56 protein-coding genes (1 of these 56 running past the window's edge) are annotated in these 57671 nt (G+C 32.1%); 18 read left to right on the plus strand and 38 right to left on the minus strand.

Annotated features, from left to right (window positions below; all coding sequences use genetic code 11):
- Positions 1-65: 65 nt before the first annotated feature.
- The 4 genes from R6X41_RS16245 to R6X41_RS16260 all read right to left on the minus strand — a co-directional run bounded on the left by R6X41_RS16245 (position 66) and on the right by R6X41_RS16260 (position 3000).
- The gene (locus R6X41_RS16245) at positions 66-416 is read right to left on the minus strand and encodes a DUF308 domain-containing protein (RefSeq protein ID WP_318501408.1); all 351 of its coding nucleotides are present in this window, start codon (positions 414-416) and stop codon (positions 66-68) included.
- A 77-nt stretch (positions 417-493) separates the two neighbouring features.
- Positions 494-1039, minus strand: coding sequence for a Crp/Fnr family transcriptional regulator (locus R6X41_RS16250; RefSeq protein ID WP_318501409.1), 546 nt, complete (start codon positions 1037-1039; stop codon positions 494-496).
- 96 nt (positions 1040-1135) lie between these two features.
- Entirely contained in the window at positions 1136-2041 is a 906-nt protein-coding gene (locus R6X41_RS16255) for a diacylglycerol/lipid kinase family protein (RefSeq protein WP_318501410.1), read from the minus strand.
- Positions 2038-3000 carry an App1 family protein gene (locus tag R6X41_RS16260; protein WP_318501411.1) on the minus strand — a complete coding sequence of 321 codons (963 nt, stop codon included), beginning with the start codon at positions 2998-3000 and terminating at the stop codon, positions 2038-2040. Before R6X41_RS16260 ends, R6X41_RS16255 begins: the two co-directional genes overlap by 4 nt.
- A gap of 300 nt (positions 3001-3300) precedes the next feature.
- On the opposite strand from R6X41_RS16260, the gene R6X41_RS16265 reads away from it, so the two are divergent.
- From R6X41_RS16265 to R6X41_RS16275, 3 genes are read left to right on the plus strand one after another with little or no spacing between them, the layout of a single operon-like run.
- Positions 3301-3735: a DUF3302 domain-containing protein gene (locus R6X41_RS16265; RefSeq protein WP_318501412.1), complete on the plus strand. Its 435-nt coding sequence runs from the start codon at positions 3301-3303 to the stop codon at positions 3733-3735.
- Positions 3736-3773: 38 nt separating this feature from the next.
- Positions 3774-4955: an HlyD family secretion protein gene (locus R6X41_RS16270; RefSeq protein ID WP_318501413.1), complete on the plus strand. Its 1182-nt coding sequence runs from the start codon at positions 3774-3776 to the stop codon at positions 4953-4955.
- Positions 4956-4957: 2 nt separating this feature from the next.
- On the plus strand, positions 4958-6349 hold the full coding sequence (locus R6X41_RS16275; RefSeq protein ID WP_318501414.1) for a TolC family protein: 1392 nt from the start codon (positions 4958-4960) through the stop codon (positions 6347-6349).
- Between the two features lie 119 nt (positions 6350-6468).
- Here R6X41_RS16275 and R6X41_RS16280 read toward each other — a convergent pair whose 3' ends face one another.
- Positions 6469-7467, minus strand: a complete 999-nt coding sequence (locus R6X41_RS16280) for a YhdH/YhfP family quinone oxidoreductase (RefSeq protein WP_318501415.1) — start codon at positions 7465-7467, stop codon at positions 6469-6471.
- A gap of 137 nt (positions 7468-7604) precedes the next feature.
- Between R6X41_RS16280 and R6X41_RS16285 the strand changes: the two genes are divergently transcribed.
- The gene (locus R6X41_RS16285) at positions 7605-7931 is read left to right on the plus strand and encodes a winged helix-turn-helix transcriptional regulator (protein WP_318501416.1); all 327 of its coding nucleotides are present in this window, start codon (positions 7605-7607) and stop codon (positions 7929-7931) included.
- 307 nt (positions 7932-8238) lie between these two features.
- On the opposite strand, the gene R6X41_RS16290 is transcribed toward R6X41_RS16285, so the two are convergent.
- Positions 8239-8766: a dihydrofolate reductase family protein gene (locus R6X41_RS16290; protein WP_318501417.1), complete on the minus strand. Its 528-nt coding sequence runs from the start codon at positions 8764-8766 to the stop codon at positions 8239-8241.
- A 145-nt stretch (positions 8767-8911) separates the two neighbouring features.
- Positions 8912-9601: a peptidoglycan DD-metalloendopeptidase family protein gene (locus tag R6X41_RS16295; RefSeq protein WP_318501418.1), complete on the minus strand. Its 690-nt coding sequence runs from the start codon at positions 9599-9601 to the stop codon at positions 8912-8914.
- A 240-nt stretch (positions 9602-9841) separates the two neighbouring features.
- Here R6X41_RS16295 and R6X41_RS16300 point away from each other — a divergent pair, with 240 nt between their 5' ends.
- Positions 9842-10714 carry an outer membrane beta-barrel protein gene (locus tag R6X41_RS16300; protein WP_318501419.1) on the plus strand — a complete coding sequence of 291 codons (873 nt, stop codon included), beginning with the start codon at positions 9842-9844 and terminating at the stop codon, positions 10712-10714.
- 95 nt (positions 10715-10809) lie between these two features.
- Here R6X41_RS16300 and R6X41_RS16305 read toward each other — a convergent pair whose 3' ends face one another.
- The 13 genes from R6X41_RS16305 to R6X41_RS16365 form a co-directional block, all read right to left on the minus strand.
- The gene (locus R6X41_RS16305; protein WP_318501420.1) at positions 10810-11172 is read right to left on the minus strand and encodes a DUF1304 domain-containing protein; all 363 of its coding nucleotides are present in this window, start codon (positions 11170-11172) and stop codon (positions 10810-10812) included.
- Between the two features lie 5 nt (positions 11173-11177).
- The gene (locus tag R6X41_RS16310; RefSeq protein WP_318501421.1) at positions 11178-12455 is read right to left on the minus strand and encodes an alkaline phosphatase family protein; all 1278 of its coding nucleotides are present in this window, start codon (positions 12453-12455) and stop codon (positions 11178-11180) included.
- 615 nt (positions 12456-13070) lie between these two features.
- A complete protein-coding gene (locus R6X41_RS16315) occupies positions 13071-13832 on the minus strand; it encodes an SDR family NAD(P)-dependent oxidoreductase (protein ID WP_318501422.1) in 762 nt (253 codons plus the stop codon).
- Between the two features lie 40 nt (positions 13833-13872).
- Positions 13873-15159 carry an MFS transporter gene (locus R6X41_RS16320; RefSeq protein ID WP_318501423.1) on the minus strand — a complete coding sequence of 429 codons (1287 nt, stop codon included), beginning with the start codon at positions 15157-15159 and terminating at the stop codon, positions 13873-13875.
- Between the two features lie 186 nt (positions 15160-15345).
- Positions 15346-16050 (minus strand): FadR/GntR family transcriptional regulator, encoded by a 705-nt coding sequence (locus R6X41_RS16325; protein ID WP_318501424.1) that lies wholly within the window; start codon positions 16048-16050, stop codon positions 15346-15348.
- Between the two features lie 125 nt (positions 16051-16175).
- Positions 16176-17090 carry a polysaccharide lyase family 7 protein gene (locus tag R6X41_RS16330; RefSeq protein WP_318501425.1) on the minus strand — a complete coding sequence of 305 codons (915 nt, stop codon included), beginning with the start codon at positions 17088-17090 and terminating at the stop codon, positions 16176-16178.
- A 13-nt stretch (positions 17091-17103) separates the two neighbouring features.
- Positions 17104-18084: a hypothetical protein gene (locus R6X41_RS16335; RefSeq protein ID WP_318501426.1), complete on the minus strand. Its 981-nt coding sequence runs from the start codon at positions 18082-18084 to the stop codon at positions 17104-17106.
- A gap of 32 nt (positions 18085-18116) precedes the next feature.
- Positions 18117-19595, minus strand: coding sequence for a RagB/SusD family nutrient uptake outer membrane protein (locus tag R6X41_RS16340; protein ID WP_318501427.1), 1479 nt, complete (start codon positions 19593-19595; stop codon positions 18117-18119).
- A 31-nt stretch (positions 19596-19626) separates the two neighbouring features.
- Positions 19627-22746 (minus strand): SusC/RagA family TonB-linked outer membrane protein, encoded by a 3120-nt coding sequence (locus R6X41_RS16345; protein ID WP_318501428.1) that lies wholly within the window; start codon positions 22744-22746, stop codon positions 19627-19629.
- 441 nt (positions 22747-23187) lie between these two features.
- Positions 23188-23319: a cupin domain-containing protein gene (locus R6X41_RS16350; protein ID WP_318501429.1), complete on the minus strand. Its 132-nt coding sequence runs from the start codon at positions 23317-23319 to the stop codon at positions 23188-23190.
- A gap of 230 nt (positions 23320-23549) precedes the next feature.
- Positions 23550-25784, minus strand: coding sequence for an alginate lyase family protein (locus R6X41_RS16355; RefSeq protein WP_318501430.1), 2235 nt, complete (start codon positions 25782-25784; stop codon positions 23550-23552).
- 26 nt (positions 25785-25810) lie between these two features.
- Positions 25811-28168, minus strand: coding sequence for a polysaccharide lyase 6 family protein (locus R6X41_RS16360; protein WP_318501431.1), 2358 nt, complete (start codon positions 28166-28168; stop codon positions 25811-25813).
- Positions 28169-28887: 719 nt separating this feature from the next.
- The gene (locus R6X41_RS16365; protein WP_318501433.1) at positions 28888-30225 is read right to left on the minus strand and encodes a Kelch repeat-containing protein; all 1338 of its coding nucleotides are present in this window, start codon (positions 30223-30225) and stop codon (positions 28888-28890) included.
- A gap of 245 nt (positions 30226-30470) precedes the next feature.
- On the opposite strand from R6X41_RS16365, the gene R6X41_RS16370 reads away from it, so the two are divergent.
- Positions 30471-30971: a c-type cytochrome gene (locus tag R6X41_RS16370; protein WP_318501434.1), complete on the plus strand. Its 501-nt coding sequence runs from the start codon at positions 30471-30473 to the stop codon at positions 30969-30971.
- A 78-nt stretch (positions 30972-31049) separates the two neighbouring features.
- Here R6X41_RS16370 and R6X41_RS16375 read toward each other — a convergent pair whose 3' ends face one another.
- From R6X41_RS16375 to R6X41_RS16395, 5 genes are all read right to left on the minus strand, one after another.
- The gene (locus R6X41_RS16375) at positions 31050-31409 is read right to left on the minus strand and encodes a hypothetical protein (RefSeq protein WP_318501473.1); all 360 of its coding nucleotides are present in this window, start codon (positions 31407-31409) and stop codon (positions 31050-31052) included.
- A 177-nt stretch (positions 31410-31586) separates the two neighbouring features.
- Complete coding sequence (locus R6X41_RS16380; protein ID WP_318501435.1) at positions 31587-32021, minus strand: universal stress protein; 435 nt, start codon at positions 32019-32021, stop codon at positions 31587-31589.
- A 116-nt stretch (positions 32022-32137) separates the two neighbouring features.
- Positions 32138-32953 carry a phosphotransferase gene (locus R6X41_RS16385; RefSeq protein ID WP_318501436.1) on the minus strand — a complete coding sequence of 272 codons (816 nt, stop codon included), beginning with the start codon at positions 32951-32953 and terminating at the stop codon, positions 32138-32140.
- Positions 32954-33154: 201 nt separating this feature from the next.
- The gene (locus tag R6X41_RS16390; protein WP_318501438.1) at positions 33155-35515 is read right to left on the minus strand and encodes a TonB-dependent receptor; all 2361 of its coding nucleotides are present in this window, start codon (positions 35513-35515) and stop codon (positions 33155-33157) included.
- A 137-nt stretch (positions 35516-35652) separates the two neighbouring features.
- The gene (locus tag R6X41_RS16395) at positions 35653-36246 is read right to left on the minus strand and encodes a DUF502 domain-containing protein (RefSeq protein ID WP_318501439.1); all 594 of its coding nucleotides are present in this window, start codon (positions 36244-36246) and stop codon (positions 35653-35655) included.
- Positions 36247-37235: 989 nt separating this feature from the next.
- Here R6X41_RS16395 and R6X41_RS16400 point away from each other — a divergent pair.
- A complete protein-coding gene (locus R6X41_RS16400; protein WP_318501440.1) occupies positions 37236-37772 on the plus strand; it encodes a lipid-binding SYLF domain-containing protein in 537 nt (178 codons plus the stop codon).
- 82 nt (positions 37773-37854) lie between these two features.
- On the opposite strand, the gene R6X41_RS16405 is transcribed toward R6X41_RS16400, so the two are convergent.
- From R6X41_RS16405 to R6X41_RS16435, 7 genes are all read right to left on the minus strand, one after another.
- Positions 37855-38409, minus strand: a complete 555-nt coding sequence (locus R6X41_RS16405) for a helix-turn-helix domain-containing protein (protein ID WP_318501441.1) — start codon at positions 38407-38409, stop codon at positions 37855-37857.
- 136 nt (positions 38410-38545) lie between these two features.
- Positions 38546-38890, minus strand: a complete 345-nt coding sequence (locus tag R6X41_RS16410; RefSeq protein ID WP_318501442.1) for a hypothetical protein — start codon at positions 38888-38890, stop codon at positions 38546-38548.
- A gap of 103 nt (positions 38891-38993) precedes the next feature.
- Positions 38994-39167, minus strand: a complete 174-nt coding sequence (locus tag R6X41_RS16415; RefSeq protein ID WP_318501444.1) for a hypothetical protein — start codon at positions 39165-39167, stop codon at positions 38994-38996.
- 26 nt (positions 39168-39193) lie between these two features.
- On the minus strand, positions 39194-39358 hold the full coding sequence (locus R6X41_RS16420; protein WP_318501446.1) for a DUF1328 family protein: 165 nt from the start codon (positions 39356-39358) through the stop codon (positions 39194-39196).
- Between the two features lie 136 nt (positions 39359-39494).
- Positions 39495-40181, minus strand: coding sequence for an SOS response-associated peptidase family protein (locus R6X41_RS16425; RefSeq protein ID WP_318501447.1), 687 nt, complete (start codon positions 40179-40181; stop codon positions 39495-39497).
- A gap of 108 nt (positions 40182-40289) precedes the next feature.
- Complete coding sequence (locus tag R6X41_RS16430; RefSeq protein ID WP_318501448.1) at positions 40290-41327, minus strand: AI-2E family transporter; 1038 nt, start codon at positions 41325-41327, stop codon at positions 40290-40292.
- A gap of 39 nt (positions 41328-41366) precedes the next feature.
- Positions 41367-41609 (minus strand): DUF7218 family protein, encoded by a 243-nt coding sequence (locus tag R6X41_RS16435; protein WP_318501450.1) that lies wholly within the window; start codon positions 41607-41609, stop codon positions 41367-41369.
- A gap of 426 nt (positions 41610-42035) precedes the next feature.
- Here R6X41_RS16435 and R6X41_RS16440 point away from each other — a divergent pair, with 426 nt between their 5' ends.
- Positions 42036-42221, plus strand: a complete 186-nt coding sequence (locus R6X41_RS16440) for a CsbD family protein (protein WP_318501451.1) — start codon at positions 42036-42038, stop codon at positions 42219-42221.
- A 77-nt stretch (positions 42222-42298) separates the two neighbouring features.
- On the opposite strand, the gene R6X41_RS16445 is transcribed toward R6X41_RS16440, so the two are convergent.
- Positions 42299-43219, minus strand: coding sequence for a YihY/virulence factor BrkB family protein (locus tag R6X41_RS16445; protein ID WP_318501452.1), 921 nt, complete (start codon positions 43217-43219; stop codon positions 42299-42301).
- Positions 43220-43415: 196 nt separating this feature from the next.
- Here R6X41_RS16445 and R6X41_RS16450 point away from each other — a divergent pair, with 196 nt between their 5' ends.
- From R6X41_RS16450 to R6X41_RS16470, 5 genes are all read left to right on the plus strand, one after another.
- Positions 43416-43706, plus strand: coding sequence for an HPF/RaiA family ribosome-associated protein (locus tag R6X41_RS16450; RefSeq protein WP_318501453.1), 291 nt, complete (start codon positions 43416-43418; stop codon positions 43704-43706).
- A 124-nt stretch (positions 43707-43830) separates the two neighbouring features.
- Complete coding sequence (locus tag R6X41_RS16455) at positions 43831-46668, plus strand: PAS domain-containing sensor histidine kinase (protein WP_318501454.1); 2838 nt, start codon at positions 43831-43833, stop codon at positions 46666-46668.
- Between the two features lie 143 nt (positions 46669-46811).
- On the plus strand, positions 46812-47258 hold the full coding sequence (locus R6X41_RS16460; RefSeq protein ID WP_318501455.1) for a response regulator: 447 nt from the start codon (positions 46812-46814) through the stop codon (positions 47256-47258).
- 226 nt (positions 47259-47484) lie between these two features.
- On the plus strand, positions 47485-47622 hold the full coding sequence (locus R6X41_RS16465; protein ID WP_318501456.1) for a hypothetical protein: 138 nt from the start codon (positions 47485-47487) through the stop codon (positions 47620-47622).
- A 65-nt stretch (positions 47623-47687) separates the two neighbouring features.
- Positions 47688-48710 carry a helix-turn-helix domain-containing protein gene (locus tag R6X41_RS16470; RefSeq protein ID WP_318501457.1) on the plus strand — a complete coding sequence of 341 codons (1023 nt, stop codon included), beginning with the start codon at positions 47688-47690 and terminating at the stop codon, positions 48708-48710.
- Positions 48711-48858: 148 nt separating this feature from the next.
- Here the strand turns inward: R6X41_RS16470 and rho are convergent, their stop codons facing one another.
- Complete coding sequence (gene rho / locus R6X41_RS16475) at positions 48859-50610, minus strand: transcription termination factor Rho (protein ID WP_318501458.1); 1752 nt, start codon at positions 50608-50610, stop codon at positions 48859-48861.
- A 199-nt stretch (positions 50611-50809) separates the two neighbouring features.
- Between rho and R6X41_RS16480 the strand changes: the two genes are divergently transcribed.
- On the plus strand, positions 50810-51220 hold the full coding sequence (locus tag R6X41_RS16480) for a DUF4293 domain-containing protein (RefSeq protein ID WP_318501459.1): 411 nt from the start codon (positions 50810-50812) through the stop codon (positions 51218-51220).
- Positions 51221-51277: 57 nt separating this feature from the next.
- On the opposite strand, the gene R6X41_RS16485 is transcribed toward R6X41_RS16480, so the two are convergent.
- On the minus strand, positions 51278-51769 hold the full coding sequence (locus R6X41_RS16485) for a metallophosphoesterase family protein (protein ID WP_318501460.1): 492 nt from the start codon (positions 51767-51769) through the stop codon (positions 51278-51280).
- 73 nt (positions 51770-51842) lie between these two features.
- On the opposite strand from R6X41_RS16485, the gene truA reads away from it, so the two are divergent.
- Positions 51843-52586, plus strand: coding sequence for a tRNA pseudouridine(38-40) synthase TruA (truA, locus tag R6X41_RS16490; RefSeq protein ID WP_318501461.1), 744 nt, complete (start codon positions 51843-51845; stop codon positions 52584-52586).
- The gene (locus tag R6X41_RS16495) at positions 52587-54353 is read left to right on the plus strand and encodes an ABC transporter ATP-binding protein (RefSeq protein ID WP_318501462.1); all 1767 of its coding nucleotides are present in this window, start codon (positions 52587-52589) and stop codon (positions 54351-54353) included.
- On the opposite strand, the gene R6X41_RS16500 is transcribed toward R6X41_RS16495, so the two are convergent.
- Genes R6X41_RS16500 through folP form a run of 3 tightly spaced genes read right to left on the minus strand, consistent with a single transcriptional unit; the run spans position 54350 to position 56590 of the window.
- The gene (locus R6X41_RS16500) at positions 54350-55135 is read right to left on the minus strand and encodes a diadenylate cyclase (protein WP_318501463.1); all 786 of its coding nucleotides are present in this window, start codon (positions 55133-55135) and stop codon (positions 54350-54352) included. The genes R6X41_RS16495 and R6X41_RS16500 overlap by 4 nt on opposite strands.
- A gap of 35 nt (positions 55136-55170) precedes the next feature.
- Positions 55171-55815: a hypothetical protein gene (locus R6X41_RS16505; protein ID WP_318501464.1), complete on the minus strand. Its 645-nt coding sequence runs from the start codon at positions 55813-55815 to the stop codon at positions 55171-55173.
- A gap of 1 nt (position 55816) precedes the next feature.
- A complete protein-coding gene (gene folP, locus R6X41_RS16510; protein ID WP_318501474.1) occupies positions 55817-56590 on the minus strand; it encodes a dihydropteroate synthase in 774 nt (257 codons plus the stop codon).
- 131 nt (positions 56591-56721) lie between these two features.
- Between folP and R6X41_RS16515 the strand changes: the two genes are divergently transcribed.
- Together R6X41_RS16515 and R6X41_RS16520 are read left to right on the plus strand one after the other, a co-directional pair.
- On the plus strand, positions 56722-57261 hold the full coding sequence (locus R6X41_RS16515) for a DUF1599 domain-containing protein (RefSeq protein ID WP_318501465.1): 540 nt from the start codon (positions 56722-56724) through the stop codon (positions 57259-57261).
- A gap of 34 nt (positions 57262-57295) precedes the next feature.
- Positions 57296-57671, plus strand: partial view of a BT_3928 family protein gene (locus R6X41_RS16520; protein ID WP_318501466.1) — the 5' end (the start) only. 731 nt of this gene lie beyond the right edge of the window; 376 of the gene's 1107 nt are visible here — the first part of the coding sequence; it begins with the start codon at positions 57296-57298; the stop codon falls past the right edge of the window.

Raw genomic sequence — 57671 nt, forward strand, 5'->3', positions numbered from 1 at the left:
CTAATAGAAAGACCTATAAAATCAAGAAATAGTACAAAAATCTTTTTTTTAAGATAAAAAGTAAGTCAAATCCATTTAAAAAACATGGAACTTAGAAAATTATTAAATATTGCAACGGTCTTAGGTAGTATAAAGACACTTAAATCAGTATTAAATCCCAAAGACACAGCTAAAAAGACATCTAAAACTCCTAATAATAAACTCCATCTCCAATTAGGTATTGAATTTTTATTTGAAAGCACAAAAACAATTTGGATCGATCCAGAAACTAAAAATCCAACTTGAAATAAAAAGACTAATGCGGCATAGGATCCTATTGATGTTTTTAAAACCAAAACAGCTAAAATGATCATAAAAATACCAGATATTAGTTGCAACCACCAATACTTTAAACGTTTAGTAACTATATTTCTCATGACCCTCTTATTTAGATATAGTACAAAACTATGGCTATAGTAAAGTCTGAGAATTAATCTAGATTAAGAAATGCCAATTATTTTTCTCTAGCAATTTCGCCTCTAATCTTACTCAAAACTTCTGGAGTTATTCCTAAATAAGATGCAATCATTTTAATAGGGATTCTATCTATAGCCTTTGGGAACCTTTCAAGAACATAGATGTAACGATTTTTCGCCGGTTCGCTAATAAGCATAATTAACCGCTTTTGCAAAACTCCAATACGCTTCGACAACTCGTTGTATTCATTAAAAATAAGTTCTGGGGTTAAACCATTCGGATTTATTTTTTCCTGAGGAACGACTATAACTTCACTATCTTCTATAGCATCGATAAAAAGGCTAGTAGGCATTTTGTTATGAAGAGATTCAAAATCTGAAATATAATAACCTTCTGGTGAAAAATCGAAAATATGCTCCTTCCCTTTCTCATCAATAATATAACTTCTTAAAAGACCGATTTTCACATAAAATAGTTTGGTGTGTTCATCGCCAGCAAATTGAAGTATTTGACCTTTTTTATAGCATACAGTCTTAGCTTCTGGATTATTTAATAGTATATCCGAAAAATATTCTAATCCCATTTTTAGTCTAAAAATTAATTAATGAATTTAAAAAAATATAATTTATGGTCTTGTTTAACACCGTTTACAAACGAGTGTTAACATGACAGCTAGATTTTACTTTACTGCTTTTAAATAGGAATTGTTTTGTGTTGTAATAAACTTTACAGACCCCTTTAAAACACTTATATCTAATGTTTTAAATTCTCCTATTATTTCGCCATCTAACTGCAGCAACCTTGGTGTTTCGAAAGAAATTTTTGCTTTAGTTGTACTTATAGTCGTTTTATACTCACTATCTGAAAACTTCTCATTAAAACTAGATAAGCCTGCACTTATTAACGAATTTACATTAAAATCTTCGATTATAACAATTTCAAATAAGCCGTCCATAGGGTTGCCATTTAAATTTATTGGCACTCCAGTTCCATATTTTCTTGAATTACAAATCCCAACCATAATACCTTCGGTATGTAGTATTTCATTATTGCATTCAATTGTCATTTTAAAATGCTCTACAGTACTTAATGCTTCAATAAAATATTTAACATAGGTGGCCATACCTCTCTTTTCATCCTTATCATAAGCATTCACGATCGCAGCATTAATTCCAACATCTCCAATATGTATCGAGTAATATAAATCGTTTACAACCACCATGTCCAATTCACCTATAACATCAGACATAATAATATCTTTTAAAGCCTCTATAGGTTTTTGTTGAACTTCTAACTCTATAGCCATTCCATTTGCAGATCCCAATGGAATGATTCCCATAGGCAGGTTTGTATGCTGTAAAACAATCGCTGTAAAAAGCGTGGTACCATCTCCCCCAACAGAAACGACTTTATCTGGTTTAAAAGTTTTTAGAACGGCTTCTAGTTTTTTATCATCATCTGTGCCTGTTGTTTTAAAAACAAAGAATTCAATGCCATAATTATTGCAAAGACCCTGAGCTTCTTCTAAAAAAGGTTCCTTATTAACACCTCCAGATATTGGATTTACTACAAATAATAATTTCATTTTAGTTGTTGCTTTAAAACTTCGATTTCGTTCAAAATAGATTCTGCATGCTCAGGAAGAAAATACGAGGCAGAAACCCCAGTTGCATTTAGATTTTCCCACATAACTTGCTGTTTATTATTTATGCTTTCACCTGTCTGACGTATATATATTTTTAAAATAAGATCTGGATATTCTTTAGCTAAAGTAGCATAAATAGACATATCTTTTTGACTATCATCACCAAACAAAACATAATTACTGCTTCTTGAATTTACAATTAAAAACCGGATGGTATTTAACTTAAAATCTGTTGGTTTTAGGCCTTTTATAAGTTGAAAAAAACTCAGGTAAGGTGTTAAAAACAACATCCCGCAAGGTAAATTATTGTGTTTTATAAATGTGGTTAAAAGTATGGTTAAATTACTTTCACTTTTAGAAACATAAAACAGCCGTGGATTAACATCTTGCCAGGCCTGATATATGTTTTTTGTAAATGTAATCACTGTTCGTTTTTCTGGCACAAGAAACAAAAGTGTTTTAATACGTTTATAAATATTTGCAGTATTAGATTCTAAAATCGTATCGTCTATATCCGAAATAATATCTAATGTGCGCTGCTCCTCTTGGAAGTGAATAGGATAATCTTGAACAATTTTTAATGGCAAATCTCCGCCCGACAAGGTAATCGTAACAACAGTATCTGTATCAGGTCCAATTTCTGAAATAACCTGAAATCGACCAAACGCATCTGTTTTGGTTGTAATTGTTTTTAAACCTACTTTAATACTTATATTTTGATGCGCATACACATTAAAAAAATAAGACTTCAATACCGATATCGCGTTTCTTAAAGCATTACTCTTTTTTAGACGAGAGTCGTGCTTCCCTTTTAATAAAACACCTTTATACCAAAAGGAGTTTTTAGAAAGGTCTAAAATAGAGAACTCCCAAACGGATGCTTTTTCACTATAAATCATAAGCCGTAATTAATACGTTTAAAAGGTATAAAACTAGTAACAACTTTTAAAAAAAAGTAATAAATGAAAGGTTTTAAATTTAATTAGACATTATAATTTATAGTTCCTCATTTTATTATTCTTGTTATGCCTTTTAAAAATTTCTCAAATTTATAGCGATTAATCTACTTTTTTAAAATGCAATGTCTTCAGAATTTATAAATTCTGTATTTCCACACATTTAAGACTGAATTTAAATTATTTCCAACAATCGATTTACATTAACAATTTTTTAACTATTTTTGTTAAAAACTACAAAGAATGCGCTCTCAACCAACCAAAAAAGCTCGTATTATATTACTTTTTTTTTTATTTCCTCTATTAACTTTTGCCAACGGACACGAAAGTGGTTTTGAAGATTCTATGGCTGATGTTGTAAGTTGGATAGCTATTATTGTAGCTCCAATTGCAGGTATTGGTGTATTTCTTTTTGTGCATGTACTTCCAGAAAAAATTGCCGAAAAAAGAAACCATCCACAGGCCGAAGCTATTAAAATTCTATGTATTCTCTCATTATTTTTTGGCGGATTGCTATGGCCATTAGCTTGGTTATGGGCATACAGCAAACCTGTTTTTTACAAAATGGCTTACGGAACAGATCAAGGCGATTACCATGAACCTACTTTAAAAGAACTTAAGGACGAAAAGAAAGCAGAAGAAGCACATAAAGAAAATACAGATTTAGATACCAACTAATTCTTAATCTAAACACCTTTTTTTAAAATTATTATCTCATGGAAATAATATTACTCCTAATATATAGCGGAATTGTTTGGCTTATATTTTTCAAATTCAAACTATTACCTTGGAATACACTTTCTCAAGTAATTGTATACATTATACCAGTAGCGGCGATTTCTATTTTAATCCTTTTTCTTAACATTGTCGCACCTTCATCTCACGATGTTAGGGTTTTAAACTACAATGTAGAAATTGTACCCACTGTAACCGGAATGGTTACCGAAGTCCCTGTACAGCCAAATCAACATGTAAAAAAAGGAGATGTTTTATTTAAAATAGACCCAACACCTTTTCAATTACAAGTAAACAATTTAAAATCTCGTATTCCTTTATTAGAAGCCAAAATTGTGAGTGCAAAAGCTTACGATCGTGAATTAGAAGACCAAATTACAACTGCTGCGAACAAAGTTAATGTTATAGATTCACAACTTAATTTAGCTATAAAACGACAACAACAAACAAAGCAATTGGCCGATTTAGGAGCCGGATCAAAATTTGATTACGAACAAGCTCAAGCGAATTTAGCTGATTTACAAGCTCAAAAATCTGTTGCGATTTCAGAAAAATCTCAATATTTACAACGTATTTCTGCAGTTTCATCCGATGGTGAATTATCTGAAATCACTCAAGCTAGAGCAGATTTAGAACAAGCTAAAGTACAATTGCAAGAAGCCCAATGGAAGTTAGACCAAACCGTATATTATGCCCCGGCAGATGGTCGTGTTGTTAATTTACAGTTACGTCCTGGAGCTATAGCTGTACAACTCCCATTAAAACCTGTAATGACATTTATTGAAGACCAGCAATGGTTAGTCGCTCTTTTTAAACAAAATGAATTGAGATATGTTAAGGATGGAGATCCTGCCGAAGTCGCGCTTAAAACTTATGCGAATAAAATCATTAAATGTGAAGTACAGCATATTATTTGGGCTAATGCTCAAGGACAAATAACGGCGAGCGGAAAATTACCTGACACTCAAGAATCGCATTTTACTGAAGGCCAATTTGCCGTACGACTAAACGTATCTGATGAAGACAAAGATTTATTTCTAGCTCCAGGAGCCGTAGGTATTGGGGCCATTTATACCGAACATGGTGCCTTAATACATTTGGTTAGAAAAGTAATGATTCGTGTAAGCACAAAAATGGATTGGATGGTACTTAAACTACATTAAGCATGCAAGACCACAATAAATACATATCTAAATTTACAATACTGCTTTTAAGTTTATACTTTTTTCAAAGTTGCGCTGTAAAACCACCAACATCTAGCGAAGATTTACAAACTGAAGCATTTGCTAACTTTATTTTACCTTCTACTTGGCAACAAAGCGCAGACACTTTAGCGGTAAATAATAACTGGCTCAGTACTTTTAACGACCCTATTTTAGACACTTTAGTAAAAGAAGCTTTAGTCTATAATTCAGATTTACGTATAAGTAGTACTCGAATAGAAGAAGCTACAGGCTATGTAAAAGCTGCTCAAGCGGCATTACGCCCTGCATTTTCAATATTAGGAAGAGAAAGTTCTAAACTAGGAGGCGATTTGGGAGGTGGATTAAACGGTGCTATTTTTGCAGCGTCCTGGGAAATAGATATTTGGGGAAAACTACGTAATGCTAGAAGTGCTGAAGAATCGAATCTTGCTGCTATGGAGAGCGAGTACTCTTTTGCAAAATTATCTATTGCAGCCCTTGTTACTAGAACATACTATTCGGCTTCTCAAACGTTTCTGCAAATTGGATTAGCAGAGGAAATGATTTCGCTAACTGAAACCATGAAAACGATATCTCAAAACCGTTACGACATTGGTATTGGATCTAAAATAGATGTTGCAATGTCTGATGCGAATTTAAACAGTCTAAAAGATGCACACCGTCAGTTAAAATTAGGATATACTAACCAATTACGTGCATTAGAATTACTTTTAGGACGTTATCCGAGTGGAGATATTGAAGTTAAAAATGAATTAATAGATATTAACACTAATATACCTACAGGTATACCTTTGCAAATTTTAGAACGCAGACCCGATGTCCTTGCTTCTCAACAGCGCTTTAATGCTGCTTTTTATCGCGTAGGCGAAGCCAATGCAGCACGTTTACCACAGTTAAGTTTAGCGGCTAGTTTTGGTGTTTTAGACAGTCAAATATTCCAATTGGCAGATAATCTTTCAAATCCAATTACAAGTATAGGTGGTGAATTAGTAGCTCCAATTTATCAAGGAGGCGCACTAAAAGCAAATGTTTTTATAAGAACAGCTCAGCAAAAACAAGCTGTAGAAGATTATAGTCGAACAGTTTTAAATGCTATGTCTGATGTTGAAAATACTTTAGATGCTGTGCAAACTTTAGACGATCGTGAGGTCTTTGTTAAACAAGCCGTAAGTAGTAATCAGCTTGCTTTCGATCTGGAAGAAATAAGATATAAAATTGGCCAAGTAGATATGCGAAATTTAATAGATCAACAAATGGATTTATATAGAGCACAAACAGATTTACTAAATATTAAAGGTGAAAAAATTATACAACGTATTAACCTCTATATTGCTTTAGGTGGAAATATGTAGTGTAGAGAAACAGGATATATTATATAAAAACGGGTTGAATTTTAATTACTAAAATTCAACCCGTTTTTATTTATGGTTAATTTGTTTTCAATAATTTAGACTAAAAAGGAACTTTTAAATTAAATCATTTTAATTACTGTTCTTCCTTTTAATTGGCCTTTAAGCATTAACCCTATTTTTTCTGGAAGTGCTGTTAAACTAATTTCAGTACAGGTTTCTGATAAATTTTCAGGTTTCCAATCTTTGGCTAATTTATTCCAAACCTTAGTTCTATACGACATTGGATAATTCTGAGAATCAATTCCTATTAAGGTTACGCCTCTTAGAATAAAAGGAAACACGGTCAAATCTAATTTTGGAGAAGCCACATTCCCGCAACATGTTATCGCTCCAATTGGTTGCGTTGCTTTAATTATGTTTTCTAGAATAACGCCTCCAACGGTATCTATACCTCCAGCGAACATGGGTTTTAATAAGGGTTTCTTATCGAAATTTTCAATTTCACTTCGCAATAATATGTCTTTGGCTCCTAGACTAAACAAGAACTCACCTTCCGATTCTTTTCCTGTTATGGCAACTACGTTATATCCTAATCTGCTTAAAATAGAGACGCTTAAAGCACCTACTCCACCTGTTGCTCCCGAAACGACAACTTTCCCGTCTTCTGGTTTAACTAACTCTGTAAGCCTAAGCACAGACATCCCTGCTGTAAGTCCCGCTGTACCGTAAATCATAGCCTCTTGCATTGGCATATTCTCAGGTAATTTTACAGCCCACTTAGAAGGCACTTTTATATACTCGGCAAAACCGCCATTGGTATTCATACCTAAATCGTAACTGGTTACAATAACATGTTCTCCAACCGACCATGCATCACTTGTAGTTTCTTCTATTACGCCAACGGCATCTATTCCTGGAGTGTGCGGGAAAGATCTGGTAACGCCTTTATTTCCTGATGCAGATAATGCATCTTTATAATTTAATGAACTGTAATGTACTTTAACACGAATTTCATCTTCATTTAAAGGACTATATGCCATCTCTTGAATTGAATTTGTATAACTACCATCGTTTTCTTCTACACGAAAAGCTTTAAATGTTGAATTGAATTGTTTCATCTTAATTCTATTTAATTTTACTTACTTTTATGCAAATTTCAATATAATATCACTAATTACCAAGCGCTTACATATTGTTCGGGTACGAACATTTTATTCCGTATTACACAGTTTCAACACTTTAGGAAAGAAAAAAAATGAAAAAAAGTTATTGTCCGATAGACACCTTTATAAATGTTGTAAAAGGCAAACGAAAAGGAACGATTATACTCCATCTATTTCAAGGCAGAAAAAGATATAATGAATTAGCAAAACTATTGACAGATATTAGCGAACGCATGTTAACCAAGCAACTAAAGGAATTGGAAGCCGATGGTTTAATTAATAGAGAGGTCTTTCCTGAAGTTCCGCCAAGAGTTGAATATAGTTTAACGGATTTAGGTAGAGAAATTCAACCGTTTCTTAAAGGCATGTATAGAGGTGGTATTTTGTTTGAAAAAACACTGGACACTTCTGAAAGCTGATTTCGCTAAAGTACTTATTAACAACCAAATACTTATATAAACAATTCACTGTTAAAAACGTAAAGCAATTCATTTAATATAAATTAAAAAAACAGAACATCATTTTAAGAATGATAAAATTTTCAGGCCTTGATTTTATTAATCCTTCAAAAAAGTTGTTATAAAATAATAAACCCAGAACGTTATTAACATTCTGGATTCATTAAAGCGATCGTTGTCAACATTTTACACACCAACAACTATGAAATAATATTTATCAACTACTTTTTAATTCCTGCTAAAATTCTAAACAGTAAATATAGGTAACCTATAAGGTGTAAATTAATTCGACTGCGCCACTTTCGTAGGTTTTAGACGATTTTAACTTTAAACTCGTTTCTTGAGGTAATGCTTCAAAAAGATTAATTCCTTCTGTAAGAATAATTGGCATGATATACACTTGTATTTCGTCTATTAATCCGGCATTGAGGAGTAACGTATTTATTTGTCCTCCACCTATTAACCAAATATCTTTTCCATCTTTCAATTTTAAATCTCTCATAAAATCAATTGGATGTTCTTGGATATACATTACGTTTCTGTCATCGCGTTTGGTCGTATCTCTTGTAAAGACATAATTTCTTTTGCTTAAATAAGGAAATTCAATATCCCAACTTAAAATCTGCTTATACGTTGCATTTCCCTGAACCGTAGTGTCAATAGAATCGAAAAAATCTAAATATCCGTAATCAGATTCATCTGGGTTAGGAATAGATTCAAGCCAATCTACCCCTCCATCTGCAGTAGCAATTTTTCCATTTAAACTCATTGCTATGTACAATTTTACTTTTTTCATATAAAGAATTTAGAACTGGTTAATGTTCATATCATTTAAAATAACAGTAGATTTTTCAATACCACTGCATTCAAATTTATATCATTTTATTTAAATATAAAGGTCTTAAAATTTTGATTAAAATCTACTATGAAACATTCAAAAATCAAATTTTTAACAACACATTCGGATCTGGGCAATTTACCCTATAGAATTCCAAATCTAATGGACTACATACACCTGGGTAATCTCCAGAATAGGTTTGAATATCTTTTATAATCTGAAAATGCAAATGTGGGGGATAATCTCCATTAATTTTAGACGTTCCTAAATCCCCGATCTTTTGTCCTTGAGCGACCATTTGCCCAACTTTTAACTTAGATATAGACTCTAAACTTAAATGCCCATATAAGGTATAAAATTCAACATTAGAAACGGCATGTTTTAATATAATAGTTGGTCCATAGTCGCCATAATTTGTATTATTTCTAAAACTATGTACCGTCCCTTTTAAAACTGCCAAAACAGAAGTTCCTGCATCGCACCACAAATCGATTCCCAAATGAATATTACGCTCGGTAACCTTATCTTCAGAATTAAAATAAGTGCTGCGTTTATATAAATCACGAACTTCTAAATAACCTCCATACCCGACTTTCCCATGGTATTGTTTTAAATAAGTATTGATATACAGGCCTAAGCTATCGGAAGCCGACACATTTACTGCTGTCAATTTTAAATTCGTTTCAGACAAATCTAAATGCACATATTCCCCATGTTCAAATTCCAGATCCAACACCTGAAGTGGATTTACATTTATACTATTAAGGATCTTATAAAATGAAGAATCAGACATATACACACATTTATATAAAAGTAAAAAATATTATTATTTATTAATTAAATCATTTACAAGCATTTGGTGATATTATATAATATAACGGTGAAATATTATCATAAATATCCGATGAAAATTCAAAAAAAATGTGTTAATTACACCAAAATTAACCCTTAAAATTGAATATATCATAAATAAACAGGTTTAAAAACTGTTTAAAATTCTATTTTTACAAAAAAAACAATTAAAACTAAAACTATGAAAAAAATAATACTATCGATGGCAGTTGTATTACTAAGTACGATGTCTTATGCTCAATTTCAAGTCTCTGTAAGTGGAGGTTATGCTATGTCTAGTGCAGGAATGGTCTTAGGGACAGAAGTAAATTCTTCTGGAGTAGAAAACAGTTACGGAAGTTATGGACAAGGAGGTAATGTGCAAATAAGAGGAACATATTTCTTTAATGATACTTTTGGAGCAGATTTAAGTCTTGGATATTTAAACGGTGCTGACCAAACTATATCTAAAATAGATTTACCAAGTCAAGGTATTGACGTAGAAGCTATTGCTAGAGCACGTGCTTTTGGTGCCTCTCTATCTTTAGTTTATAAATTTACAAATAACGTTTATGGGCGTTTTGGAGCTTTACTAAAAGTAGGTGGTAAAACTGAAGCGATTGTTAATAGCACAACTCCGTTATCTGAAGATCAATTAGCAGGTAGTGGACTTCCTGTTGGATCTTACACAACCACTAATTATACTGAGGATTTTCATGGTGTATTCCCTTTAGGTTTTGTAGCTGCTTTGGGATATAAATACGATTTAAACTCTAATTTTAGTTTATTTGCGGAGCTGGAATATTACGGTATTAGCTTAAAACGTAAAGATTCAGAACTTCAGAGTTTCAACACAGACCTATATTTGCCAGATGGAACACTAGCTATTGCAGGCTATAAATCAATGGATAATTTACCTGACGGTCGTCCTATAAAAATAACTTACTATGATGAACTTACTTACGAAGAAGCAGCAGACCCTTCTAAAGAATTAACTCAAAAAGTACCTTATTCTTCTTTCGGATTAAATGTTGGTGTAACATATAAATTTAAAAGTGCTACTAAAACACAATAACACCTGTTTAAGAACTTATTAAATGTTTATAAAAAAAGCGAGGACAATGGTCCTCGCTTTTTCTGTTTTATAACATTCAATTTAGCTTTTGTTTATTAAGAAATCAGAACAAAAATTAAAGCTAAAATTGCTGGTACAGCCTGAACTACAAGTATTTTTTTTGCAATGGTTTGTGAACCGTATAATCCTGCAAGAATTACACAAACCAGAAAAAATACTCTAATATTTTTCATCCAAATAGGATCGGCTATAAAGAAAGACCAAATTAATCCTGCTGCCAAGAATCCATTATATAAGCCTTGATTAGCGGCTAATCCTTTGGTAGGTTTAAATAATGCTTCAGGAATGGTATTGAATGTTTTCTTACCAACGGTATCCCAAGCAAACATTTCGAACCATAATATATAGAGATGCTCTATTGCAACTACTGCGACTAAAATCTGTGCTATAATTTCCATAATTTTTAATTTTTCAATACGCATTTAATGTCTTCTAAATTACCATCAATATTCTCTGGGATATCTAAATCCAATAGTTCTAATATTAACGGATAAATGTGAATATTTCTAAGAGATGAAATGGAAGCTCCTGTCTTAATAGCTGGTCCGTTGGCATAAAATACACCATGCATCTCTTTATATATCGGATCGTAACCATGTACACCAGAACGAAGGTTTCCGCTTGCCTTTTTACTCTCAATACGCCTTTCGGATGCAAAGTAATAATTATAATCTGGAAGAACCTGAATTGGCCCCCAATTCTTACTTGTTGGTGTGTATTCAAAACCTGGCGTGTCTTCCGTTTTATACACTTTAAAATGATTTTCTTTAGACTTTAATAGCTCGAAAACAGTCTCTACGTCAGTCTTGTTTTTTGGATGAATGTTTAATATAGACCCACTGTCTATGGTTAAAAACAAATCATCGTTGGTAACATCTTCAAGAGGAATCAAATTAGAAACAGAAAGGTCTGCCATCCCGTGATCTGAAACCACTATAATATTTACCGGCAATCCGGTCTCCTTTATGCCTTTAAATAAATCTCCTAAATGTGTATCTAAATTAAACAAGGCTTTTTTTATTTCTGCTTCATTATTGGGACCAAATTTATGTCCAGCATCATCCATATCAGAAAAATACATGGTTATTAAATGGGGTCTTTTAGACGCTGGTAACTCTAACCATTTTAGAGCTTGATTTACACGAGTGCTATTATTAACTCCACCATCATAGTCATAATAATAGGTGGGTCTAACACCTTTTATTTCAGCTTCAGAACCTACAAAAAAGAAACTTGCGGAAATCATACCTGCTTGTTCTGCTTCAACCCATAATGGTGAACCTTCGTAAAAACTCCCATCTGTAACTTGTTCTCTATTCCCTATACTATAAATTTCATTTTTATCATAATTAAAAAATGAATTACCAATAATTGCATGTTTATCCGGATACATTCCTGTTGCAATACTGTAATGATTAGGAAATGTTTTTGAAGGAAATACCGGTATTAAAGATTCTGCTTTTGCTCCATTTTTTATAAAAGAACTTAATGCAGGTGGATTGTATTGCTCTACATAATCCCATCGAAAACCATCAAGAGAAATAAGAATTACATAAGGTTTGTCTTGAGACTCTTTAGAGTTAGTATTTATTTCTATAGGTTTTGCAGCCGAATTACAAGAGCTTATAACTAGCGTAATGGCTAATAATAAAAGAAAAGAGGTCAGGTTTTGTTTAATCATTTAAATTTTAATACGTAGTTAAATATTTAAAAATCAATACGAACTGTATTATTTACAGCTGTTATTATTGAAATTAAATTAAAGCACAAATATCACTATCACCGAGCTATTCGGGCTAATTAAATTATTACTAAACTATTAATTTATTTAGTTTTCGTTGATACAGATAGGTGTTTTAAGGAAAATCCAAGTCAAATGATTTTCAATTCCCGCCTGCGTTTTAACATTCTTAACAAGAGGAGCCAAGATTGCTATCTAAGCCCCAGTAATCATGGCAATATCGATATCTTTTAAATCCGTGAAAAAATAATAAAGTCCATTATAAATTAAAAAAATATGAAAAAAAACACAAAAAGGCATGATTCTATATTTCAATAAGGCATTCATATAATGTACTTATATGGATAATTAAAAAGGTAAAAATACTCCATTTATTATAAGACAAGTGATGCGTCATAAATTAATGTTTCCAAAACCATCCAAAAGCTAGGATTTTAAATAGATAAGCGAGATAAAACTTATTGAGGTATAAACCTTCAGAGAGCCATTTCATTTTAGTGTACAAAAAAAGGGCTTACAACAATTGTAAGCCCTTTTATATAATAGAAATTTGTATTAGATACCTAAAGCTTGTCCACCACCAATTTGGATAGTTTCAGCTGTAATGAAAGACGCATCTTTACTAGCTAAGAAAGAAATAACACCAGCAACTTCTTCTGGCTCACCTAATCTACCTAATAAAACACTGTTTGCCCAAGAAGCAAAAACTTCTGGTTTAGTCGCTTTAATTTGTGCATGGAAAGGCGTATCAATAGTACCAGGAGATACTGCGTTTACTCTAATTCCGTATTCAGCTAAATCTTTAGCTAAAGCTCTAGTGATAGATTGTACTCCACCTTTAGATACTGCATAAATACCAGCTCCAGGTCCTGCACCATTCCAAGCTGCATTTGAAGTATAGTTAATGATTGAAGCATTTTCTCCTTTTTTAAGGAAAGGAATCGCTGCTCTTGAAGCAAAAAACACTGAATCAAGGTTTAAAGCCATAACAAATCTGTATTGTTCAGTTGTCATTTCTTCAAATCTAGCTCTAACACCAATACCACCTGTATTGTTTACAAGAACATCAATTTTACCGTATTTCTCACCAATTTTAGTAATATTTTCAGTAACAGCTTCGTCTTTTGTCATGTCAAATCCGAAATATTCAGCAGTGATTCCAGCAGCAGTAAGTTCAGCTACTTTTTCAGCACCAATTTTATCTTCAATACCATTTAAAACAACAGTATACCCGTCTTTACCTAATCTTTTAGCTACTTCGAAACCAATTCCACCTGTAGCTCCAGTAATAACTGCAACTTTTTTTGAATTACTCATTTTATTTTATTTAAAATTTAACTTTAATTATATTTTTACTCTATTCTTCTACGTTCTTAATTTCTTTCGCGAAATAATAGATAGCACCAATTCCTAGTGGAACAAATATTGCAATTGCGATAAATATTGGTGTATAAGATACTTCGGCAACAATAGGTACTAAAAAGTTCATGATGATTACAGAGAACACACCAACCATTCCACCTAATCCAGCTAACGAACCAACGTTTTTACCGTTAAATAAATCACTAGGTAAAGTTTGTACGTTACCAATAGCAAATTGGAAACCAAATAATACAATGAATACAATACCTACGAAACGTTCTGGAGTATTACCCCATAATACAGTAGCAACTAAACCTAGGAACATGATAACACCACCAATTAAGATTGTAGTTTTTCTACCTTTATCTATCGAGTTTGTTTTAGAAATAATTTGTCCAGAAACATAACCACCGGCAATACTACCAATTGCAGCACCAACATAAGGTACCCAAGCAAACATACCTACTTCTTTTACATCGAAACCATAAATATCGAATAAGTAAATCGGCATCCAACCTACGAATAACCACCAGATTGGCTCTAAGAAAAAACGACCAACAACGATAGACCAAGCTTCTCTATGTGATAAAATTTCTTTTAAACTTAATCCTTTATCAGTATCCTTAGCGTCACGATCTGATTGACTTTGACCTGCTAAAATATATTCTTGTTCTTCTGCAGTAATCCAAGGGTGTTTCTTTGGGCCTGCTTTATTAATAAGTAACCAAGGTAAAATCCATAAGATACCAAAAGACCCTACAACCATAAACGTCGTTCTCCAACCGTAAGCCACAAAAATTAACGCGATAAAAGGCGGTGCAATTACAGAACCTATAGAGGCTCCTGCATTAAATAATCCTTGCGCAATAGCACGCTCTTTAATCGGGAACCATTCAGCATTACTTTTAACTCCACCTGGCCAGTTACCTGCTTCAGACAAACCTAATGTACTTCTAAAAAATGCAAGGCCTAAAAAGCCTCTAACTGTAGAGTGTAAGAAAGATGATAATCCCCAAACTCCGATACTAATAACATAACCTAAACGTGTTCCAACTTTATCGAACAACTTTCCTGAAAACAATTGCCCTAAAGCATATGCTACCATAAAAATGTTAAGGATATAACCGTAATCTGTTTTGGTTAACCCTAAATCGTAAGAAATAGAACCTGGGAGATTTTCATTTCCCCACATTACTGCTAATGCGCTTCTGTCGATGTAATTAATTACCGAGGCCAAAAATATAAGCCCGATAATAAACCACCTTAATCCTTTTACTTTCATAATAAATTTGTAGTTTTTTTTTAGAAGAAAATCATGAAAAACTCATGTGGTTAAACTGTATACTATGGTATTGAAATCATGATAATCTTCTCATGACACAAAATAAATATTACAATCCTTCCCTTCTTTTTAATTAATTTTAATGTAATAAAGATAAAACGGTACGCGCTTTAACCCTATTAATACCTACTCCACATTATAACAGAATTGATATAATGTTCTGAAATGAATTTTCATCATTTCACGTGCTTTAGTTGTGTCTCTTGATTCTATAGCTTCTAAGACAGATTTATGTTCTTTTATTGCCATAGCAGCTAAATCATCTCCACAAACGTGATATTTTTTGAAATTTGTAATGATTTCTGGTGTAATTTTTAACATAAATGCGTTAAGCGTACTGTTACCACATGCATTAGCGATTGCTAAATGAAATAATAAATCTTCTTGAACAGCGTTTTCATTATTTAAGACTTTTTCTTCAAAAGCCTCTGAAGCCTTCTTTATGTTTAATAAATCTTCATCTGTACGTCTTAAGGCAGCTAGCTTAACAATTTTTAATTCTAAAAAAATTCGAGTCTCTACTAATTGTTTAAAATCTGGATCTTCAAGTCGTAAAATATCGTTAACGATACCATTCATTGCAGTCACTCCTATGTTTGCAACAAAAGTTCCACTTTGTGGTATAGATTTTAATAAACCATAAAATTCTAACTTATTTATAGCATCTCTTACAGCGCTTCTAGTAACCTCTAACTTTTCGGATAACATACGTTCTGACGGTAATTTATCTCCTGGCTCTAGATTCTTCAAATTAATAAGCTCTGCTATTTGAGTTATTATTTTATTCTGAACTTCTTTATTATCGCTTTTATCTAAAATTTCAAATTTCATTTAAATACTAATTACTAATTGGTTAACCAGTTTGGCCGGCGTAAACTTACAAAAAATGTAAAAGAAACGCAGTTCTCTAATCACTTATTTATGTTAATAAAACGCATAAATATCACAAATTTATGTTAATGCTTAACTTCTAAGTCGTAATATTTAACTTTTGCAAAAGACCCTTCGTCTCTAGATTGAAAATAGTTACCAGCCTTAAAATAATTTTCGAAAACTCCCCATCTTTTCATAGAGACATTTTCGTAAACAGCATATTCATTTTGATTTAAAATAACGACCATTTTACCGTCCGTTACTTTTACTTCTAAAATAAATTTTCCAAAACCTACGTGTTGTTCAAAAGTAAAACCATCATCATCATCCCAAGCATCTTCATGTAATATTTCTTCTGGAGATGCACTTAGATTTTTTAGCACTTTAGTTTTAACACGCACTTTACCATCTTGCCAATAAATTTTTAAAATAGGAGGTGCATTATTATCTTTCTGACCGATTAAATCACGTTGTTCGTTGGTTAACCTACCGTGAATCTGCATAATAATAACCTTATGGTATTTGCCATCTGAAGCTTTAGAAACTTCTCCCATTGCCAATTTACCTTTCATATAACCACCTTCTGCAAATGTCCAGTTTGTATTGTTATCGCCTGGAACCATTTGTTCTCTTAATTCCGTTCTGGTATACTTTGTATTTGCTGTAGTCGCATTACTTGGAAATGCATAAAACACCAATGAACCATTAGTAGAATCATTGTACATGTAAGGAATTAACCTTTCGTCTGTACCATAATTCAAAATTTCTGGTGGTTCAATGTTCATTGCACTACCTTTTTTATTAAGCTCTGGAGTGGTAACACTCCAATGACTTAAATCGATATCGGATAATTTGTATTTCTTCTTCTTTTTCTTATCCTTTTTCTCAACCTTAGCACCCGAATCTGTATCGCTACTTGCCTTTTCTTGACAAGTAGCGTTAACAGATAGAAAAACTATTATAAATAATGCTAATATTTCTTTTCGGAAGTTTTTCATTTTCTAAATTTTATTAATTAGCTGCAGGATAAACTTTTACGTTATCGACATATAATTCGTCGTTAGTAATAGCATACATTAATATTGAAACCTCCCCTGAAGCAGGTGCTGTAAAGACAGCTCTTGCAATATTAAAATTACCTTTACCATCAGCTTCTTTTCCTTCAGCTACACCTAGAGGCGTAGAAGCAGCAGCAACAGCAGCATCATCATACCAGCCATTTAATGCTGATATATACACACGATCTCCACCTTCTACATCGACATTATCTGTTTTAATAGCATACTGATATTCCACAATATAAACTGCATTTGGAGTTACAGTAAATGCTTGGTAACCGTATCTTGTACCACCACCTGCTGCTGGTTGTCCATTACCATCTGCAGTAGTAGAACTTGTGTACTTAGCTCCAGCAGTTTTACTTGCACCTGAAGGTTCTCCGTCGTAATTATCTGGAGATCCGTCTGAACTCGCATTAAATGCATTCTTATTACAGTCTGTACATTCTGATGGTTTCCAACCTGCTGTACCTTCATCAAAATTACCATTTAAAACATCTGGATTGATTGTTGGTGGAATTATTGGTTCAACAACTTCGATATAAATAGAATCCATATCTGAAACTAAATGTTTATCTAATGCTGTTAAGGTTACTAAGTAAGTCCCTTCTGCAGGAAATTCTACTAGTCCTTCGTAAGTGTTCGTTGTTGTAAGCGAATCTCCTGGTTTACCTTCACCATAATCCCAAACGTAATCTGTTGCATTAGAAGATGTATTTCCTAGAGCATACACTAAATAATTCTCTGGATCTGGAGTGACAATAAAGCTCGCTGTTGGAGGCGTCATATCTGGTTGAGAATTTGTATCTGGCAAAGGATATTCGAAAACATCCAAACTTGGATCGCAAGATGTAATTGAAATACCCACTACAAGTAAAAGTGCAGTTGCAGATAATCCGAAGACATATTTTTTTAAATTAATCATTGTTTTCATATGTTTTTATTTAATTAATTAAATATACTTAATTAGTATCCTGGGTTTTGTTGCATATTAGTCCCAGCTGCTTTACTTAAATTTATTTCATTTTGTGGAATTGGTAACAATAAATCGTTAGCAGTAAACGTAAAATTATTTGCTGATGCAAAAGAAGCAAGTACTGTATTTGCCACTTTGAAACGAACTAAGTCAAAAAATCTTTGATTTTCTGAAGAGAACTCAACACGTCTTTCTACTAACAACTCACTTTTAGTGATTTCTGATGGGGTAGCCAATTCTGCGTCTGGGAATGCTCTATTTCTAACTTCCATAAAAGAATTAATAGCAGAAGCATTACCTGTTTCTGTACCACCAGCCATAATAGCTTCTGTATGCATTAATAATACATCTGCATAACGTATAACAATCCAGTCGTTTCCTGCCAAAGTAGGTACAACATTACCGAAATCTTGTCCGTTAGATCCCCCTGTTAAACCATCAGGAAAATATTTTGCAGTTTGATATCTAATAGTACCTCCATAAAGGGTAAGAGGATCTTCTCTATAAGCAACTGGCGTTCTAGCACCTCCTGATTCATCTAATGCAGCTTTTAAATTTGTAGTTACATAATTCACACCACTTGAATTCCCAACAGCATTCATCCATTCTGAAGAAAACAATTGACTGTTATCTTGTAATTGGGTATTGTAACCTATTGCAAAAATAACCTCATCGTTTAATTCTTGATAGAATACGTCACTAAAATCTTGAAGTAATGAATATGCTCCACTGTTTATAATATCCTCACACAAAATCTGCGCTTGCGTATAATTTGGTGTTTCTAAAGATAAATACACTTTTGCTAATAGTGCTTTTGCAGCATTACTTGAAGCTCTTGTTGTGTAATTAGTAGTTATCCCTGCAGCAGCAGCTTGTAAATCTGGAATGATTAAGTCTTCATATATAATACTTGTATCAACTCTTGTAAATTGTATTTCAGTTTCTGACGGATCAATAACTCTATCAATATATGGTAAGTCTCCAAATAAACGTATTAGATTAAAATAAGCATAAGCTCTAATAAATTTAGCTTCACCTTCAAGTTGTGCTTTTGTAGCTTCATCGGTAACAACATCTAAATTATCTATGATGATGTTAGCTCTAAAAATAATCTGGAAGTAACTTGTATAATAATTTAAAACAAAGTTATTTGTTGGTAACACTGCAAAGCTTTCTAACTGACCTGCATCTGAAGCATCTTCAGAATCTGGACTTTTAGTTTCAGTATTATCAGAACGCATTTCAGTTACGTAAAACTCCCATTGCACACCATGATTATCTTCTTTACTGGTACTATTAATTCCTTTTATACCTGCATAAACACCGATTAAACCAACTTCTAATTCGTCAGCATTATTATAATAGCTATCGGTTGTTATACCCGATGTTGGAGCTGGCTCCAAAAAGTCGCTACATGATGTGAAAATACTTCCCACCAAAATAAAAGCGATATATTTAAAATATTTCATATTATTATTTTTTTAAATTGTTGAAAAATTATTAAAAATCTAAATTTAAACCAAGAGATATAGTGCTATAAGTTGGCGACCCACCTCTTTGGTATCCATATTGTGTTGGACTTGTTTTCATGATTGCTTCTGGATTCCATCCTGTATAATTATCGGCAGTCCAGTAAATTAAGTTTTGACCTGTAGCATACACTTTTAATCCCGCGATCTTAAGTTTATCTAAAGTTTCTTGTGGGAAACTATATCCAAGATTCACATTTCTTAGAGAAATATAAGAGGCATCTTGCACAATACTATTTGTAAAAAACTTATCTACCAAGAACTCTTGATTAGGAGCTTCTACACCTTCTGAATTAGCAATTATCGATCTGTTGTTATTGTTACTAAATAAATAGTGATCTGCAATGTTTCTTACCTCTGCACCGTGAGAACCTTGGAACATAAATGAAAAATTAAAATCTCCATAAGTAAACTCATTTGTAAAACTCCAAATCATTTCTGGATAAGGGTTACCTAATTCTGTTTTATCTTCATCATCTAAAACACCATCACCATTTAAATCTTTTACATATACTAAGCCTGATTGTCCACCTACGTTTCTGTATGGTCTGTCTAAGTATTCTAATGGAATTTCAGACTCTACAACATAGCCATAAAACTGAGAGATAGGTTGTCCTTCTAAGTTTATCCATTCTGCAGGTCTTGAAGGATCTAAACTTGTAATTTGTCCATCAGAATCTGCGAAATCTACTAATGTATTTTTGTTAGTAGATACGATAACTGTTGTTCCCCATCTAAATTTTTCTGAATTGATGTTCTTTGTTCTTAATTCAAATTCCCAACCTTCGTTTTTAACTTTACCTAAGTTTACTAAAGCGCCATCAAAACCTGTAGTTACGGAAATTGGATTGTTAAGTAATAATTGATCACTTGATCTTTGGTACCAATCTACAGAACCAGATATTTTATTATTTAAGAAACCAAAGTCAAGACCTGGGTTAATTTCTTCTAAACGCTCCCATTGTAATTCTGGGTTAGCAATATTCACAGGAGAAAAACCAGCAGTAATTTGGCCATCTACAGGATAACTGTTACCAGATGCACCTAATAAAGCTAAGTGAGGGTAATAATCTACAAGTACATTACCAGTACTTAAAGTTTCTCCACCACCATTCGCATCTAAATCTACAGATCCGGTATTTAAACGGTCGTTACCAGTAACACCATAACTCACTCTAAGTTTAAGATTTGTTACAACATTACTTTCTATTAAGAAATCTTCTTTAGCAATATTCCAACCTACAGATCCTGCAGGGAAGTTACCGTATTTATAATCTGTACCAAATATTGAACTACCATCACGTCTAATACTAACAGATGCTAAGTATTTGTTATCGTATGCATATGTTCCTCTAAATACATATGAGATACCTCTTTTTTGCCATGTAAACCCATCAAATTCAGAAATAGCAGTTGCATTTGTAATTTCCTGTACCTCGTCATTAGTATATCCTGTTCCTGTAAAACCAGAGAAGAAATAATCTCTACTTTCTACTGAAACCCCTGCAGTAGCACCGATATCAGATTTCCCAATAGATTTATTATAGTTAAGGAAGTTGTCAAAAATCAAGTACGTATTACTTTGAGAAATTTCTTCCATATAAGCATCTGTAGGCACCTCTCTAGCTAGAGTCCCCATATAATCTGTTCTTCTAGTTTGAGTATAAGAACCTGATAATGACGACTTAAAGGTAAACCCTTCAAGAATTTTATATTCTCCATAGAAACCTCCATATAAGTTAAACGTTTTGTCTGTTCTATTACGCTCTACAATTCTAGCATATGGGTTAGAGTTATTACTGTTACCAATGTTAAGTAATTGATTATCGTTCAATCCATTACCATCTAAGTCGAATAATGTAAAGTGATCTTGTCTAGCATAATCCCCTACTTGCATATCGCCATAAGGTCCATTAGGATCTACGTGTGAAAGTGATTGCTCTGTATGATAAATAGGTAACCATGGTTGGTGTCTTGCTACGTTATGAATGTTTTCAGAAAAACGTCTTCTATCTGTAAAACCAGGACTTAAACTAGCTCCTACTTTAAATTTATCGTTTAATTTACTATCAATTTTTATTCTTGCACCATATTTTTGGTAATCATCAACCAACATAACTCCTTCGTCTCCAGAGTAATTTAAACTGATCACAAATTTTGTATTTTCGTTACCTCCTCTTAAAGATAAAGAGTGGTTGTTAATAACACCATCTTCAAAAAACACATCTTGCCAAGAACGGTCTGTTCCAATTTGCAACTGAGCCTTAGTATATTCTGATATAGAACCTACTTCTTCCATTTGCTTATCTGCCCAACCTTGAGTGGTAAACCCATAAGCATCACTTTTTCTAGCTGTTTTCATACCAGTATAAGTGCTATAATTAATTCTTGTTTTCCCTTCAACTCCTGGTTTCATACTAATCATGATAATACCATTCGCTCCTTTAGAACCATAAATAGAAGAAGACGCTGCATCTTTTAAAATTTCAAAAGACTCAACATCGTTCATATTTAAAGATCCTAAAAAACTTGAATCTACTATAATACCATCTACTACAATTAATGGAGTAGAATCTCCTGCCATAGAACCAACACCTCTAATAGTAATAGTCGGAGCTGCACCAGCTTCACCATCTGTATTTTGTATATTCACACCTGACACTTGACCAATTAAGGCATCGTCGACCCTTGCTACTGCTATTTCGCCAAGATCATCGTTTGTTACTTTTGAAATCGCTCCAGTTACGTGAGATTTTTTCTGAGAACCATATCCAATTACAACTACTTCATCTAATTCACTTAAATCTTCGGCTAATATTACATCAAGTATTTGTCTTCCTGAATGTGTTAATACCTTAGTAACATAACCTAAATAAGAGAACTGTAAAATTTCACCTTTCTCAACGTTAAGCTCATACTTACCATCAAAATCGGTAGATGCTCCTCTCGTAGTACCCACTACCAAGACGTTAACGCCAGGTATTGGTTGTGCATTCTCGTCGGTAACCATACCTGAAACGACATCCTGTGCAAACAAAGCTGTGTTTAGCAACAGAACTACATACAATACTAATTGTTTTTTCAAATTCATTTGTTGTTGTTTTAATAATAAATAATTAGAATTTTTTTTAGACTAGCCTTTTTTACTTTCATTTTCGAAACCTACTATCAACTAACTTATAACACACGCTGCAATACAGTGTTTAGTGATGCATTGTTTTGCAACAGTCTGTGCATGTTAAGTAATAGCATACTTACCTCCATTTTATTAAGAAGGATTTTAAAAAAGGAAGGAAACCTAACTTTTTTTTTTGTTTTTAGAATCAATAAAAAAAGAACTAATCGGATTTCTATTTGTTTGATAAAACCAGTTTGGTCAACCAAATTGGTTACCCAGATTGGTAGACCAAATATATATTAATTAAATGTTAAAAAAAAATAATATCGCAAAAAAAAGTGCCTTTTGATGTTAAATATCAAAAGGCACTGATTTAAAAAGTATAATTCTAAGAACTAGATATTTACCATATTCTTAACATATTTGTTGTTTTTCCATAAAATCTTCACGAATCGGGCTAAATACGTCGATAAGTTTTCCAGCTTTTTTACATATTGCACCATGCATAACGTGAGGTGGAATGTAAAAACCATCGCCAGATTTCATAATTTTAGTTTTATCTCCAATAGTTCATTCAAATTCATCACTTACAACATAAGTTACTTGAGAATGGTAATGTTCATGCCTTTGACCAACAGCACCTGCTTCGAAAAGCATGATTTTATCATCAAAGCGCATTATTTTTATTTGTAAACCTTCACCAACTGTTTCCCATTAAATTTCTACTCCTATTAAAAACTCTTTACTTGCTCCGAACGTTTTTATAACCTAATTAATTATTGTTTTTCGAAATAATTTACGCCTGTCCATGTATACGTGTTAGACTCAATTGTTAAGCTGTGTTTTTCTGTTTTAGAGTCGTTAGAATTTGACATAATGAATACAAAAGAATCTCCATTTGTCATTATAATATTTACTGCTGAATATGCTTCAGAACTTTGTAATACACTTAAATGTTTTACACTTGAAAATGCATTTAACGACAATTCGCTTACTGCACTATATGTTCCGTGAGTTTCGATAACCGAAGCAAATAAAGCCGAATCGGTGTTTTTTCTAACTATTAATACCGGATCTGGTCTTAAATTATATTCAGGATCGTTTGCTCCTATACGTCCGAAAATTAAACTATCATTTTCTGTTGTGGTAGTTGTAATGGTATACAATGTATCGTCTTCCATCCAAGTTAAAGCAGCATCACCAGTCGTAGAAGCACCTACTGCTTCTTTCCATAAATGCTGGTAACCATGTTCTTTTCCTAAAGGATATAAAGCTTCTTCTTGCTTATAACTAAAGCTCGTAGAAATAACTTGTCCCAAGAAATAGAAAGGCAAATCGAATTGATGTTTTTTATCTGAATTCACTTGCATTAAATCTAACACTACAGGTTGTATAAAATCTTCGTGATTTAACATAACCATAGTACGTTGTAATACGGTCCCTGGATATGCGTTTTTTTCTTTTGCACTTACAATTTGCACATCAGGATTTTCTATATCAAAAACAAACATGTCTGAATGATGTAGACTTCCGATAGCATAATCTCCATTAAAATGAGATGTTTCGTCTTGTATAATTGTATTATGAGCGATTGTTTGTTTTGCCCACGTTTTATTTTCTTTTAAATAACCACCACCATTTTTTTGTTCGATGTTTACAAAACGTGCTAATCCGTAATCTTGCACGACTTCGTTTCCTTCATGAAATAAAGAGAATGATAATTTATCGTAATGACCATGACTTAAACCCTGAGCAGCATTTTTCATTACTAAAGTTAAGTCATCGTTTTTAGTAGAACGTAATATTCCAATAGCGCCTTCATCTCCTTTAGCTCCATCTGTTAACAATATTGATTTCTTTTCAAATGGTTTTGCTTTACCATCGCGAATATCCATAGCCACAGCTAAACCTGTTTGATCTAATTGTACACGACCTTGTTCTTTAGCAATAGATAATAAAGTAACATCTTTTTTGCCGTAATAGTAAGCAATATCTACTGCAGACACTAGAGACGCCGTATAGTATGACATTCCTTTTTGCGAATCGTTTAATGCGAAAAACTCACCATCTTTATCTGTTAAATTTAATAACGCATCTACACCTTTTAACAATACTCCATTTTTATATTCGAATGGCTTCGTTTCTGGTTCTACATTCTGTAATCCTTCTGCAAAAATCATGAAAGGATACATGGCGTAACGTTGGTAATAAGCACCTTCTGTATAATATCCATCAGGAGAAAACGGCTCTTCTAAATTTGCTAAGAAACCTGCTTTCTGACCTTTAACACTAATAAAAGCTCCATCGTTATCCTTAACACCTTCTTCCATTTTAAGACCTTTAATTCCGTAAAGAGCTCTGTCTAATAAAACATCGTCATCCATTACTAAAGCAATCATCCCAACAGCCACATTTCCCCATGTACTATGGTTATGTATTCTATTAAAAAACTGAGGTGTTTCTATAGATAAGAAATCTGCCATAGGCTTAAACAAATCTTTTTCTAGGTGTTTAACTTCCTTTTTACTTAAGAAATCGTAAATACAATCGTAAGCCTGAGCAGTATATACTAACCAAACGGAATCGTTTAAACATTGCCAGAATAATTTTCCTCTCGCATACGAACGTTCTTGTGGATGTCTAGGCAAACCTTTATACATTTTGGCATACTCCATCAACATGTCTTTTACATAAATCGCATATTTTTCGTCACCATAAATCTGATATAAAACACCAGCTTCCTGCATGGTTAAATAATTTAATTTATGTTGATCGTGAGTATAACCTCCAGCCATATCTTTAGGCACTGGAACATCTATACCTTTTTCAATCTGAGCATCAACATTTGCCTTAACCTGTGCTAAAGTCGCATCAAATAAAGGGACATTTCCTAATTGCGCTTTAATATCTTTAACCCCTTGTTTGGTTAAAATTAAATTGGGATGTTCTTGAGAAAATCCATTCTGTACTATGAGCACACAACAAATAAAAACGATTCTTTTTAATAACATGTTTATTTAGTTTGTTTGTTTGTAATTTACTTTATAATTCCTAAATCTTTGCCTTCTACTCCTTTTCCTTTTAATGGTGAATCGCTAGCTAATTCAAAAGTGTCGGTATTCGCGAATTTTGGATCTAAATCCATACTGTATTCTACTGTATATTTTTGATTTCCCGATACGCGCATATCATCAACATTATAAAAATTATTATTTAAAATATTAACGATTGGTTCTCCAACAACCAAATGCATATCGATAGGTTTAGTATTATTAAAAATATTATTTTCAATACGATTTGCTTGTACACCATACAGTGACACGGCAGCTTCATATTTATTCTTACTTCCAAAACCTACATTATTAAACACATTATGATCCATTTCTAAAAACGGTCCTAATGTACTCTCATCCTTCCCTCCTCGGTACAATCTTAATGCCGCACCTTGCACATCTGTAAGAATATTATTTTTCATTATTAAATATTCTACATTATAGGCTCCAATATCATCTGTTTCGGTATCTAATGCTGCAATATGACCTGTGATATTTTTAAATTTTGAATTTTGAATGCTAATAGTATCGGCAAATGTACCTTTACCTACACGCAACACATCAAATGAATGATTCACAATTAGATCTTCGAAATCACAATTATCTATAAACAATTTATAGTTTTCTGTCATTGATTTTTTGCTCGTGCTTATTACTGAATTCCCAGCATAATCTGGAGCACTAGCGCCATCAAATTTTAAATTCTCTAAAAACAAGCTTCCTCCGTTTTCTATTTCGAAAGCCATCATGCGCTCGAATAAAATAACTGCTTTTTCTTTGCCTGAAGATTTAAATGTAAGTGGATGTTTAACTTTTGCTGCCTTGGTTAACACATAAGTCTCTCCCGAAGTCAGTTCTATAATATCTCCTGGACTAGACTCACTAGTTGCTGCAGATAATGTATTAATACCTGGCGCTACAGTAATTATTTTACCAGAATTAAGTCGTACTGTTTTGTCTGCTTTAGAGTACCATGTTGTACCCGTATTGTCTTTAGTCGCTATATTTTTACTTATGGTAATTGGCGTTTTTATTTTTTCTGAAGTCGGAATTAAAAACCCTTGGTCGTTTTTAACTAATTTAAGATCGGCGTGAATAAATCCGCTAGCAATATCTGTTACAAGATTTTCGCCTATAATATTATTATTAAATGTGATACCGCTAATATCATCAAAAACCGTAAAAATATTTTCCTTGTGATCGTTATAAAAAACATTTCCTGTTATTTCTGTATCAGTAGGTGGTGCACTACGTTCCTCGTCACTTCCTGCGCAAAATAAAATATTATCGCAGTTCACATACGTATTATTTAACAGCTTACTATTTATAACAGGCATATACCGATTTGGAGTAGAATTTGGCACACCGTTCATAACAACAAAGGCGCCTCTAAAACGATATCCTGTTATACCAACAAGATAATTATTCTGTACGATTTGATTTTCGTTAATAATTCTAATACCACCAGTATTTGGTTTGTTGTTTCCAATAAACACATTCCCGTCTACCATGGTTTCATTCCCATGACGTAAGGTTAATGTTCCTGTACATTCAAAAAAAGTATTGTATTTATAAATATTATTGGCAGATTTACTAGATACAGTTTCTATTTCTCCATCGCATCTATCGAAATAATTAGACTCGACAACTGTACCTGAATTTTCTAAGGCATGATGACTTGTACCGATTCTTAAAGTTTCTCCTCCGTTATTTCCAAACGTTGGACGTGGTCCAAAATAATTATGATCTATATGATGGTTATTCTCGACACTGCCTTTAGTATCTAGACCAACAATCATAGTTACACCTAAATTCTTTTTACCAACAATGTGGTTATGATCTATCCTATTGTTTTTTCCGTAAATGGTCACCCAGTAATCTTGTACATGACGCTCTGGATTATTAAAATTATCGATAACACATTCGGTTAACCGACAATTATTAGCAAGTTCATCTCTATTTTTTCTAAAGGAAATCACAGCATTTGTTGGTGTGTATCCGTTTTTAAAAACAAGACCTTCAACAATTAAATGTTCTCCAGCAATTTGAAGGTTAGAAGCGCCTTCTAAAGTGACCTTTCCTTTTTCTTCTACGGTAAGTTTTATAGGGTATTCTGCTGTTCCCTTGCCTTCAAAAACAAGTTCTGCATTATTCCAAACACCATTTGCTAAAACAATTTCGTCTCCTGGCTTTGCATTAGAAACGGCAGTATTAAACATCTCTACGGTACTTACTATATTTTGCGATTGTGTATTGTCTTTACATGATGTCAACACAAAAATTCCACTTAAAAACAGCACTAAAAAGAAGTCCATTACCGACTTGGGATATTGTAATCGCATAGTTGTTTGTTGTTGTTTTTAATTGGTTCACCAATTTGGTTTACCAAAAATATAGTTTTTTTTACGATTACAAAAGTTAAAGTATAAATAATACGTGAATTTGATAAAAAGGAGAAATAAAACACCTATATCATTGAACAAACAACAAATAGACTTCTTATTCAGGAATTTTATTTAATAATCAAATCATATAACACACAGAAATTAATGATGTATTGTCTCGGTTTTCGAAATTGAGGCTCCTATTCTGCAAAAGACAACTGTAATGTAATTTATATTCAACTGACTGCAAGCACACTTACAAGAATTCATACAAATTACTTTAGTTCGAATAACAAAAACTCAACCTCCGAGAACTGTTTTAATCTAAGCTCAGACTTATTGAAACATTAATTAGTATTTCTATACGCAAATACACATTAACCTAATATATGCTTAAATTATGTATATAAAGACAAAAACAGAAACAACTTTCTGACCTTTCTATAATTAGACCTAAATTTAAGATTCAATACATTACAACACTCAGGAAACATCTCTGCATTGTAACTCTGTAAATGATGAATTTTTGATATAATATGTCTTGACAACGAAAATAACCAACTCACTTTTTGAAATTTACAATTTAGAAATAATAGATTTTATTTCTCAACACTTAACAGTTCTTAATGAAATATGCCTTTAAAAAAGAATGTGTTTTTCATGTCACAATACACTACCTACTTTAATGTTTTAGTCTGAAGAATTCGGGTTCTATTAAATTCCTTTAAATCTATTGAATATATCCCTGATGAAAGAGAAATTCCATAATATAATTCGGTACTGCCTCCAACTATATACAGTGTATTATTCGCATAAAAAAGCGCAGCATCAGATAAATTCAACCCTATTTTATATTCATTTAAAACTTTCGTATCTACATTAAACGTTAACAATTTTCCATTATGATAAACATAAATAACATCATCATGCTGCGTTAATGCCGGATTATCTATTCCGTAAAACAAATTACCTTCTGTATGCCAAGTTCCTGTTTTAAGATTATAATATTCAATATCTTTTAGTGCCTTATTATTGTAACCTCCAATAAGATAAATTTTATTTTCAACTATTACCGCATTCACTTCTTTTGGCATAGTCATATTCGCTAATTCATACCAATAACCAGAAGTGATATTATAAATGTATGATTTGTCGCTATACACTTTATCTCTATTCACTTTCAACTTTGTAGATCCTCCCATAACAATAAGGTTATCTTGATAGGCGACCGATGCAAAATTAAGTGCCTGATGGGGATAAGTTTCATCAAATTCTAATGTGTTTGTTGCCAGATCTAGTACTTCAATTTTATGTTCTAAATACTCAATTTTCTGATTTACTGACAACGATTTCCCACCTAACACATACAATTTATCATCTACAGAAACTATATTATGATATGCTCTTTCTCCGAATGCTAAATCTGAAATTTCTACAGTATCTTTATCAATATCGTACACTTGTAGTTTATCGCTATAATGCTCCCAAGTCAATTTTGCATTGAAAAGCTTTAACATTTCATCAAAAGATTGAGACTCATTAAAAGCCTTCTTTTCTGTTTCTTCTATAACCGTTTTATCTCCTCCAATAATGTAAATCTTATGACCTACTAATGCAGATCCAAAATGATGTATACTTTCTTCTAAATTTGCTAATTTTTTATAATTCAATTTCGGATTAAATTCTTGCTCTGAAAGTAAAGTAATTTCGTCTAGCTGCTCACTTTTCTTCATTAGGAAAATAATAAAGTTCAAAGATTTAATTTGCTCGAATGAGTAATTTGCAGTAGCATATCCCACACTAGAGAACGTTATAATATCTGTTAAATTAAGTTGTTTTTGAAGCTGTAAAACAAACGCTCCTTTCCCATTCGAAACAGTCCCTTTTTCAGCAGATTTAATATAAACATTCACATCCTCTAACGGTGTATTTGTTTCCCGATCTAAAATGGTTCCTGTAATGTTTTGCGCCGTTAAAGAAAACACAAAAAGAAATAACAAAAAAGCAAGTCTCATTTAAAAATATATTAAAGTTATAGCAAATGTAAACCTCAAAATCGTCTACATAGAATTCTGAATTTTAAAATTACAAATTAACAATTATAAGAAGGACTATAGTCTTCAAAGAAATTAAGATTAAATGAAGTAGATTGATTTCTATTCAATACATGAGTTAAAAAACATGATTATCATCATATTTAAAACAAGTGTTTTTACATATTTTGCAAATTAATTTTTGAGGCTTAAAAATTTAAAATGACATGAAAAACCTACTATGTATTGCAATTGCATTGCTTATTCTTAGCTGTGGTGATAAACCAGAAAAAAAGAAATTCGAATACTCGCCAAACACAACTAAAACCGTTGAAAAAACGACAGAAGTAAAAACCAAAGAAAACACGTCTTTTGAATCTATTGTTGACCTTGACAACAAAGGTATCGGACCTATTAAAAATATAGAATTAGATAATACTATAGATATCCCATTAGCTAAAAAAGGAGAAAACCTATTTAAAATTAATTGCATGGCTTGCCATAAAATCGACAGAAAATTCATTGGTCCTGCCTTAGGTGATATTACAGCAAAAAGAAGTCCGGAATGGATTATGAATATGACAATGAATACGTCTCAAATGATTAAAGAAGACCCTTTAGCAAAAGGCATTTTTGAAGAATACGATAAAATACCAATGGTAACAGCTCCAATTAATGAAGCCAATGCGAGAGCTGTTTTAGAGTATTTAAGAACTTTAGACAAATAATACTATTTAGGAAAAGTTTAGTTATTTATTTGAAAACCAGACAAAACAGGTTCAGTTTTATTATAAATTGAATCTGTTTTAATCTAATAAATGTTCTCCACTTTTCTCTCTAAAACAACGTTCTTCTCCCAAATATAATGGGTCTCCATGTTTTTCTGACCAAAAACCATCTAGAATGTCTGCAGACAAAAACCGATATACCACAACACCTTTATATTTTTTACCATCTGCGTCTAAATAGTAAAAATTGACAACCAAAATATTGTCTTTAAAAAAGCCTGTTCCAAATTGTTCTTGCTCGTTATTTATTAACCATTTTGCACGAATTCGATTAGTCTCATCCAACCACAATTGAAGCGTCCCCTTATAACTGTGTTCACTATCATTTTGATTTCGACCTATTATAGTAAACGTACCTACCGCATCTTCAATAGTCATATTTTTTGTCAAATATTGATTTTTTAAAAGTTCAAATTAAAATGTTAATATATATTATTTAATGGTCTAAATGTGAATACATAAAATTTGATATTCTTAGTTCCAGAACGACATATTCTTCAATCATCAACAAGAAGGCTAGTTATCAAACACTGATTTGTTGTAAATTCTAGAGCGTTATTTTAAAGGCACTATTAATACAGGTATTTTAGACTTTTCTATAAGTTGTTCTGCAGTACTTCCTATAACTGCTCTATAAAAAAACCCATGATTTTCATGTCCAGAAATTATAATATCAGCGTGTAGTTTATCTGCTTCATTCAAAATGGTTTCAATAGTTGCACCCTCTACCAATAAACCTTCAGCATCTAGGCCACGTTCAATCATCTCATCAGAATATTGCTGAAGCAAACGATGTTCTGTCCGTAAATCTTCTGCGCGATCATCTCTAACTTCCTGAGGACCGACACTGTACCCTACAAAATCTGGGTCTGGAGCTGCTATGTGCATAATCCATAATTTAGAATTAAAAGCAACTGCTAGGTCGTGCGCTTTTTCTAATAATAATTTTTCTTTGCCATTAAAATCGATGGTGACTAAAATATTTTTCATGATTCTGATTTTAAATTTTCACTGCTAATTTACCTGACTCTAAGTTACTAAATATTCATTTAAAAACACATGCAGATCACATAAGCTATTGTTAATTATACTTCTAAATCTTAAAATTATACGGTATTATAATAGTCGTTCCAAGACTGAATTCTACCTATATACATTTTTAAATAGTTTTCGGTTAAGAATATGTTAGACCAATCGAAACGCAGGGATTGTACACCAAGATAGAAAACCCAAACTGCAATTCCGGCTGAAGGAATTAACTCCAATTCTTCTTCAGATAATTTTAAAACACTATTATATCCTTCCAAAAATCGGGCTTTTTTCGATTCGTAAACCGCTTTATCTGTTTCTATATGAAATAATTGTTTACAGAAATACCCGACATCGTAAACAAACCAACCATTTCCACAAAAATCAAAATCGAAAATAGTGATCTCATTACTGTTTTTTACACTCATATTATCATACCAAATATCCAAGTGTACAATTCCATATCTCACTTTTTTCTTATTAACAGCTTGAAAAGTCTTGCTAATTTCTTCAGATTTCTGTTTAATAAATTGCATTTCAGTAAGCGTATCCTTAAAATATTTATTGGCATAAGTATAAGGCAAATCCAATAATGTTTCAGTGCTATACTGAATCCTATTAATGAACTTGTTTTCTGTTATTTTATGAATTTTAGCCATTAGTTTTCCAATCGAAAAACAAGTATTCTCATCCATAAAACGAATTTTATCACCTTCCGCAAACGAAAAAAGTGATGCATAACGTAAACCTTCAGGTGCTTTTATGTCTTGTAAAAATTCTCCTTTTATATCTGATATCGGGTACGAAATACCAACTCCATGTTGCTTTAATTCATTTAGCAAACTGAACTCCTCTAAAATTTCAGTTTTTGATCTCCAATCATGACAATACACTCTAAATACATATTTAATATTTCTATCGTTTACAAAAAGGTATGGTTCATTCCTGTTCTAAACAATGAGCATAAACAGGAATCACTTAAGCCGTATCTTTCAATTAAAAATTGGCGTAAATCTGAAGCTGAAAGCGTAGAGGTTGTAACAGGAAATGTAGTCATTATTATTCTGAAATTGTGATGAATATAAAGTACGTTTCTAGCGTCTGCTACCAGAATACGTCATGGCTTCTCCTTTACCAAAACCATAGCTAAAACCAAGTGTATAAAATCGACCTCGTGTGCTACTATTGTAATTATAATTATTAGCGTTTAAAATGGTGCTTTCGTAAATCCGAGATTCGAATACATCTTTTATAGCAAAATTCACAACCACTTTACCTTTCAATATTTTTTTACGCAACCCTAAATCTGCAAAAGCAAAACCATAATCTTCACCTTGCACCGTTTGGTAATCGGATTGAAACTGACCTGTAATTTCAAAATCAAAATCGGCTGGCAATCGTATTTTCGAAGTTAACCTACCGTTCCAACGGTCTCCATTAAAATCAAATGACTGCGCTTCGAAAGCTCCTTTACGTTTAAAGTAATTAAAATTAAAATCCCCGTTAAAAGATAACCAATCTAGAGGGGAATACTTTCCGTTTAATTCGAAACCCAAAGCCCCATTTGTCCCTACATTTATAGGTGCTGTTAACGTAACGTTATCTTGAAATACCGAAACATGCTCTACAACATCTGTAGTATACAGATAAAACAAACTTGAATTTAAAGTCACTTTCCCTAGCTTAAAAATCCCCGTAATTTCGTAAGAATTAGAATATTCCGGTTGTAAATTTGGATTTCCAACACGAATATTATAATTGTTCTTTATATTAAAAAACGGATTTAAATCCCATAAACGCGGTCTAAAAATACGTTTTGAATATCCTACTTGAATAGAAAAATCGTCGTTAAATTTATACGAACTGTGAACGGTTGGAAACAAATCTGTATAGTTCTGATTATTCTCTTCATCTGTATTGGTTAGCAACGTATAAAGCTTAGTCGTTTCTACACGAAGCCCTAATTTAACACCCCATTGATCAGCTTCGTAAGCACCTGTTCCATAAAAACCAAGCACTTTCTGATTGTACTCAAAATTATTAGTTAAAAGTGGATCTACCACCCAATTTCCCGATTCGAAATCGCGTACTTCATAATCGTTCCCGACATCGTTAATAAGATACTGCACCCCTGTTTCTATGGTGACTTTTTCTGAAATCGGATTGGTATAGTCGAGTTTAAACGTATAATCAGCTTGTTGAAATTTAGTTTCAGTCTGCTGATTTACATTTACGATATCACCATAAGTTGTTGTATTTGTAAACTCCGATTCTTGATCTTTTCCAAAGAAATTCCCTAGTACACTAAAAAGCAATGTATGCTCTTCATTGTTTTCAAATTCCTTATTATAATTTAATTCGTATTGCCATTTTGGGTTTGTACCTTCGGTAGATTCATCACGAAACCATTTTGAATTTAATACCGAATCATCATACGAACTAAAATCTATTTGCGAAGGCTGATCTTCAATTTCATATGCATAATTCCCCGAAAGAGTTAAAACGTTTAAATCGTTTATATGATAATCTGTCCCCAACGTTATATTAAAAAATGTCTCGTTTCTATACTCGGTGCCTTCACTAATAACACTCGATTTATTTTCAAAATTGGTGTTTTCCGATTTATTATCCCGTGGTAAAGAACGGTAACCACCGCCAACTTGTGTAAACAAATTAAACTTTTCGGTTCTTCTATTTAAGCTCATCCCAATGCTATAATTATCAGGAATTCCTGTGTTTAAAGACACGGAACCATTCAACCCTTTTTTATCTTCCTTTTTAAGTATAATATTTAGAATTCCTGCAGTTCCTTCGGCTTCATATTTTGCCGACGGATTTGTAATAACTTCTATACGATCAATCATATCGGCAGTAATCGTTCCTAATGCATTACTACTTTCGTCTGCCAACACAGATGGCTTACCATCTATTAAAATCTGAACACCGCTATTTCCTCTTAAACTTACCTGTCCTTCAATATTCACATTCACCGAAGGCACATTATTTAAAACTTCTAACGCACTTACTCCAGTACTCGCAATATCTTGCCCAACATTAAATATTTTTCTATCCAATTTAAATTGTGTTGAAGAGACTTCTGCTCTCACTAAAACCTCATCTAAAGATTGTGAATCTTGTTCCATTTTAAGGGTCCCTAAATCGTATTCAGCATTACTGAAATCTAAGTTTTTAAAAGTCAAAGTTTTAAACCCTATAAAACTAATTTGAAGATAAACTTCGGAAGAAGTCGTTTTTATATTAAACTCACCCGCTTCATTTGTTGTCGTTCCTGTAATGGGTTTATTTGAAATAGAATCTACAATAACTACTGTAGCATAAGGCACTGAAAGATTAGACCCTTGCTCTAAAACAACACCTTTTAACATTACATTTGGTGCTTGTGCAAACACTATAATACTAGAAAAAAGACTAATAAATATTAAAAATGGCCTCATATAAATTCGAATTTTGTTGTGTTTATTCTTCTTTAGACTTTGTAAAAATAAGAACTTAATTCATATTATAAAATGAGTTCTTTTAGTGTCTCTTTCGTATTCTAAAAAATCCTACTAATAAAAAAAATTTATAAATTCTATTTGATATTTGAAAACACTTCGGGATTGATACCTATTCCGAAATTACGAATCCCATTCATAGCTTGTTTCATGGTTATTGGGATGTATTCACAATCTGAAGTCAGCATATAACGTACTTCGCCAGCATCCATTTTAGGAGCATCTGGAACGTAAATAGATAAGAAATTGGGATGGCTTTTATCGGTAATAAAAGCGATGAGATATACAGTATCGTCCTTTAATAAAATAGGTTCCCAGAAATTTTGTTTTTTATAATCATCTTCATCAATAAACTTATATTTCAGCATTTGAAAAGAGGGAAAATGATAAAACAAAGTTGCTTCAAACTTATTACTCCATTGCTTTAAAAAACCATTCACTATAAAATAACCACAGACTAAACTTAGTAGCAAAATAATAAAACAACTCACTAATACAACGGCAGCCGGACCGAAAATAGAGGCCAACTGAAACCGCTCTGTTATTGTATGACCTAAAGGCCTTAGAATGCTTAACGCTTTACCTAATAAAAGCATTACAATGATTATAGGAACTACAACAAATAGAATTCCTGTAATTACATACCGTATAATTAATTTATAATTATTCATGAAAATTCAGCTTTTTTAAACCTTGTTAATGATTGTAATTGCTGAAGATAGTAAATTAAACAACTGTATGTTTGGGTGATTAGACAACCAACCCTAAATTAAATTTTATTCATACTATTTAAGTAAAATAGCTATGTATTATCCTTGTTAACTAAAATAAATTTTCAAGAAGTTAAACATCTAATTATTAATTAAACACTTTTTATTTCTCCAAGTATAATTCTCTAAAAAAACGCATATAATTACTAGGAAATACCATCTTCCAAATATCTTTTTTATCAATTAGATGTTTATCGGCAAGGCGTTTACCATCAATATATGTTCGGTATACCAAAGCATAAAAAAGTAAAAAAGCAAGAAACAAAGTGCTAGAAATCAAATCCATTGCATTTAACAATAAAAGCACGGTTATAGGCACTAAAATAAAAACATAATGGAGATAAATATTTTTCATTTCAAGTTGATATTAAGATAGTTGTCTATTAAAACTGAAGTAATTTACTAAATTGGATTAGATATTCCTAGAAAATTAAAATTAAGGTCGTTTTTCAGATTGATCACAAGCTGTATGGTTTCCTCTTAGAATAATCTCAAATTGTATTTCAGTTTTAAGATCCTGATTAAAACCATTCTCTTGATATTAGAACGTATTATAATATCGACAAATTTTTACTCAGAAATATATTACAGAAGATATTGGTTTTAAATTGGATTCTCGTGTTTAACTTAGCGATTTCATAAATCAAAATGTCAATCCTATTCGGAGGTGTTAAAAAAAAATCTTACATCAAATCCAAATCTCTTTAGATTAAACTGGACGAAAAAACCTGTTTAACTTGTTACATGAACCTTACCAAAACATTACTTTTTTTAAACTTTTAAAAGTTAGAAAACCATTAAAAATCTCATTCCAATTATAGATTTATTTATACTTTGTGTTATAAAATATCGTAATTTTAATAATTAAACATTTTAAACCAGAAAACATTATGAAACTATTAAAGAACGTATTTATCTTATTAGTAGTGTGTAGCATGTCTTTTGCTGTAAATGCACAAAGTAAAAAAGATAAAAAAATAATTAAAGAATCGGATGAAGCGGTATCAACACTTCTAAAAGTTAACCCAGGATTAAGAGAATTATTCAACACCTCTGCAGGTTGTGTCATATTTCCAAATGTTGGTAAAGGTGGATTTATTGTTGGTGGTGCTTCTGGAAACGGGGTATTATATCAATACGGAGAGAAAAAAGGAATGGCTGCATTAAAAGAACTTAGCGTAGGACTTCAAGCTGGAGGACAATCTTTAATCGAAGTTATCTTTTTTGAACAATTAACTGATGTAGAAAAATTTAAAGAAGGCAATTTTGCATTTGATGCTGGTGTTTCTGCAGTAGCTTTAAAATCTGGAGAAAGTTTAGACGCTAAATATAAAGATGGTGTTATGGTATTTACACATTCTAAAGCTGGATTAATGGCTGAAGCCTCTGTTGGAGGTCAAAAATTTAGTTATAAGGCATTCGAATAAATTACATTGTATTCCTAAAAAAGGGTTCTAAATATTAATTTAGAACCCTTTTTTTATATCACCTAATTTCAAAAGTCAGTCTTTAAACACGTGCTCTACGCTTTGCCATAATTTTCTGAAAACTAGAAGGTGTTAATCCTGTTATTTTTTTAAACTGACTCGACAAATGTGCCACACTACTGTATTGTAATCGATGTGCAATTTCGGTAAGTGTTAAACTATCGTTACTGGCCATCAATTCTTTTGCATAATCTATCTTTTTTAAAATGACAAAATTCTCGATTGATGAATATGTAATTTCAGAAAAAATAGCCGACAAATAACTATAAGAATAGTTTAATTTATTAGCGAGTACTGTTGATGTTTTATCAGTTTTATTTTCTTCATTAGAAAATATCATTTCATAAATAATATCTTTTATACGCTGTACTAAAACATCTTTTTCATCTTGAATAATTTGTATGCCGTAAAATGCCAAGCCTTTAATTAAGGCTTCTTTTTTTTCTTGTTTTAAATCTGAAGATAATTCAATTTCTCCTATCCCGTTTAATTTATACGGAATTTGTAATGATTCAAGTTGAGCCTCTAAAACACGTTTACAAACCACATGGTAATCGAATTTAACGAATAATTTCATAAGAACATATTTAACTATACCTTTAGCAAAATACAAATATCTAAGCATTTCCAACACTAAAGATGTTATTTAAACTTTGCATATGGGCATGAAAAAGCCTGTAAAAACAGGCTTAATTAATTCATTTATATTATAATTAATCTTTTAAAATATTCGAATCCTCCGAAAAATTTGTACTTGGTATAGATTTAAAAAATTCTGCATTATCTAAATCTGCCGTAGGTCCGAAACCAGTTAAAAACGTTCCTTTAGAGCCCGAAGGTGTTTCGATCACATATAAAATTGACATATCCGAGGGGTTACTCATTCCCTCGTAACGGTGTTCTGCAACGACCTTAACGTCTTCTGGTTTAAATTTAGTCTTTGTTTCTAAATCTACAAGCATTTCATCTACAACTCGGTAGTTTGCTGTATATCCTTTATTTTGATATTTTTTTATAAAATCGTTTTCATGTTTTGCAAATTCATCTGTAATTTTCATAATCGTTCTTTTTTGTGGTTCATGTTTCAATTAAAAAAGGGTATATTCCAATAGAACACACCCTTTAAATATATATAGAAAATAATTATTTTTCTCGTTCGTACTAATCTACAGCGTCTTCAATATCGTCTGCAGCATCTTCAATTCCATCTCCAACATCATCTGCGACGTCTTCAATTTTATCTCCTGCTGATTTTTGATCTCTACAACTTGTAAAAGTTGATAATGAGGCTGTCATCGCAATAGCGACTAAAAATAAATAAGCTGATTTTTTCATTTTAAAAGTTTTTGGTGGTTAATAAATTATTTAATTGGGTTCCTACCTGTAAATAGAGATATTACAAATAAAATTAAAAATATAAAAAATAATACTTTTGCAATTCCTGCAGCTCCTGCAGCTATTCCACCGAATCCAAAAATGGCGGCGATGATTGCTAAAATTACGAATGTTACTGTCCAACGTAGCATAATATATGGTTTTAAATGGTTAATGTAAATTAAGAAATAACTGTTGTATCATTTCCTTACTGTAAAGATCTAGGTTTTTTAAAAGACCATTTAACTGTATCCGTTTTAAACTTAACCCAAATCGAAAGACCCCCAATTAAACAGCATCTTCAAGACCTAAATCCTCGTTATGGTTTTCAGAATAACTATTTAATAATAAATGTGTAGATGTTGGGAAACGGCTTACAGTATAATCGTGAGGCTGCTGTAAGTAATCTAAAGCTCGCAAAGTATCTATTTCTGGATTCAGCCAGTCTTGATGATAGTTACAATGTAAAATAGCAGGCTGGTTTGATGAAACAGAAGTTGAAGTTGTATCTAAATCTTCATTTACAATTATTGAAAAAGTTAAAAATCCATCTTCTAACTGATTGTATATCCCAGCAACACAAAATGGTGTCGCTTTAGTATGACTAATAAGGTATGGTGTGATTTCTCCTTTAATATTGTCGAAATCTATATATCCGGTTATTGGAATTAAACAGCGTTTAACTTGACTGTTTCTATAAAACTCTAAATGCTTTTTTAAGGTTCCTGTTTTTATATTTAGGGTATTTTGAACATTCTGGTAGGGTTTCCAATCGCCTTTAAAATATTCTGGTAGCATCCCCCAAATAGCAAACTGTATCTGATTTTTATTTTCGGAAGTTAGTATAGGTAACACACTTTCTGTGGTACCATCTATAATTTTCTTTGGTTTATATATATGTGGGAATTTGAATTTTGCACAAAGTGAATTTTCAACTGAAGCACGATTTGCAATATTCGATAATTTGTAAAACATGATTGCTCTATTTTGAAATTATAAACGAACTTAAGCGGAATGACTTTCATTCATATAAATTCATTTACTAGAATCTGCTGTAGACTTTTACGCCTTAATTAAAAACGGTTATAAACGCGTCTCTTCGGTAATCTCATCTTCTTTACCATATTTCTCTTTATAAATTCGGAGAACGAGTAAAAACAAACTGATAAGTAAGGGTCCAAAAACTAGTCCTATAAATCCAAAAAGCGGAACTCCTACAAGTACTCCAAATAATGTAATTAAAGGGTGAACATCGTCTAATCTTTTCAGAATAAACAAACGAAGTAAATTATCTGTAGAACCAATTACAACTATTCCATATATTAAAATTCCCCAAGCCTGAGTATCGTGTCCGCTTATAAGTGTAAGTACAAATACAGGTAAAGTCCCTATAAAAGTTCCAACAAATGGAATCATTGAACCTACAAAAACAATTACAGACCAAAAAAATGGATCTTCAATATTAAAAATCAGGAATCCAATTAATGCGACTATTCCTTGAGCAAAAGCGACTAATGGAATACCTATAGCGTTAGATTTTACCATAGACAAACTATCGCGACCAATGACTCTTAAATTATCGTTACTAATAGGAATATAGTCTAACAATGCTTTTTGAAGTGCCTTCCTATTACTTAGCATAAAATACAACAAAACATACATAATGGCTATCGCAATAAGCATATTAAACGTACTACCAAGAAAGTCTGGAACATTTTCTGAAAGCCACGTTGATATTGAAGTAGCATCTATTTTTGATGTGAATTGATATCCCAATTCATGCTCCCAAGTAGAGACTTGATCTTTTATGGTTTTTATAAACACTTCCGATTTGGAAATTGCTTTTTCTACCCGGCTTCCCAATAAAAGCACTGTTGCCGAAATTGGAATTAAGATCCCTATAAACGACAAAAACAATAATACCGATGCTGCAAGCGCAGGTTTCCAACCTTTTTTTAAAAGATATTCCATTGGTTTTTGTAACAATACAAAAAAAGTAATAGCACCTAAAATCCCCGATAAATATGGAATTAATTCTATAATGATAATGATTCCAAAAAAGCAGATAAGTAACAAAACAAACGCTTGTCTAATTATACTAGATGATATTCTTTTTCGCATGTGTAAATAATATGGATGTTAGTTAAAGTTATGTATTTATTAATGATTGCGCAGTGCCAAAATCAGTTCGCTTTTATTCATTTTAGAGCGGCCTTTAATCTCTAATTGTTTGGCCTGGTCGTACAATTCGTTTTTGGTTCTGTCTTCGTAATTGCTTGCCTCGCCGCCATGTTTTTCTGCATTTGGAGAATTTGCGATTCGGGCAGATTTTTCTTTGCTGTATCCTTTATCCCGCAAAGCATCATATTGAGCTTCATTTTTAATTCTAGGCCTATCTTCCATGACATTGGTATTTAATTAAGATACATCAAATATCGCTAGAAACTTCAGAATTAATTAATTCAAAACCATCAATTGTTAGCTGTAACACCTTGTAAACACATAACACCTCGCGACCCCAATTAAGTCACCTTTATATAGAACACTTTTATTCTCCTGTTATAATTTTAGAAATGCTTTAATATAATACAAACACTAATCTTTTACTAGGTAATAAATAGTTTAAACTTGAATGAACACTATCAAACAAACAAATGCCGTAAAGTTGTCTATTAAAAGTAAAGGTCCGTTTTAAAAATAACAGACCGTCATATAATTACACACAACTTAGACGATTAGCGATTGCGTTAAAAATTAAAGTAAAACAGATAACCCTTCATCCAGATTAAGAATAATTTTACATCAGTAATAACCATAAAACATAAAGTCATGAACAAGGATCAAATAGAAGGAAAATGGAAACAAATTAAAGGTCAGTTTAAACAAAAATATGGTGACCTTACCGACGACGATTTAACTTATTCTGAAGGAAAATTCGACGAAATGGTTGGTAAACTTCAAGAGAAAACAGGTAAAACCAAGGAAGAACTTCAAGATGAGATTAATAATTGGTAAAATAATGTTAGTTAATTTTTTTTAAAGGGAAGCCCCGCTGAAATGAAAATTTTTGGTGGGGCTTTTTACATGTAGAATTATGTTTGAGTTTGTTTATTCAACTTTATTCTGGCGTGATCTGTAGGTGTAATATCTATGGTATAATGTTTTGCATACACCCAAGTAAATTGAGCGCCAAAGAACAAAATAAGACAAGAGTAAGATACCCAAAGTAATATTAAAACAACCGTTCCTGCAGCACCATATGTAGAGCCTGGATCTGCTTTTGTAAAATAAAGCCCTAATAACGATTGGCCGATAACAAAAAATACAGCTGTTAAAAATCCGCCAGACCAAACACTTTTCCATGGTATTTTAGCATTTGGCAAGTACTTAAACATAAGTGAAAACAATGCAGATATTATTGCTAACGACAAGCATAAATCTATTATATAAGCAGCATATAAGACAATATCAGGAAATATTTTTTGGATGTAATTATTTAAGATTGAAATACTGGCAGACACCATAAGACTTACTAATAGTAAAAAACCTACCACAAGTATAAAAGCAAAACCACGTGCACGACTTATTAAAATATTTTTAAAATCAGACCCCGGAATCATTTCAATATCCCAAACATCATTTAAAGATATTTGCAATTGATAAAACACACCCGTTGCACCAAAAAGTAAAGTTGCAATCCCCACAATTGTAGACCACAAATTCCGGTCAGAATTTTGGGTTTCGGTAATCATTGTTTGTATAGATGTCGCGGCATCGCTACCTAAAGCTTCAGAAATTTGCTTGGTTAATTCACCTTCAACAATTTCTGTTCCCCAAATAGCACCAATCACATTTATAATAATAACTAAAAGTCCTGGTAGCGATAAAATGGAATAATACGCAATAATTGCGCTTAAACGCCAAGGATCACTTGCCATCCATCTATTAAAAGTATCCTTTAATAAATATGGTAAATCTTTAAGTTTAAATGTTTTTTGAAATGTATGCGCCATATAAGAAATTAGTCTATTTTTCTTTTATAAAAGTATAAATTTTAATGCAATTTCCGCGATTTCATAACTCAATTTTAAAAATTAATTTTAACAAAAAATTATCATTTGAGCACATCTAAAATGCATTGGAGTCAAAGCAAACCATATTAAAGACATAAGTTTGGAGATAGAAATAAACAGTTAAAACTTATAGGTCATGGAACTACTATTTGAATACGTGAACATACCTAAAAATAATTATTTTGAATATTTAGTTGAAGAAAAATTAAATCCTTTAGCTAAAAAATTCCCTTTTGTGCTTGTCGCAAATGTGTTTTTTAAAGTAGAAAACTCAAGAAATGATCTAGATAATATTTGTAAAATAAAACTTGAAACATCAAAATCTAGCTTATTTGCCTTTGCTAATGAAGAGTCTATAGAAGAAGCGATTCAGAAAACATCGAAAGCCTTAGAGCTTCAGTTAAAGGACAGAAATGAAAATAATTAATCGTATAATTAAAAAACAAGAAAATTTATTACCTTGAACATTATATTAACCTACAACTTTAAACCTTCAAATATAATTTTGGAGGTTTTTAAATTCAACAGCTTTTAGGCAGTATTTTTTTAGCATGGGCACACAACAAAACATATTACTTACAACTTCCGAAATAGGAACACTCGTAAATTCTAAAGATTGGACATCATCATCTTTAGGACGTATTGAAGATTGGTCGCAAAATCTAATCTTCACGCTAAACATGATATTTCAAAATGAACAACCTCAATTTTTATATTGGGGAACAGATGGTTTATTTTTTTATAATCAAGCCTTTTATGATGCCTGTTTTTTTGAAAACAATAATCACATCTATCTTGGTAAATCATTTAAAAACATAAGTCCTGAAGTGTTTTCAGAATTAATCCAACCCTTAGAAAATATCTTAAAATCAGGAAAACCACTAGTTATTGATGCTGTGGAATTTAAGTACGAAGGTCAGAATAAAAAATATTGGTCTTTCAATTTCATCCCTTTACAAGTACAAGAAGGTTTAGCCGAAGGTGTTTTGGTGACTTGCCAAAACGACACTCTAAATGTAAAAGCCAATAAAAAACTAACCAAATTAACATCGCGATTTACCAATATTGTAAAACAAGCTCCAATAGGTGTTTTAATTGTGTCTTCGAAAACAAAATTAATAGACACTATTAATTGGAAGCATAGACAATTATTCAATAAAAATTTCAAAATTGCCGTTGGAGACCCTTTTGTAGATGCTTTACCAAGTACTCCAATCGATTTAAAAACTGAGATATTAAAAACTCTCGATTCTGGTAAGAGTTTTCAGATTGCTGAAATACCAATAACTCTACCTCAAAAAGATACTTCGCAAACACGTTATTATAATTTTTTAGGAGAAGCAATTCGGGATGAAAATGAAATTATTACGGGAATAATTTTAGCTACTACAGAAGTTACAGACTCAGTTACCGCCAAACAAACCGTTTTTGAAAGTGAGAATAGATTTAAAAATCTTGTATTACAAAGCCCTATTCCCATTTGTGTTTTTCATGGGCCAAAGCATATTATTAAAATCGCTAACGAAACGATGTTAAACGACATCTGGAGAAAGGATTACGAGTCTTGTATAGATATCGAATTATTGGATGTTTTTCCAGAACTAAAACAACAAAAATTTCCGCAACTTTTAGATACTGTTTATAAAACAGGTAAACCGTATAGCGAAAAAGAAGCCTTTGCAATAATTGATGGTAAAGACGGTACACGAGAATTTTATTTCGATTTAGATTACTCACCTGTATACGAAGCAGACCATATTGTTACTGGTCTAATTATTACTGCTGTAGATGTTACAGAAAAAGTAAACTCCAGAAAACAAATTGAAAAAACAGAAACCCGTTTACGAATTGCCACTGAAGCGGCAGAACTAGCGACCTGGGAATTGGATTTAAAGAGTAAATTTCTATCGCATAGCATACGATTGTGTCACATATTAGGGTACCCAGAAAGCGATATTTTAACTAAAGAATTTATTAGAAGCCGTACTGTTAAGGAAGATCTAAACACTATTTTACTTCCTGCTTTTAAAAATGCCTTAAAAACAGGAACTTATTTTTACGAAGTACGAACCCGAAAAAAAGACGAATCTATCATTTGGATTCGAACGCACGGAAAAGTATTTTATGATGAAGATGGAACGCCAACAAAGCTATTCGGAACACTAAGAGAAATAACTGCCGAAAAACGCAACGAGCAACAATTAAAAGATAATGAACAAAAGTTTAAACTTTTAGCCGATTCCATGCCTCAAAAAATATGGACGGCAAACACAGATGGCTTATTAGATTATTATAATCAAACCGTATACGAATATACAGGCCACACATCAGAAACTCTAAGTCCATCAAATTGGTTGAATATTGTGCATCCAGATGAAAGAGAAGAAAATGTATTCCTTTGGAATAAATCTATCGAAACTGGAGAGGACTTTTTAATGGAACATCGTTTTTTAAGACACGACGGACAATACAGATGGCAATTAAGTCGCGCCCTTCCACAACGTAACGAAAAAGGAAAGATACAACGTTGGGTAGGAACAAGCACAGACATACAAGACCACAAAATGTTTTTGCAAGAATTAGAGCTACAAGTAAAAGACCGAACTAAACAATTGGGAGAAGCGAATGAAAAGTTAGAAAACTCTGTTGAAGAATTGCAACGTATGAATGAAGAGTTGCAATCTTTCGCATACATTTCGAGCCATGATTTGCAAGAACCGCTTCGGAAAATTCAAATATTTTCGTCTCGAATTTTAGATCTAGAAAAAGATAATCTTTCCGAATCTGGAGCAGATTATTTTAAAAGAATGCAAAATGCAGCACATAGAATGCAGGTTTTAATTAAAGATCTATTAACCTATTCAAGAACAAACACATCCACCCGTGCTTTCGAAAAAACAGATTTAAACACCATTTTAGACGAAGTTAAAATCGATCTAAAAGAACTAATCAGAGAACACAATGTAACTATAGAAGTTGGAAATTTATGTACGGTTTATATTATTCCGTTTCAATTTATTCAGCTTATGAATAATTTAATTAATAACTCTATAAAATTTGCACGTGAAGGTGTCCCTCCTATTATAAAAATAGATAGCGTTATAAATAAAGGATCAACTTTCAAGTTAGAACAACTCACTGCCGAAGGCGAATACTGCCATCTAAAGGTTTCTGATAATGGTATTGGATTCGCGCCACAATACAGCGAACAAATATTCGACGTTTTTGAACGTTTGCACACAAGGACAGCCTACGAAGGAACAGGTATTGGTTTAGCTATAGTTAAGAAAATTGTAGAAAATCACGATGGCTTTATTTTTGCCAAAGGAGAAGAAAACAAAGGTGTTATTTTTAACATTTATATCCCAACAGATATATCTACTTTATAATCTTAAAACTTTTTAAAATTGAATAGAATTAATTCGTATTTTTAACTTTACATATTCCAATTTTATAAATAATAAGAATTTAACTAAAAGTAATTTATAACAACTTAATAATCTTACCTATTGTTATAAATTCAACTGTTTTTATGAACTTACAAAAACTAAAAGTCGCCTTAGTAGACGACGATGAAGACGATCGTTTTCTATTTAAAGAGGCAATGGATCAAATTCATATAAAAACAGAACTATCCATGTTTGAAAATGGACAGAAATTCATGGATTTTTTACTACTACCAAATGCGATTTTACCACAAGTCGTTTTTTTAGATTTAAACATGCCTGTAAAGAACGGCCTAGAATGCTTACAAGAAATACGTACAACAGATCATCTTAAAGAATTGTCTGTTGCTATTTATTCTACCTCTTCTTCAGAATATGATATTGATGAAACGTTTATAAACGGTGCAAATATTTACATTAATAAACCCAATGATTTTTCGAAATTAAAATCTGTTATAGAGAAAGTACTCCAAATTAATTGGCAATATAACACATCTAACCTCAACAAAGAAAATTTTATAATGCGTCTTTAATTTTAAGATAAAGATTCTATTTCCACTCATTTACAAGCTCAAATGTTAATATTAATTAACATTTGAGCTTTTTTTTGCCTTAAACAAAAAACACATAAATAACTAATTATCAGTTAAATAAAGCATGAATCATAAAATTATATAACACAATCTAAAAATTCTGTAAGATGAATACTTTTCCTTTTTCCGAATTTTGAAGTATCAATAACAACAAAACTCTCTATATATGAAACCAACTTCAAATCAAAATGCACGTGTAGGAAAAATTAGGAAGCCATCACATTTTAAAATGTTTAATATAAATGGTATGATTAATAGAATAGACGATTCATCAAGAAATATTGTTAGTCTTAAGACTAAATAAAATTGATAAGACCCGAGTAACCAGCGAAAAATCAATTACCATTCTTAACTTAATTTAAAAATCTCATGAAAACCTTAAATATAAAATCGACCTCAGCATATAAAATGATTAATGATCTTCAAAAACATCTTGGAGGTGATATTTCTACACTAAACCATGAATATGTTTTAACTGTAGATAATGATTTGGCCTGTGGAACGATTAGTGGTATTAGTGTTAAAAAAAGCATTACATATATTGCTTTCGATATTGTTTTTAAAGCAGATATTAAATTGGTAAATACCATATTAAAATCGTCTCCAATTTATTTCACATATTGTTCTGAAGGACATGTGGAACATAGTTTTTCAATTGAAGGAAAAACAAATACTTTAGATGCATTTCAAACGGCTATTTTAAGAAGTGGAGAGTCTGTAAATAATGTATATCATTTCAAAAAAGATATGCCATTTAAATTCTCTACTGTTGTAGTGAGTACAGACAACGTTTCTTTAGCAAACAATGATTTGAACTCAAAATTAAATGAAATTTTCACAACTGGAATAGACACCGATAATTTCACCTATTTCGGATCTTATAACCTTAAAATTTCAGAAAAAATTGAGCAATTAGAAGCGATTACACAACAAGGTGTTGTAAGACGTTTGTTAACAGAAAGTACTATACAAACTATTTTAGCTTTAGAAATTCAGCAACATACAGACGACCTTGAGCATGCTAACAATCAATTTGGCACTCTAAATATAGAGGAAATGGAGACCGTTAAAGACTTGTCGCTTTTCATTAAAAACTATCCTGAGAAGCAATATACTTTAAAATATTTAAGTTCTAAATCGGGCTTAACACCTTCAAAATTACAAGAAGGTTTTAAATTGTTACATGACAGAACGGTAACAGATTTTATTAGAAATATACGTGTAGAAACGGCTGAAAACCTAATAAAAACAACAGATTTAAACATCTCTGAAATTGTATATACAGTGGGTTTAACAAGTAGAAGTTATTTTTCAAAAATATTTAAAGAAAAATATAATTGTAGTCCGAAGCAATATCAGGATAATCAAAATTCGTTAGCTGCTACAGCATAACTTATATATAAAGAAATCGCCTATATAATTTAATTATATGGGCGATTTTACTTTAAATGTACTTTTTAAAGAGCAAACCATTTAAACAAAAAAAGCGGTCATCTAAATATAGATGACCGCTTTTTTATATAAATATTAGAGAATACTTTTAACTATTCATTGAAATTAAAAACTCCTCGTTATTTCTTGTTTTCTTAAAGCGATCGTTTATAAATTCCATTGCTTCGACTGGATTCATGTCTGCAAGATATTTACGCATAATCCACATACGTTGTATAGTTGTTTCGTCTAACAACATATCATCACGACGTGTACTAGATGAGATTAAATCGATAGCAGGGAAAATTCTACGATTAGCAATACGTCTGTCTAATTGCAGTTCCATGTTACCTGTTCCTTTAAATTCTTCGAAAATAACTTCGTCCATTTTAGAACCTGTATCCGTAAGTGCCGTAGCAATAATAGATAAAGACCCTCCGTTTTCAATGTTACGTGCAGCTCCAAAGAAACGTTTAGGCTTGTGTAATGCATTTGCATCTACACCACCACTTAAAATCTTACCAGAAGCAGGTTGCACCGTGTTATAAGCACGTGCTAAACGTGTTATCGAGTCTAACAGAATAACAACATCATGACCACATTCTACTAAACGTTTTGCTTTTTCTAAAACAATATTAGCAATTTTTACGTGCTCGTGTGCTTCTTTATCAAATGTAGAAGCCACAACTTCACCACGTACATTACGTTGCATGTCTGTTACTTCTTCCGGACGTTCATCAATTAATAAAATAATTTGATATACTTCTGGATGATTCGCCGCAATAGCATTCGCGATGTCTTTTAATAACATCGTTTTACCTGTTTTAGGCTGCGACACTATCATACCACGTTGTCCTTTACCAATTGGGCAAAATAAATCCATGATACGCGTAGAAATTGTACTTTGCTTTTCAGCTAAAATAAATTTCTCTTGTGGAAACAATGGTGTTAAGTGTTCAAAAGATACACGGTCTCTAACCACGTCAGGGTTCTGACCGTTAATTTTACTTACTTTAATTAAAGGGAAATATTTTTCACCTTCTTTTGGAGGTCTTACTTGACCTAAAACGGTGTCTCCAGTTTTTAATCCGAATAAACGAATTTGAGATTGTGATACATAAATATCGTCAGGAGATGATAGATAGTTATAATCAGACGATCTTAAAAACCCATAACCGTCTTGCATAATATCTAAAACACCCTCACTTTCAATAATCGCATCGAACTCATATTCTGGCTCTCTGTAACGGTTTCTTGTATCCTTATTCCCATTATTGGAATTAGTAGGATGTTGATTTCCGTTAGATTTATTATTTTGTCTTGGGTTTGGAGAATCTTTCTTTTGATTCGGATTTTCTCTTTTTGGACGATTAAGCGGAGTCTCCTTTTTAGGAGCATTTGGCGTTTTATCATCTTTACTTACAACCGCAGATTTTTCTTCTCTTGCCTGAGGTGTTTTTGCTACTACAGGTCTTGGATTAGGCTTTCGTTTAGGTTGTGATGCTTTAACAGGAGCTGCTTTAGGCGCCTCCGCTATAACTTCTTCAGCAACAGGAGTTACTTCAGGTGTTACTACTTCAGGAACCGACTGAGGTGGGGTATTTGGTTTTACCGCCTTTGCTGGCATACGTTTTTTTACGCGCTCACGTTTAGGCTTCGAAGCTTCTTCTTGAGGAGCTTCAGTATCTTTTGTAACTGTTTTAGCTTCAATAACCGCTTTAGGGTTTGCTGCTTGATGATCTAATACTTGATATACTAAATCTAGTTTTTTTTGAGTACGATACTTGGGTATATTTAATTTTTTTGCAATTTCCTGTAATTCAGGAAGCTTCATTTCTTTTAACTGAGTGATTTCAAACATTGATGTTCAATTGAATATTTGATTAGAATTTAAATATTGAATTATTCTGAAGAAAATATAATCTTATTCTGAAGAATTAACAATCTAAAACAAAGAGTGTTGTACATTGTTATTGCAATTATACGACTTTTATTTTAATTTTTTATACAATTATTCCCAAAGAAACTGCTATTTTTGTCATCTAGTTTATAAAAAACGAATGATACAACGTATACAAACTATATATCTTTTATTAGCAGCCATCGTGAGCAGCGGTCTTATATTTGTCTTCAACATATGGACAAATAACGAAGACGTTTTAGTCTATGCTGAAGATAATACAGTGTGTTTTGCTTTATTTTTAAGCTCTGCACTATTATCGTTAGTATCCCTATTTATGTATTCAAATAGAAAGCTTCAATTTGTATTGGGGCGTCTAAATATTATATTAAACTTTTTTTTACTAGGATTTTTCGTTTATCAGTCTCTAAACTTATCTGGAGAAACTAATGTTTCTGAGAAAGGTATTGGGATGTTTCTTCCTATAATTTCTATCGTATTATTAGTGTTAGCTAATAAAGCCATTAAAAAGGATGAAGATCTTGTAAAATCTGTAGATCGATTACGTTAGACCTTATATCTTAGTAGTATTAGTGCGTGTAAAAACCCGGAGGTTGTGCTTCGGGTTTTATTTTTTAAACTCTATCACTTCCAAATCTTTAATAGTTTCGCCATCTATAGTAAATCGCAACATGGTTCGCACTTTATGAAATCCATATTTACCAATTGCTCCTGGATTCATATGCAAAAGATTCAACTTCTTATCTGGCATCACCTTTAAAATATGCGAATGTCCGCAAATAAAAAGTTTTGGCGGATTCTTATATATTTCATCTTTCACAAGCGTATTATATCTATTTGGATACCCGCCAATATGTGTTATCCAAACATCCACGCCTTCACACATAAATCGGTTATTTTCAGGAAATACTTGTCGTACTTTCGCATCATCTATATTGCCATAAACGCCGCGAATCGGTTTTAAAGCTTCGATAGCATCGGTAACCTTTAAATCGCCAATATCGCCTGCATGCCAAACCTCATCGGCTTGCTTAACGTATTTCAAAACATCATCATCAATATAACTATGTGTATCAGAAAGTAAAAGGATTTTTGTCATTAAGAGAATATTGTGAGTTCAAACAAGTAAAACTAATTATCTTTGTGCTTAACTAACAAAAATACGATTATTCTTGAGATATTTTATAGAACTTTCTTATAACGGAAAAGCCTATCATGGTTGGCAAAATCAGCCCAATGCCATTTCTGTACAGGAGGTTATTGAAACCGCTTTATCGGTAATTTTAAAAGAAAAGATCGCTATCATGGGAGCCGGCAGAACAGATACTGGCGTACATGCTAAACAGATGTTTGCGCACTTCGATTTCGATGGCGAATTCGATACTGAAAAGCTGCTTTATAGGTTGAACTCGTATTTACCAAAAGACGTTGCTTTACATCGCATTTTTAAAGTAATACCAGATGCACACGCACGTTTTCACGCAGAAAGCAGAACCTATCTCTATCGTATTGCGCTTCAAAAAAATGTATTTAATTTTAATGAAGCCTATTGGGTTAAACCTATATTGAATATTAAAAACATGATTGAGGCTGCAAACGTGTTATTGGACTATAAAGATTTTCAATGTTTTTCTAAAACGAATACCGATGTAAAAACGTATAATTGTAATATTATGGCGGTAAATTTAGAGGTGGTCGAAAACGAATTACAATTTACAATTACAGCCGATAGATTTTTAAGAAACATGGTTCGTGCCATTGTTGGAACCTTAATAAATGTAGGTTTAGGAAAACTAGACACAGATGACATTCATCGTATTATTTCGTCTAAAAACCGTAGTGAAGCAGGCTACTCTGTACCGCCTCAAGGCTTATATTTAACACATATTATTTACCCAGAATCGATAGTATTATAAATGGATAACACAAAAAAAAATAGCGCAAATTTCAGTTTATTTAAACGTCTTTTAGAATATATAAAACCGTATAACAGGGTGTTTATCGGGGTGTTTATATCTGTAGTTTTATTGGCTATTTTCGGAGCAATAAGACCGTATATTTTGCAACAAGCAATAGACAATAATATTTCGACAAGACAACTAGAAGGCTTTATGCCATACATTTTGGTCATGTTAGCACTATTGGTATTCGAGGTTATTTTTCAGCTTGTATTTATATATTATTCGGGTTGGCTAGGACAAAGTGTTGTAAAAGATATTCGTGTAAAATTATTTAAACACATGCTTCGTTTTAAAATGAAGTATTACGATAATTCTTCTGTAGGTGTACTAATTACGCGCTCTGTAACCGATATGGAACGTATTGCCGATATTTTTGGAGAAGGATTATTTATGATTTTTAGAGACTCTTTAACCATGGTTGTCGTGGCTGGAGTTATGGTGTTTATAAACTGGAGGTTAAGCATTATCGTGTTTTTAATGCTTCCATTGGTTTTGTATGCGACAAGACTTTTTCAGAAATACATGAAAAAAGCATTTGAAGATGTACGTACAGAAGTTTCTAATTTAAATTCGTTTGTACAAGAACGTGTTACAGGTATGAAAATACTTCAGTTATTTACTCGTGAAAATACAGAATATAAAAACTTTAAAGAGATAAACGAGCGTCATAAAAAAGGATGGTTAAAAACTGTTTGGTACAACTCGATCTTCTTCCCTATTGCAGAATTATCAGGTTCTATAACAATTGGTTTAGTTGCTTGGTACGGCGGATTAGATGCCGTAATGAAACATTCTTCATCTTTAGGAGATTTAACGGCATTTGTGATGATGATTCCTATGCTTTTTAGACCCTTAAGACAAATTGCCGATAAGTTTAACACCTTTCAAATGGGAATGGTTGCGGCTACAAGAGTATTTAAAGTGATCGATACTAAATCTCAAATTGATGATTCTGGAACATTAGTAGCAACTCAGTTTAAAGGAGACATTTCCTTTAAAAATGTACGCTTTAGTTATGTTGAAAATGAGGTGGTTTTAAAAGACATTTCGTTTGAAGTGAATGCTGGACAAACCGTTGCTATTGTTGGAGCAACTGGTGCTGGAAAATCTACAATTATAAATTTACTGAATCGTTTTTATGAAATTGATAAGGGTGTAATTTCAGTAGATTCTACAGATATTAATGCTTTTACATTAACGTCTTTACGCTCCCAGATTGCAGTTGTACTTCAAGATGTGTTTTTATTTGCCGATACTATTTTAAACAATATTACGTTGAATAATCCAGATATTTCGGAAGATAAAGTCATTCAAGCAGCAAAGGACATTGGGGTTCACGATTTTATTTCGAGCCTACCTAATGGGTATAATTATAACGTAAAAGAGAGAGGTGTTATGCTATCTTCCGGTCAACGACAACTCATCTCATTTTTACGTGCATATGTTACCAATCCTAGTATTTTGGTCTTAGATGAAGCGACATCTTCTGTAGATTCCTATTCTGAACAACTAATACAAAATGCCACAGATAAAATAACAAAAGGAAGAACATCTATAGTTATTGCTCACCGGTTAGCAACAATCATTAAAGCAGATAAAATTATAGTGATGGATGCAGGTGAGATTGTTGAACAAGGCACACACCAAGAACTTCTTAAAACAGAAAATGGATATTATAAAAACCTATACGAAGTACAGTTTATGAAAGAGATTTCTGCTTAAACCAAATCGTTTTTAATTAAAGTCTTAAGCTCTTCAGTCGTTTCAAACCTAATAAATTCACCATTTTTAAAATAAGAAATCTGTCCTGTTTCCTCACTAACTACTAGAGCGAGTGCATCGGTTTTTTCACAAACACCAACTGCTGCTCTATGTCGTAAACCAAAGCGTTGTGGTAAGTTCTTCTCATTATTAACTGGTAAAATTACACGTGTTGCTTTCACAATATTATTCGCGATAATTATGGCTCCATCATGCAACGGACTATTCTTAAAGAAGATACTTTCAATAATGGGCTGCGTTACTGTAATATTCATTTCATCGCCTGTATGTGCTAGAAAATCGAGGTTATTATTTCGTTCAAAAACAATCAATGCTCCCGTATTTGTAGATGCCATTTTTATACATGCAGAAATAATTACATCTACATTCGTACTGTCGCTACTTTCGGTTTGTAAAAATTTTAATTGTTTAAATAGATGTCCACTTTTACTAAAGTTTGTAGAACCAATCATTAACAAAAACTTACGGAGTTCTTGCTGAAATACCACAATTAAAGCAAACATCCCAACACTAATAAATCCGCCGAGAATATTACTCAATAATTGCATGTGTAAAGCCTCAGTAACCTTCCAAATAATATATATGATTACTATCCCTATAAAAATATTTATGGCCACCGTTCCTTTTACCAACTTGTAAACATAGTAAAGTAACAAGGCGACTAAAAAGACATCAATTATATCGATTAATGTGAATTTTAAAAGGTCTCTAAAGATTTCCAAAGGGTAGATATTTTTGTAAATGTAACATTTTCAGATTAATATATAAACTCGTTTGTATTGATTAACACAGACGCATTTCTAACGCTTAAAAGTAAATCTTTTATATGCATATAGTCCTGAAAAGTCAATCGATTTTCAAAATTTAAAATAAAGATATGACGCTCGTTTGGTGTCGACTCCAATTGTGACACGAAATCTTCAATTGTATAGTTTTTATTCTGAAAATTCACACCTTTTAAACCAATCGTTATAATGACTGCTTGATCGTCAGACAATTTTGAATAGTCTTCGGCCGTAGTTTCTAAATGATAATTTACATTAGTGAATTCAATAAAGCATAAATTCTTAGCCTCCGGATTAAAAGCCGTGTAATAATTTTTAACACCTTCCTTTTTATGAGACGCATCACGCTTTTTATTCTGCAAACCAATTAAAACAGGAATCGCTTGTTGTAACGTTAAACGCTTATCGACATTAACCAACCAATTTGTGGTACTAATTAAATTTTGCTTATTTAATTCTATACGATCTTCTTGTGTTGTATTGTAAAACAAATACGCAGGAGAGACATCTAAAATTTCTGTGATTGTAGAATGTTTTATTTCCGCAAGTTTCAATTCTTTCTCGTTATTACACGAAAAACAGAATATAAGACTAAATAATAAAGCGAACTGTTTCATATTATTGTTTTAAAGCGTTAACAAGCGTTATACATTCCATAGCTTCTTTAACGTCGTGCACTCTTAAAATTGAAGCTCCATTTTGAAGGCTAATGGTATTTATTACCGTAGTGCCATTTAAAGCCTCTTGAGGTGAATTTCCTAAAGTTTTATAAATCATAGATTTTCTTGAAACACCAACTAAAATTGGCAATTCTGTTAAATTTAATAGTTCTAAATTGTTAAGTAATTCAAAGTTTTGTTCTCGTGTTTTCGAAAATCCAAAACCAGGATCTACAATCATATCTATAATACCATGTTGTCTTGCCAGAGCGATACGTTCTGAGAAATAGAACAACATCTCTTTTACCAAATCGCTATAATTAGTATGCTGTTGCATCGTTTGTGGCGTACCTCGCATATGCATCATGATATACGGCACTTTTAACTTTCCTACCGTTTCAAGCATCAAAGGATCTAATTGCCCTGCCGAAATATCGTTAATTATAGCCGCACCGGCTTCTATACACTGTTTTGCAATACTACTTCTAAAAGTATCTATAGATAAAATTAGTTTTGGAAACGTTTTAATCAGTAATTCTACAACCGGTAAAATGCGTGCTAATTCTTCAGATTCACTTACATGTTTGGCATCTGGACGCGAACTATAGGCACCAACGTCAATAAAAGTAGCTCCTTCAGCTAGCATTTGCTCGACTTGATTTATAATATCACTTTCATTTTTATAGCTTCCGCCATCGTAAAAAGAATCTGGTGTTAGGTTTAAAATCCCCATAACACTAGGTGAAGAAATATCGATAAGTTGACCTTTGCAGTTTATTGTTTTATTCAAAACAGATATAGAAATGTTTAAAGTTTGTTATTCCATTAAATTATGCGAAATTTACGGAAAATTCATTTCAATTTATGCAAGATACTTCAAAACAATACGACGCTGCAATAACCATCTGTAGGAGTTTGTTTATCAATAAGATGAAAGATTACGGCTGTGCATGGCGAATTTTAAGACTTCCATCGTTAACAGATCAGATTTTTATAAAAGCGCAACGTATAAGAGGTCTACAAGAAAATGAAGTTCGAAAAATTGATGAAGATGAAATTTCTGAATTTATTGGCGTAATTAATTATAGCATTATGGCATTAATTCAGTTAGAAAAAGGTGTGGCAAAACAACCCGATTTAAACACTATTGAAGCCACAGATTTATACGACTTAAAAATCACTGAAACCAAACAACTAATGATGGACAAAAACCATGATTATGGCGAAGCTTGGCGCGATATGCGTGTAAGTTCTTTAACAGATTTGATTCTTCAGAAATTACTTCGTGTGAAACAAATTGAAGACAATAAAGGAAAAACCTTGGTTAGCGAAGGCATCGACGCTAACTATCAGGATATGATAAATTATTCGGTGTTTGCATTAATTCATTTAAATGCCAAATAAATTAAATTAAAACAAATAGCATTTACCCAAATCCATGAAAGCATTAGTAAGTATTAGCAGAATTTTCGTTGGTGTATTATTCATCATTTCAGGTTTAATTAAACTAAACGACCCTATTGGTTTTTCTTTCAAATTAGAAGAATATTTTAGCGCCGCTGTCCTTAACTTAACTTTCCTGGAGCCTTACGCTCTAATTATTTCTATTCTAGTTGTGGTTTTTGAAGTCCTTTTAGGAATTTTTCTATTGATAGGATACAAACCAAAATTCACCGTTTGGAGTTTACTAATTATGATCGTATTTTTCACGTTCCTTACCTTCTACTCCGCCTATTTTAATAAAGTTACCGATTGCGGATGCTTTGGAGATGCGATTAAACTAACACCTTGGGAATCGTTTTCTAAAGATTTAA

This window comes from Formosa sejongensis, from assembly GCF_033447105.1.
Taxonomy (GTDB): domain Bacteria; phylum Bacteroidota; class Bacteroidia; order Flavobacteriales; family Flavobacteriaceae; genus Formosa.

Bases quoted from the DNA above. Each gene is read 5' to 3' on its own strand.
- R6X41_RS16390 (WP_318501438.1), bottom strand. From the start codon at position 35,515: ATGAGGCCATTTTTAATATTTATTAGTCTTTTTTCTAGTATTATAGTG.
- R6X41_RS16255 (WP_318501410.1), bottom strand. From the start codon at position 2,041: ATGAAATTATTATTTGTAGTAAATCCAATATCTGGAGGTGTTAATAAG.
- R6X41_RS16315 (WP_318501422.1), bottom strand. From the start codon at position 13,832: ATGAGTAATTCAAAAAAAGTTGCAGTTATTACTGGAGCTACAGGTGGA.
- R6X41_RS16405 (WP_318501441.1), bottom strand. From the start codon at position 38,409: ATGAAATTATTCGTTAAATTCGATTACCATGTGGTTTGTAAACGTGTT.
- R6X41_RS16360 (WP_318501431.1), bottom strand. From the start codon at position 28,168: ATGCGATTACAATATCCCAAGTCGGTAATGGACTTCTTTTTAGTGCTG.
- R6X41_RS16320 (WP_318501423.1), bottom strand. From the start codon at position 15,159: ATGAAAGTAAAAGGATTAAGGTGGTTTATTATCGGGCTTATATTTTTG.
- R6X41_RS16290 (WP_318501417.1), bottom strand. From the start codon at position 8,766: ATGAAAAAAGTAAAATTGTACATAGCAATGAGTTTAAATGGAAAAATT.
- R6X41_RS16465 (WP_318501456.1), top strand. From the start codon at position 47,485: ATGAAACCAACTTCAAATCAAAATGCACGTGTAGGAAAAATTAGGAAG.
- R6X41_RS16485 (WP_318501460.1), bottom strand. From the start codon at position 51,769: ATGACAAAAATCCTTTTACTTTCTGATACACATAGTTATATTGATGAT.
- R6X41_RS16370 (WP_318501434.1), top strand. From the start codon at position 30,471: ATGAAAAACCTACTATGTATTGCAATTGCATTGCTTATTCTTAGCTGT.
- R6X41_RS16350 (WP_318501429.1), bottom strand. From the start codon at position 23,319: ATGAAATCTGGCGATGGTTTTTACATTCCACCTCACGTTATGCATGGT.
- R6X41_RS16325 (WP_318501424.1), bottom strand. From the start codon at position 16,050: ATGAAATTTGAAATTTTAGATAAAAGCGATAATAAAGAAGTTCAGAAT.
- R6X41_RS16415 (WP_318501444.1), bottom strand. From the start codon at position 39,167: ATGAAAAAATCAGCTTATTTATTTTTAGTCGCTATTGCGATGACAGCC.
- R6X41_RS16460 (WP_318501455.1), top strand. From the start codon at position 46,812: ATGAACTTACAAAAACTAAAAGTCGCCTTAGTAGACGACGATGAAGAC.
- R6X41_RS16295 (WP_318501418.1), bottom strand. From the start codon at position 9,601: ATGTCTGATTCTTCATTTTATAAGATCCTTAATAGTATAAATGTAAAT.
- R6X41_RS16450 (WP_318501453.1), top strand. From the start codon at position 43,416: ATGGAACTACTATTTGAATACGTGAACATACCTAAAAATAATTATTTT.
- R6X41_RS16425 (WP_318501447.1), bottom strand. From the start codon at position 40,181: ATGTTTTACAAATTATCGAATATTGCAAATCGTGCTTCAGTTGAAAAT.
- R6X41_RS16395 (WP_318501439.1), bottom strand. From the start codon at position 36,246: ATGAATAATTATAAATTAATTATACGGTATGTAATTACAGGAATTCTA.
- R6X41_RS16430 (WP_318501448.1), bottom strand. From the start codon at position 41,327: ATGCGAAAAAGAATATCATCTAGTATAATTAGACAAGCGTTTGTTTTG.
- R6X41_RS16270 (WP_318501413.1), top strand. From the start codon at position 3,774: ATGGAAATAATATTACTCCTAATATATAGCGGAATTGTTTGGCTTATA.
- R6X41_RS16340 (WP_318501427.1), bottom strand. From the start codon at position 19,595: ATGAAATATTTTAAATATATCGCTTTTATTTTGGTGGGAAGTATTTTC.
- R6X41_RS16345 (WP_318501428.1), bottom strand. From the start codon at position 22,746: ATGAATTTGAAAAAACAATTAGTATTGTATGTAGTTCTGTTGCTAAAC.
- R6X41_RS16435 (WP_318501450.1), bottom strand. From the start codon at position 41,609: ATGGAAGATAGGCCTAGAATTAAAAATGAAGCTCAATATGATGCTTTG.
- R6X41_RS16505 (WP_318501464.1), bottom strand. From the start codon at position 55,815: ATGAAACAGTTCGCTTTATTATTTAGTCTTATATTCTGTTTTTCGTGT.
- R6X41_RS16375 (WP_318501473.1), bottom strand. From the start codon at position 31,409: ATGACTATTGAAGATGCGGTAGGTACGTTTACTATAATAGGTCGAAAT.
- R6X41_RS16470 (WP_318501457.1), top strand. From the start codon at position 47,688: ATGAAAACCTTAAATATAAAATCGACCTCAGCATATAAAATGATTAAT.
- R6X41_RS16310 (WP_318501421.1), bottom strand. From the start codon at position 12,455: ATGATTAAACAAAACCTGACCTCTTTTCTTTTATTATTAGCCATTACG.
- R6X41_RS16410 (WP_318501442.1), bottom strand. From the start codon at position 38,890: ATGAAAATTACAGATGAATTTGCAAAACATGAAAACGATTTTATAAAA.
- R6X41_RS16400 (WP_318501440.1), top strand. From the start codon at position 37,236: ATGAAACTATTAAAGAACGTATTTATCTTATTAGTAGTGTGTAGCATG.
- folP (WP_318501474.1), bottom strand. From the start codon at position 56,590: ATGGGGATTTTAAACCTAACACCAGATTCTTTTTACGATGGCGGAAGC.
- R6X41_RS16445 (WP_318501452.1), bottom strand. From the start codon at position 43,219: ATGGCGCATACATTTCAAAAAACATTTAAACTTAAAGATTTACCATAT.
- R6X41_RS16285 (WP_318501416.1), top strand. From the start codon at position 7,605: ATGAAAAAAAGTTATTGTCCGATAGACACCTTTATAAATGTTGTAAAA.
- rho (WP_318501458.1), bottom strand. From the start codon at position 50,610: ATGTTTGAAATCACTCAGTTAAAAGAAATGAAGCTTCCTGAATTACAG.
- R6X41_RS16245 (WP_318501408.1), bottom strand. From the start codon at position 416: ATGAGAAATATAGTTACTAAACGTTTAAAGTATTGGTGGTTGCAACTA.
- R6X41_RS16335 (WP_318501426.1), bottom strand. From the start codon at position 18,084: ATGAAAACAATGATTAATTTAAAAAAATATGTCTTCGGATTATCTGCA.
- R6X41_RS16265 (WP_318501412.1), top strand. From the start codon at position 3,301: ATGCGCTCTCAACCAACCAAAAAAGCTCGTATTATATTACTTTTTTTT.
- R6X41_RS16455 (WP_318501454.1), top strand. From the start codon at position 43,831: ATGGGCACACAACAAAACATATTACTTACAACTTCCGAAATAGGAACA.
- R6X41_RS16515 (WP_318501465.1), top strand. From the start codon at position 56,722: ATGCAAGATACTTCAAAACAATACGACGCTGCAATAACCATCTGTAGG.
- R6X41_RS16275 (WP_318501414.1), top strand. From the start codon at position 4,958: ATGCAAGACCACAATAAATACATATCTAAATTTACAATACTGCTTTTA.
- R6X41_RS16380 (WP_318501435.1), bottom strand. From the start codon at position 32,021: ATGAAAAATATTTTAGTCACCATCGATTTTAATGGCAAAGAAAAATTA.
- R6X41_RS16305 (WP_318501420.1), bottom strand. From the start codon at position 11,172: ATGGAAATTATAGCACAGATTTTAGTCGCAGTAGTTGCAATAGAGCAT.
- R6X41_RS16260 (WP_318501411.1), bottom strand. From the start codon at position 3,000: ATGATTTATAGTGAAAAAGCATCCGTTTGGGAGTTCTCTATTTTAGAC.
- R6X41_RS16355 (WP_318501430.1), bottom strand. From the start codon at position 25,784: ATGTTATTAAAAAGAATCGTTTTTATTTGTTGTGTGCTCATAGTACAG.
- R6X41_RS16280 (WP_318501415.1), bottom strand. From the start codon at position 7,467: ATGAAACAATTCAATTCAACATTTAAAGCTTTTCGTGTAGAAGAAAAC.
- R6X41_RS16495 (WP_318501462.1), top strand. From the start codon at position 52,587: ATGGATAACACAAAAAAAAATAGCGCAAATTTCAGTTTATTTAAACGT.
- R6X41_RS16440 (WP_318501451.1), top strand. From the start codon at position 42,036: ATGAACAAGGATCAAATAGAAGGAAAATGGAAACAAATTAAAGGTCAG.
- R6X41_RS16300 (WP_318501419.1), top strand. From the start codon at position 9,842: ATGAAAAAAATAATACTATCGATGGCAGTTGTATTACTAAGTACGATG.
- R6X41_RS16330 (WP_318501425.1), bottom strand. From the start codon at position 17,090: ATGAAAAACTTCCGAAAAGAAATATTAGCATTATTTATAATAGTTTTT.
- R6X41_RS16480 (WP_318501459.1), top strand. From the start codon at position 50,810: ATGATACAACGTATACAAACTATATATCTTTTATTAGCAGCCATCGTG.
- R6X41_RS16420 (WP_318501446.1), bottom strand. From the start codon at position 39,358: ATGCTACGTTGGACAGTAACATTCGTAATTTTAGCAATCATCGCCGCC.
- R6X41_RS16365 (WP_318501433.1), bottom strand. From the start codon at position 30,225: ATGAGACTTGCTTTTTTGTTATTTCTTTTTGTGTTTTCTTTAACGGCG.
- R6X41_RS16250 (WP_318501409.1), bottom strand. From the start codon at position 1,039: ATGGGATTAGAATATTTTTCGGATATACTATTAAATAATCCAGAAGCT.